Source organism: Rubritepida flocculans DSM 14296, from assembly GCF_000425365.1.
GTDB classification, from domain to species: Bacteria; Pseudomonadota; Alphaproteobacteria; order Acetobacterales; family Acetobacteraceae; genus Roseococcus; species Roseococcus flocculans.
The window spans coordinates 1-40,911 of record NZ_AUDH01000027.1; the positions used below are offsets into that span (position 1 = coordinate 1).

Here is a 40,911-nt window from a genome sequence, read left to right on the forward strand (position 1 = left end):
ACCACGATGGCCAAGGCGAAGTTTGAGCGCACCAAGCCGCACTGCAACATTGGGACGATCGGCCATGTGGACCATGGCAAGACGTCGCTGACTGCGGCGATCACGAAGGTGCTGGCGAAGAAGGGTGGTGCGACGTTCACGGCGTACGACCAGATTGACAAGGCGCCTGAGGAGCGTGCGCGGGGCATTACGATTTCGACGGCGCATGTGGAGTACGAGACGGCGAACCGTCACTATGCGCATGTGGACTGCCCTGGCCACGCGGACTATGTGAAGAACATGATCACGGGTGCGGCGCAGATGGACGGCGCCATTCTCGTGGTGTCTGCGGCGGATGGTCCGATGCCGCAGACGCGGGAGCATATTCTGCTGGCGCGTCAGGTGGGCGTTCCTGCGCTGGTGGTGTTCCTGAACAAGATGGACATGGCGGACCCCGACCTGGTCGAGCTGGTGGAGATGGAGGTTCGCGAGCTTCTGTCCTCCTATCAGTTCCCTGGGGACGACATTCCGATCATCAAGGGTTCTGCGCTGTGCGCGCTGGAGGACCGGAACCCCGAGATCGGGGAGCAGGCGATCCTTGCCCTGATGGATGCTGTGGACAGCTACATTCCGCAGCCCGAGCGTGCGATTGACCGTCCGTTCCTGATGCCTGTGGAGGACGTGTTCTCGATTTCCGGCCGCGGCACTGTGGTGACGGGCCGGGTGGAGCGCGGCGTGGTGAAGGTGGGCGACGAGGTGGAGATCGTTGGCCTTCGCGACACGCAGAAGACGGTGGTGACGGGCGTGGAGATGTTCCGCAAGCTGCTGGACCAGGGGCAGGCTGGCGACAACATCGGGGCGCTGCTGCGCGGGACGAAGCGCGAGGACGTGGAGCGCGGTCAGGTTCTTGCGGCGCCTGGCTCGATCACGCCGCACACGAAGTTCAAGGCTGAGGCGTACATTCTCACGAAGGAGGAGGGTGGTCGTCACACGCCGTTCTTCACGAACTACCGTCCTCAGTTCTACTTCCGGACGACGGACGTGACGGGCGTGGTGAAGCTGCCTGAGGGCGTTGAGATGGTGATGCCCGGGGACAACATCTCGATGGAGGTGGAGCTGATCGCGCCGATCGCGATGGACGAGGGTCTGCGCTTCGCCATCCGCGAGGGCGGCCGCACCGTCGGCGCCGGCGTGGTGGCCAGCATCCAGAAGTAAGCGAACCGCCATGGACAGCCAGAACATCCGCATCCGCCTCAAGGCGTTCGATCACCGCGTGCTGGACGGCAGCACGCGCGAGATCGTGAACACCGCGAAGCGGACCGGCGCACGGGTGCGCGGCCCCATCCCGCTGCCCACGCAGATCGAGCGGTTCACCGTGAACCGCTCCCCGCACGTGGACAAGAAGTCGCGCGAGCAGTTCGAAATCCGGACGCATCGCCGCCTGCTCGACATCGTGGACCCCACCCCGCAGACCGTGGACGCGCTGATGAAGCTCGACCTCGCCTCGGGCGTGGACGTCGAGATCAAGATCTGAGGATCCGGTCATGGCCACCCAGACCCGGACGGGGCTGATCGCGCGCAAGCTCGGCATGACCCGTCTGTTCAACGAGGACGGCTCCACCACGCCGGTCACCGTGCTGCATGTGGACGCGGTGCGGGTCGTCGCGCAGCGCACCGCCGAGCGCGACGGCTACGACGCCGTGCAGCTCGGCTTCGGCAAGGCGAAGGCGAAGAACGTCTCCAAGCCCAATCGCGGGCATTTCGCCAAGGCGGGCGTCGAGGCGCCGCAGAAGGTGGCGGAGTTCCGCGTGGATGCGGCGGCTCTCCTGCCGCCCGGCGCGTCCCTCTCGGTGACGCATTTCGTCAAGGGCCAGAAGGTGGACGTCACCGGCACGACGAAGGGCAAGGGCTTCGCGGGCGCGATGAAGCGCTGGAACTTCGCGGGCCTCGAGGCCTCGCACGGCGTGTCCATCAGCCACCGTTCGCACGGCTCCACCGGCAACCGCCAGGATCCGGGCAAGACCTTCAAGAACAAGAAGATGGCGGGCCATCTCGGCGTCGAGCGCGTGACCACGCAGAACCTCGAGGTCGCCGGGCATGACGTCGAGAAGGGCCTTCTTCTGGTCAAGGGCGCGGTGCCCGGGGCCGCGGGCAGCTATGTGCTGGTGCGCGACGCGGTGAAGCGCGCGCGGCCGGCGGAGGCGCCCTTCCCCGCCGCGACCGTCTGAGGATCGAGGACGATGCAGGTCAACGTCATCACGCTGGACAACGCGCCGGCCGGCTCCGCCGAGCTGCCGGACGAGCTGTTCGGCGCCGCGCCGCGCGCGGACATCATGGCGCGCGTCGTGCACTGGCAGCTCGCGAAGCGCCGCGCTGGCACGCACAAGGTGAAGGGCATGGGCGAGGTGCAGGGCACCACGAAGAAGCCCTATCGCCAGAAGGGCACCGGCTCGGCCCGCCAGGGCTCGCTGCGCGCGCCGCAGTTCCGCAAGGGCGGCATCGTGCATGGCCCGGTGGTGCGCGACCACGGCTATTCGCTGCCGAAGAAGGTGCGGCGCCTCGGCCTGATCTCCGCCCTGAGCCAGAAGGCCAAGGACGGGAAGCTGGTGGTGCTCGAGGCCGCGAGCCTCGGCGAGAACGCCAAGACGAAGCAGATGGCCGCGCGCGTGAAGGCGCTGGGCTGGAGCTCCGCGCTGGTGGTGGATGCGGCGGTGGAGGAGGGGTTCGCCCGCGCGCTGCGCAACATCCCCGGCCTGGATGCGCTGCCGACGGCCGGCGCGAACGTCTATGACATCCTGAACCATGACCTGCTCGTTCTGACGCGCGCCGGCGTGGAAGCCCTGAAGGAGCGCCTGGCATGAGCGCCGCCATCAGCAAGCCTGCGGCCCCGAAGCCGCTGGGCAAGGAGCGCATGTACCAGGTGATCCTGGCGCCGCTGGTGACCGAGAAGGCCACCATGCTGTCCGAGAAGGGCGCCTACGCCTTCCGCGTGGCGCTGGATGCGGACAAGCGCGAGATCAAGCAGGCGGTCGAGGGGCTCTTCGGCGTCAGCGTGGTCTCGGTGAACACGCTGGTGATGAAGGGCAAGACCAAGCGCTTCCGGGGCCGCCCCGGCCAGCGTTCGGACTGGAAGAAGGCGATGGTGCGCCTGGCCGAGGGCCAGAGCATCGACCTCACGACGGGGCTTTCGTAATCCCATGGCGCTGAAAAGCTTCAACCCGGTCACGCCGAGCCTGCGCGGCACGGTCCTGATCGACCGCAGCGGCCTGTGGAAGGGCAAGCCCGTGAAGGGGCTGACCGTCGGCAAGACCAAGACCGGCGGGCGCAACAACCACGGCCACATCACCTCCCGCTTCCGCGGCGGCGGGCACAAGCAGGCCTATCGCCTCGTGGACTTCAAGCGCCGCGCCAAGCTGGGCGTGCCCGCGACGGTGGAGCGGATCGAGTACGACCCGAACCGCACCGCCTTCATCGCGCTGCTGAAGTATGCGGATGGCGAGCTCTCCTACATCCTCGCGCCGCAGCGGCTGAAGGCAGGCGACACGGTGCTGTCGGCCGAGAAGGCCGACATCAAGCCGGGCAACGCCATGCCGCTCTCGGCCATCCCGGTCGGCACGGTGATCCACAACATCGAGCTGAAGCCCGGTGCGGGCGGCAAGATCGCGCGCTCGGCCGGCACCTTCGCCCAGCTCGTCGGCAAGGATGCGGGCCTCGCGCAGATCAAGCTGATGTCGGGCGAGCTGCGCACGGTGCGCAGCGAGTGCATGGCCTCGATCGGCGCCGTGTCCAACCCGGACAACAGCAACCAGCAGATCGGCAAGGCCGGTCGCTCGCGCTGGCTGGGCCGCAAGCCGCACAACCGCGGCGTGGCGATGAACCCGGTGGATCACCCGCATGGCGGCGGCGAGGGCCGCACCTCGGGCGGGCGCCATCCGGTCACGCCCTGGGGCAAGCCGACGAAGGGCGCGAAGACGCGCAACAACAAGCGGACGGATCGCAACATCCTGCGCCGCCGCCACGCGACGAAGGGCTGAGGCACATGCCGCGCAGCGTTTGGAAAGGTCCGTTCGTGGACGGCTACCTCCTGGCGAAGGCCGAGGCGGCGCGCGCCTCCACGCGCAACGAGGTCATCAAGACCTGGTCGCGACGGAGCACGATCATGCCGCAGTTCGTGGGCCTCACTTTCGGCGTGTACAACGGGCGCAAGTTCCTCCCCGTGCAGGTGACCGAGAACATGGTCGGCCACAAGCTCGGCGAGTTCGCGCCGACGCGCACCTTCGGCGGCCACTCCGCCGACAAGAAGGCGAAGCGGGGCTGAACATGAGCAAGCCGAAGCATCCGCGCGGCCTCAGCGACACCGAGGCGCAGGCGATCACCTACAACATTCGCGTCAGCCCCCGGAAGCTGAACCTGGTGGCGGCGACGATCCGCGGCGCGCGCGCGCAGGACGCGGTGGCGACGCTGACTTTCAGCAAGCGCCGCATCGCGCAGACGGTGAAGAAGACGCTGGAGAGCGCGATCGCCAACGCCGAGAACAACCACCAGCTCGACGTGGACCGCCTCGTGGTGTCGCGCGCCGAGGTGGGGCGCGCCATCGTCATGAAGCGCTTTCATGCGCGCGGCCGCGGCAAGTCGGCCCGCGTGGAGAAGTGGTTCAGCCATCTCAAGATCGTCGTCGCCGAGCAGCAGGTGGCGAAGGCCGGCACGGAAGCGGAGGCCGCGTAACATGGGTCACAAGGTCAATCCGATCGGGCTGCGCCTCGGCATCAACCGCACCTGGGACAGCCGTTGGTTCGCGGGCGAGGACTACGCGAAGCTGCTGCACGACGACCTGAAGCTCCGCGAGACGCTGAAGGAGCGCCTGAAGTCCGCCGGCGTGTCGAAGGTGGTGGTGGAGCGCCCGGCGAAGAAGCCGCGCGTGACGATTCACGCCGCCCGGCCGGGCGTCGTCATCGGCAAGAAGGGCGCGGACATCGACCAGCTCCGCAAGGAGCTCTCGGCCAAGGCGGGGGCCGAGGTGTCGCTCAACATCCTCGAGATCCGCAAGCCGGAGCTGGACGCCACGCTGGTGGCCGAGAGCATCGCGCAGCAGCTCGAGCGGCGCGTGGCCTTCCGCCGCGCGATGAAGCGCGCCGTGCAGTCGGCCATGCGGCTCGGCGCGCAGGGCATCCGGATCAACTGCTCGGGCCGTCTCGGGGGTGCGGAGATCGCGCGCATGGAGTGGTACCGCGAGGGGCGCGTGCCGCTGCACACCCTGCGCGCGGACATCGACTACGGCATCGCCACCGCGAAGACGACCTACGGCACCTGCGGCGTGAAGGTCTGGATCTTCAAGGGCGAGATCATGGCCCATGACCCGATGGCGCAGGACCGCCGGGCGCAGGAACAGGCGCCCCAGCGGTAAGGATGTGAGCAATGCTGCAGCCTAAGCGAACCAAGTACCGCAAGGCCCACAAGGGCCGCATCAAGGGCGTGGCGAAGGGCGGCTTCTCGCTGACCTTCGGCGGCTACGGCCTGAAGGCGCTGGAGCCCGAGCGCGTCACCGCGCGGCAGATCGAGGCGGCGCGCCGCGCGATCACCCGCGCCATGAAGCGCCAGGGCCGCGTGTGGATCCGCATCTTCCCGGACGTGCCCGTCTCGACCAAGCCGGCCGAGGTGCGCATGGGCTCGGGCAAGGGTTCGCCCGAATACTGGATCTGCCGCGTGAAGCCGGGGCGGATCATGTTCGAGATCGACGGCGTGGCGAACGAGACGGCGCGCGAGGCGCTCTCGCTCGGCGCGGCCAAGCTGCCGATCAAGACGAAGATCGTGACGCGCCTGGGCGCGGAGGCCTGAGGTCATGACGAAGATCGCGGACATCCGAGCCAAGTCGGCGGACGAGCTGCAGGGCATGCTGCTCGACCTCCGCAAGGAGCAGTTCAACCTGCGCTTCCAGCGCGCGACGGGCCAGCTCGAGGCGGTGAGCCGCATCCGGGCGGTGCGGCGCGACATCGCGCGGGTGAAGACCATCATGGCCGAGCGCGCGCGCGCGGCCGCCAACCCGCAATCCTGAGGAGACCCCGGCAATGCCGAAGCGAGTCCTCACCGGGCGGGTCGTCAGCGACAAGATGGACAAGACGGTCACCGTCTTGGTCGAGCGTCGCGTGATGCACCCGCTCTACAAGAAGTTCATCCGCCGTTCGAAGAAGTATGCGGCGCACGACGAGGCGAACCTGTGCCGCGAGGGCGACACGGTCTCGATCCAGGAGTGCCCGCCGATCTCGAAGCGCAAGACCTGGACGGTCATCCTGCGCAATGGCGAGCCGGTCGGTGAAGGGGTGCAGGCATGATCTCGGTCGAGACGAACCTGGACGTCGCCGACAACTCCGGCGCGCGCCGCGTGCAGTGCATCAAGGTGCTGGGCGGCACGCGCCGCAAGACGGCCTCGGTGGGCGACGTGATCGTGGTGGCCGTGCAGGAGGCGATTCCGCGCGGCAAGGTGAAGAAGGGCGCGGTGGAGCGTGCGGTGATCGTGCGCACGGCCTATCCCGTGCGCCGGCCGGACGGCAGCGCGATCCGCTTCGACCGCAACGCCGCGGTGCTGATCAACAAGCAGGGCGAACCGATCGGCACGCGCATCTTCGGGCCCGTGGTGCGCGAGCTGCGCGCGCGGAAGTTCATGAAGATCATCAGCCTGGCGCCGGAGGTGCTCTGACCATGGCCGCCAAGATCAAGAAGGGCGACCGGGTGCAGGTGCTCGCCGGGCGCGACAAGGGCAAGCGGGGCGAGGTGCTGCGCGTGATGCCGGCCGAGGAGCGCGCGCTGGTGCAGGGCGTGAACCTCGTGAAGCGCCACACGAAGCAGACGCGCATCGGCGAGACGGGCGGGATCGTGACGAAGGAGTCGCCGATCCACCTCTCGAACCTGGCGCTGATCGACCCGAAGACGGACAAGCCGACGCGCGTGGGCTTCCGCGTCCTGGAGGACGGGAAGAAGGTCCGCGTGGCCAAGGCGAGCGGTGAGGTGCTCGACGCATGAGCGGGACGAAGAAGGGCGCCGCCGCCAAGGGCGGCGCGAAGCCGGCCGCCAAGCCCAAGGCGGCGGCCCAGCCGAAGAAGACCGACGCGCCGGACGCCGGGCGCCGCGTGGAGGCCGTGCCGGCCGCCGCCGGCAAGGCGGCCGCGATGCCGCGCGAGATCGCGCGCCTGCAGAAGCACTACGCCGAGGTGGTGAAGCCCGCGCTCCAGAAGGAGTTCGGCTACAAGAACCCGATGCAGGTGCCCAAGCTCGAGAAGATCGTGATCAACATGGGCGTGGGCGAGGCCGCGGGCGACCAGAAGAAGCTGGACGCGGCGGTGGCCGACCTCACGCTCATCTCGGGCCAGAAGCCGGTGCGCACCCGCGCCAAGAAGGCGATCGCGGGCTTCAAGATCCGCGAGGGCCAGGCGATCGGCTGCAAGGTGACGCTGCGCAAGGCGCGGATGTACGAGTTCCTGGACCGCCTCGTGACGATCGCGCTGCCGCGCGTGCGCGACTTCCGCGGCATTCCGGGCAACCGCGGCTTCGACGGGCGGGGCAACTACAGCCTCGGCCTGAAGGAGCAGATCGTGTTCCCCGAGATCAACTACGACAAGGTGGACGCGATCCGCGGCATGGACATCGTCTTCGTGACGACGGCGAGGACCGACAAGGAAGCCAAGGCGCTGCTGAAGGCTTTCGACCTCCCCTTCGTCAACTGATGCAACCGGAAAACCGCCGGCGCGCGCCGGCAGGTTCCAGAGGACCCTGAGCCTATGGCCAAGATCTCTTCCGTCGAGAAGAACAAGCGCCGCGAGAAGCTCGCCGGGCAGCACGCCAAGAAGCGCGCCGCCCTGAAGGCCATCGTGATGGACCGCGAGGCGCCGATCGAGGACCGCTTCGCCGCGACGCTGAAGCTCGCGCAGATGCCGCGCAACGCGGCCAAGGTGCGCGTGCGCCTGCGCTGCGAGGTGACGGGCCGCCCGCGCGGCAACTACCGCAAGTTCAAGCTGTGCCGGAACCAGCTCCGCGAACTGGCCAACAAGGGCCAGCTTCCGGGCGTGGTGAAGGCGAGCTGGTAAGGAGCCCCGCGCATGTCCATGTCCGATCCGCTGGGCGATCTGCTGACGCGCATTCGCAACGCGCACGCCTCGCGCCAGACGCGCTGCGTCGCGCCGGCGAGCCGCCTCAAGACCGATGTGCTGGAGGTGCTGAAGCGCGAGGGCTACATCCGCGCCTGGCGCGTGGAGGAAATCCGCCCCGGCGTGCGGCAGATCGAGATCGAGCTGAAGTATTCCGAGGGCGAGCCCGCCATCAAGGAGATCAGCCGCGTCTCGAAGCCCGGCCGCCGCGTCTATTCGAAGATCAAGGAGCTGCCGAAGTTCTACAACGGCCTCGGCATCCAGATCCTGTCCACGCCGCGCGGCGTGATGAGCGACAACGAGGCCCGCGCCGCCAATGTCGGCGGCGAGGTTCTCTGCCGCGTGTTCTGAGGGGGCCGCGATGTCTCGCGTCGGAAAATACCCGGTTCCGGTGCCGGCGGGCGTGACGGTCACGCTCGCGGGCCGGACGCTGAAGGCCAAGGGCAAGCTCGGCGAGCTCTCGCTCGAGCTGACGGACGCCGTGGATGTGGAGGTGCGCGCGAACGAGGTCGCCGTCTCGCCGCGCGGCGAGGATCGGCGATCCCGCACCCTGTGGGGCACCACGCGCAGCCTGGTGAACGGCATGCTGATCGGCGTCTCGACGGGCTATTCGAAGTCCATGGAGATCACCGGCACCGGCTACAAGGCCGCCATGCAGGGCAATGAGCTGGTGCTGAACCTGGGCTACAGCCACGAAATCCGCTATCCTGCGCCGCCGGGCATCAAGATCAGCTGCGAGAAGCCCACCTCGGTGAAGGTGGAGGGCATCGACAAGCAGAAGGTCGGCCAGGTGGCGGCGGAAATCCGCGCCTTCCGCGGGCCCGAGCCCTACAAGGGCAAGGGCGTGAGGTACGACAACGAGGTGATCCTCCGGAAGGAGGGGAAGAAGAAGTAATGGCCGACAAGCTCGCCCTGCAGGCGCGCCGCCGCCAGCGGCTGCGCTACCAGCTCCGGCAGAAGGGCGGGGGGCGTCCCCGCCTGTCCGTCTTCCGCTCGGGGCGCCATATCTACGCCCAGGTGATCGACGATGCGGCCGGGCGCACCGTCGCGGCGGCCTCCTCGCTCGAGAAGGCGCTGCGCGAGACGCTCAAGACGGGCGCCGACAAGGCGGCCGCGGAGACCGTCGGCAAGCTGGTGGCGGAGCGCGCCATCGCCGCCGGCGTCACCGAGGTGGTCTTCGACCGTGGTCCCTACCTCTATCATGGCCGCGTGAAGGCGCTGGCCGACGCCGCCCGTGAGGGCGGCCTCAGCTTCTGACGCGCGGGGAGAATCGAGATGGCACGTGAACCGCGTGGTGGCGGCGAGGGTGGCGAGCAGCAGCGGGGGCGCCGCGGGCGCGACCGCGAGCGCGAGCGCGCGCCCGAGCGCGAGCCCGGCGACGAGCTGCAGGACAAGCTGGTCACGATCAACCGCGTGGCCAAGGTGGTGAAGGGCGGCCGGCGCTTCAGCTTCGCTGCGCTCGTCGTGGTCGGCGACCAGAAGGGGCGCGTGGGCTACGGCACGGGCAAGGCGCGCGAGGTGCCCGAGGCGATCCGCAAGGCGACGGAGCGCGCGAAGCGCGGCATGGTGCGCGTGCCCATGCGCGAAGGGCGCACCCTGCACCACGACGTGATCGGCGAGTTCGGCGCGGGCCGCGTCATCCTGCGCTCGGCGCCGCCGGGCACGGGGATCATCGCGGGCGGCCCGATGCGCGCCGTGTTCGAGACGCTGGGCATGGGCGATGTGGTGGCCAAGTGCACCGGCACCACCAACCCGCACAACATGGTGAAGGCGACCTTCGCGGCGCTGACCAAGGCGACGAGCCCGCGCAGCGTGGCCAATCGCCGCGGCAAGAAGGTCTCGGATCTGCTCGGCCCCCGCAAGGAGGGCGCGGAGCCCGCGCAGGAGGCGGCCCATGTCTGAGCCGAAGAAGACCGTTCGCGTGACGCAGATCGCCTCCGGCTACGGCCGCAAGCCCGGCCAGCAGGAGACGCTGAAGGGCCTCGGCCTCAACAAGATCAACCGCACCCGCGAGCTGGAGGACACGCCCGCGGTGCGCGGGATGATCCGCAAGGTCGCGCACCTGGTGAAGGTGGAAGACTGAGATGAAGCTCAACGAACTGCGCGACAATCCGGGCGCGCGGCCGAAGTTCAAGCGCATCGGCCGCGGCATCGGCTCGGGCAAGGGCAAGACCGGCGGCCGCGGCGTGAAGGGCCAGAAGGCGCGCACGGGCGTGTCGCTGAACGGGTTCGAGGGCGGCCAGCTCCCGATCTACCGGCGCCTGCCCAAGCGCGGCTTCAACAACATCTTCCGGCTGACCTACGCGCCGCTCAACATCGGCACGCTGGATGCGGCGATCGAGGCGGGCCGGCTGCCGGCCTCGGGCCAGATCACCGAGGCGATGCTGCGCGAGGCGGGCGTGGTCGCGCGCAGCGGGAAGTATGCGGGCGTGCGCCTGCTCGGCCGCGGCGAGATCAAGCGGGCGGTGGAGATCAGCGTCTCCGGCGCCTCCGCCACCGCCATCGCGGCGGTCGAGGCCGCAGGCGGCAAGGTCCTGCTGCCGGCGGCCCAGGCCGCGACGGAGTGACGCTTCCCGGGCCGGCGGCGGTTGCGGCCGCGACCGGTCCGGCGCATGAGGGCCGGGTGGCTCCCGCCCGGGCGGGGGCGGCCCGCAGGCTATGGGCCGCCCGGGGCCTCTTGGCCGGGCGCCACCGAACGGGGGAATGTCTCGCATGGCTTCGGCCACCGATCAGCTTGCCGGCAGCCTGAACCTCGGCGTCCTGGCCAAGGCGACCGAGCTCAAGCAGCGGATCTGGTTCACGCTGGGCGCGCTGATCGTCTATCGCATCGGCACCTACATCCCGGTGCCGGGCGTGGATGCGGCCGTGATGGGCGAGATGCTGCGCCAGCATGGCGGCGGCATCCTCGGCATGTTCGACATGTTCACGGGCGGCGCGCTGGGGCGCATGACCGTCTTCGCCCTGAACATCATGCCCTACATCTCCGCCTCCATCATCGTGCAGCTGATGACGGCGGCGATCCCCTCCTGGGAGCAGCTCAAGAAGGAGGGGGAGAGCGGGCGCAAGAAGCTCAATCAGTACACGCGCTACCTCACGCTGCTCATCGCCATCTTCCAGGCCTATGGCATCTCGGTGGGGCTGGAGGGGATCCGCGGCAGCATGGGGCCCGCCGTGGCCGATCCCGGCTGGTTCTTCCGCATCTCCTGCGTGATCACGCTGACCGGCGGCACCATGTTCCTGATGTGGCTGGGCGAGCAGATCACCGCGCGCGGCGTGGGCAACGGCATCTCGCTCATCATCTTCGCCGGCATCGTGGCCAACCTGCCCTCGGCGCTGGTGGCGACGCTGGAGCTGGGACGGACGGGGGCGCTCTCCACCTTCTTCATCATCTTCTTCCTGATCGCGGCGCTGGGCGTGATCTTCGTCGTGGTCTTCGTCGAGCGCGCGCAGCGCCGCATCCCGGTGCAGTATCCCAAGCGCCAGGTGGGCAACCGCATGTTCGGCGGCGAGGCGACGCATCTGCCGCTGAAGCTGAACACCTCGGGCGTGATCCCGCCGATCTTCGCCTCCTCGCTGCTGCTGCTGCCGGCCACCATCGCGGGCTTCACCACCGACCGCACGGCCGACACCTGGCTGCAATGGCTGGCGAATCAGCTCGCGCACGGGCAGCCGGCCTACATGGCGCTGTACATGGCGCTGATCGTCTTCTTCGCCTTCTTCTACACCGCCGTGGTGTTCAACCCGGCCGAGACGGCGGACAACCTGAAGAAATACGGCGGCTTCGTGCCCGGCATCCGGCCCGGCCAGAACACGGCGGAGTATCTGGACCGCGTGCTGACGCGGCTGACGGCGGTGGGCGCGATCTACCTCTGCGTGGTCTGCCTGATCCCGGAGCTGCTGATCTCCAACTACGGCGTGCCCTTCTATTTCGGCGGCACCTCGCTGCTCATCATCGTCACCGTGACGATGGACACGGTGGCGCAGGTGCAGTCGCACCTCTTCGCCCATCAGTACGAGGGGCTGATCAAGAAGGCCCGGCTGGGCGGCCGCGGCCCCCGTCCCCGCTGACGCGTCCGCGCTGAAGGAGACCCCGATGAACCTCATCCTCCTCGGCCCTCCCGGCGCGGGCAAGGGCACCCAGGCCAAGCGCCTGGAGGAGCGTTTCGGCCTGGTGCAGATCTCCACCGGGGACATGCTGCGCGCCGAGGTCAAGGCCGCCACCCCCATCGGGCTCGAGGCCAAGGCCATCATGGAGCGCGGCGAGCTGGTGCCGGACGCCATCATCACCGCCATGCTGGCCGCGCGCGTGCAGCAGCCGGACGCGGCAAAGGGCTTCATCCTGGACGGTTTCCCCCGCACCGTGCCGCAGGCCGAGGCGCTGGACGCGATGCTCGCCGAGAAGGGGCTGCGCCTCGACCACGTGATCGAACTCAAGGTGGACGACGCCGCGCTGGTGGCGCGCATCTCGGGCCGCTTCACCTGCGCGCGCTGCGGCGAGGGCTATCACGACCAGTTCAAGCCGCCCGCCGTGGCCGGCGTCTGCGACAAGTGCGGCGGGACGGAGTTCACCCGCCGCGCCGACGACAAGGCCGAGACGGTGGGCGCGCGCCTCGCCGCCTACCACCGGCAGACGGCGCCGCTGCTGCCCTATTACGCCGCGCAGGGGAAGCTGCGCAGCGTGGACGGCATGGCCGACATGTCCGCCGTGACGGCGGCGCTGGAGGAGATTCTGGCGCCGGCCGCTTGACGCGGCGGGCGTCTCGGTTCTATCTCCCCGCCTCTCGCGGGCGGGGCGTGTCGGGCGCGGCACCCTTCGGCCGCGCTTGGCTTTGGTCAGGTGAAGGAATCGGCCTTGCCGCCCGGGCGACCGGATGGCGGGGTCAAACAGGGACGGTCCTGGGCAGGACCCGCAGGAGCTGGAACGTGGCGCGCATCGCTGGCGTGAACATCCCCCCCAACAAGCGCGTGGTGATCTCGCTGCGCTACATCTACGGCATCGGCCCGCAGAACGCGAAGGAGATCTGCGCGAAGGTGGGCATCCCCGAGGAGCGCCGGGTGAACCAGCTCACCGACGACGAGATCGTGCGCCTGCGCGAGACCATCGACCGCGACTACCGCGTGGAGGGCGACCTCCGGCGCGAGGTGGCGATGAATATCAAGCGGCTGATGGACATGGCCTGCTATCGCGGCCTGCGGCACCGCCGCGGCCTGCCGGTGCGCGGCCAGCGCACCCACACCAACGCCCGCACCCGCAAGGGCAAGGCCGTGCCCGTGGCCGGCAAGAAGAAGGTGACGAAGTAAGATGGCCCGCCAGCCCTCCGCCTCCTCGCGCCCGCGCAAGAAGGAGCGCAAGAACATCTCCTCCGGCGTGGCGCATGTGCTCGCCACCTTCAACAACACCATCGTGACCATCACCGACGCCCAGGGCAACGCCATCGCCTGGTCCTCGGCGGGGGCCAAGGGCTTCAAGGGCAGCCGCAAGTCCACGCCCTACGCCGCCCAGATGGCGGCCGAGGACGCGGGCATGAAGGCGCGCGAGCACGGCATGGAGACGGTGGAGGTCGAGGTCTCCGGCCCCGGCTCGGGGCGCGAGAGCGCGCTGCGCGCCCTGCAGTCCGTCGGCTTCCACGTCACCGCCATCCGCGACGTGACGCCCATCCCGCACAACGGCTGCCGCCCGCGCAAGCGCCGCCGGGTCTGAGCCGCCAGGAGAGATCCCCTTGCTGGAACGCAACTGGCAGTCCCTCATCAAGCCCGAGAAGCTCCTCGTCGAGTCGGGCAGCGCCGACCTGCGCCAGGCGACGCTGGTGGCGGAGCCGCTGGAGCGCGGCTTCGGCATGACGCTCGGCAACGCGCTGCGCCGCGTGCTGCTCTCCTCGCTGCAGGGCGCGGCGGTGACGGGCGTGAAGATCGACGGCGTGCTGCATGAGTTCAGCAGCCTGACCGGCGCGCGCGAGGATGTGACGGACATCATCCTCAACCTCAAGCAGCTCGCCATCCGCTACCATGGCGAGGGGTCGAAGCGCCTCATGCTGACGGCCACCGGCCCCGGCGAGGTGACGGCGGCGCAGATCCAGACCTCGGGCGACATCGAGATCTGCAACCCGGAGCTGGTGATCTGCACCCTGGACGAGGGCGCGAAGCTCTCCATGGAGCTGACCATCGGCACCGGCCGCGGCTATGTGCCCGCCTCGCAGAACCGGCCCGAGGACGCGCCGATCGGCATGATCCCGGTGGACGCGATCTACTCGCCCGTCCGCAAGGTCAGCTACCGCGTGGAGCCCACGCGCGTGGGGCAGGTGACCGACTATGACCGCCTCGTGATCTCGGTCGAGACGAACGGCACGGTGGCGCCGGAGGATGCGGTGGCGCTCGCCGCGCGCATCCTGCAGGACCAGCTCGCCCTCTTCGTCACCTTCGAGGAGCCGCGCGAGAAGGCCCGCGACGAGGTGCAGGACGACCTGCCCTTCAACCGCAACCTGCTGCGCAAGGTGGACGAGCTCGAACTCTCCGTCCGCTCGGCGAACTGCCTGAAGAATGACAACATCGTCTACATCGGCGACCTGGTGCAGAAGACCGAGCAGGAAATGCTCCGCACGCCGAACTTCGGGCGCAAGTCGCTGAACGAGATCAAGGAGGTGCTGGCCTCCATGGGTCTCTCGCTCGGCATGCCGATCACCGGCTGGCCGCCCGAGAACATCGAGGAGCTGGCGAAGAAGATCGAGGAGCCGTTCTGACGCCTTGACGCCTCGGCGCGGCCTCCGCCCGGGGGCGGGCGCTCGGTCGGGCACGGCGGCGGTCGCGATGGCGGCTGAAGTGTCGGATGTCGGTGGCCCCCGGGGGCTTCCGATCTGGATGTGATGGTTTAGGCGCCCCTGGCGCCGATGGAGTGATGTGATGCGTCACGGTATGGCCAATCGGAAGCTCGGCGTCACCTCGACGCACCGCCTCGCCATGTTCCGCAACATGGCGACGAGCCTCCTCAAGCACGAGCAGATCACCACCACGCTGCCCAAGGCGAAGGAGCTGCGCCCCTATGTCGAGCGCATCATCACGCTCGGCAAGCGCGGCGGGCTGCACGCGCGGCGGCAGGCCTATGCGACGCTGATGGACGAGAAGGTGGTGGACAAGCTCTTCACCACCATCGCCGAGCGCTACAAGGCCCGGCCCGGCGGCTACACCCGCGTGCTCAAGGCCGGCTTCCGCTACGGCGACATGGCGCCCATGGCGGTGATCGAGCTGGTGGACCGCGACCCGGCCGCCAAGGGCCAGGACAGCGGCCCGAAGCCGGAGAAGGCCGAGGAGCAGGAGGCGGCGTAACGCCCCCTCCGGCATGACAGTGGTGCGAAGGGGCGGGGGGTGACCTCCGCCCCTTTCGCTGTCTGCGCTACTGGAAGCGCAGCGCCGCCGCCACCTGGGGCGAGAACCCCTCCACCGCGCCGCGCAAGGCCGCGGGCCAGGGGGCGAAGCGGGGCGGCACGAAGAGCGCGGGTGCCGGGCCGTCGTAGAGAATGATGGCCACCGTCTCGCTGCGCGTGTCGAAGGCCAGCAGAACCCGGGCCTCTCCCGCCCGGGCCCGGCCGTGCAGCCAATCCCCGCTGACCGCGAGTCCCGGCCCTTCGCCGCGCAGCGCCTCGGCGAGCAGCCGCTGCCGGCCCTGCGCCATGGCGCGCAGCCGGGGGCCCACGGCCGGATGGGTGGCCAGCGCCAGCACCGGCTGGCCGGCCAGCTCCAGCAGCTCCGGCGCCTGGGCGCGGGCTGCGCCCGGGGCGAGCGCCGTCAGCGCCAGAAGCGCGCGCCTATTCAATGCGGATGTTCGCTTCGCGCACCAGCGCCGCCATCTGCGCCCGCCCCTCGGTGACGAAGCGCGCGAACTCGGCCGGGCTGTTGCCCACCGGCACGGCGCCGAGCTGGGCGAGGCGCGCGCGCACCGCCTCCTCGCCCAGCGTGGCCGCCAGCGCGCCATGGATGGCGGCCAGGGCCGGGCCGGGGGTGCCGGCGGGGGCGAAGAGCGCCGCCCATTCGGAGAGGGTGATCCCCTGCAGCCCCTGCTCGGCGAAGGTGGCGAGGCCCGGGGCCAGCGCCACGCGCTCGGGCGCGGAGAGGGCGAGGAAGCGCGCCCGCCCGCTCTCCACGATGGGCCGGGCCGAGAGCAGGGTGATGAACACCCCGTCCAGCGTGCCGGCGGCGAGGTCGCGCGCCGCGTCCGCCCCGCCGCGATAGGGCACATGCGTGACCTCGATGCCCGCCGCGCGCTGGAAGGCGGCCAGGCCGAGATGCCCCGCCGTGGCGTTGCCCTGGGTGCCGATGGAGAGGGTCTGCCGCCGCGCCAGCGCCAGGAACTCCTCCAGGCTCCGCGCCGGCAGATCGGCCTTCACCGCCAGCACCTGCGGAAAGGTGACGACGAGCGAGATGGGCGCGAAGGCGGTGGCGTAGTCGAAGGGCAGGCCGCGCAGGAGGGCCGGATTCACGATGTGGCTGGAGGCGTCCATCAGCAGGGTGTGGCCGTCCGCCGCGCTGCGCGCCACCTCCGCCCCGCCCAGCGAGCCGCCGGCACCGGTGCGGTTCTCCACCACCATGGGCTGGCCGAGGCGCTCGCTCATGCGCGGGGTGATGGCGCGCGTCGCGCTGTCGGCCGCGCCGCCGGCGGCGAAGGGCACCACCACCCGCACCGGGCGCGAGGGCGCCCAGCCCTGGGCGCGCGCGAAGCCGGGCAGGGCGAGCAAGGGCAGGGCGAGGACGGGGCGGCGGCGCAGCATGTTGGTTCCTCCGGAATATTCCCCGCGAAAACCCCGCCCTGGCCCGCGCGTCAAGCGGCTGGACAGCGCGCCCCCCGCGTGGCTTGCAGCGCGCATGGCGGATGTGGCGGTGGTGGGCGCGGGCCCGGCGGGGCTGATGGCGGCGGAGGTGCTGGCGGCGGGCGGCGCGCGCGTGACGCTGTGCGACGCCATGGCGCGGCCGGGGCGGAAATTCCTGCTCGCCGGGCGGGGCGGGCTGAACCTCACCCATTCCGAGCCGCTGGAGCGCTTCCTCACGCGCTATGACCGCCCGGAGATCGCGCCGCACATCCGCGCCTTTCCCCCCGCCGCGCTGATGGCGTGGTGCGAGGGGCTGGGGCAGGAGCTGTTCATCGGCACCTCCGGGCGGGTCTTCCCGCGGGCCATGAAGGCCTCGCCGCTGCTGCGCGCCTGGCTGCGGCGGCTGGAGGGGCTGGGCGTCGCCTTCCGCCCCCGCGCGCGCTGGCTCGGTTTCGGGGAGGGGCGGGCGCTGCGCTTCGAGGGGTTCACGCTCGCGCCCGATGCGGCGGTGCTGGCGCTGGGCGGGGCCTCCTGGCCGGGGCTCGGCAGCGATGGCGCCTGGGTGGGCGCCTTCGCGCCGGAGGAGGTCGCGCCGCTCGCGCCTGCGAACATGGGGTTCCGCGTGGCCTGGTCGGCCCCCTTCGCCGAGCGCTTCGCCGGCGCGCCGCTGAAGCGCCTCGCTCTCTCGCACGAGGGGCGGCGCTGGCGGGGCGAGGCGGTGGTGACGCGCCAGGGGCTGGAGGGCGGCCTGATCTACGCCGCCGCGGCGGCGCTGCGCGCGGCGGCGCCGGTGACGGTGGCGCTCGATCTCCGGCCCGATCTCGACCACGCGACGCTGGCGGCGCGGCTCGGCGGCGGCGCGCAGTCCCTCGCCAACCGGCTGCGGCGCGCGGGGCTCGCGCCCGCCGCCATCGGGCTGGTGCAGGAGGCGCTGCACGCCGGCGCGCCGCGCGGGGATCTCGCGGCGCTGGTCAAGGCGCTGCCGCTGCGGCTCGAGGCGCCCATGGGGCTCGCCCGCGCCATCTCCACCGCCGGCGGGCTGCGCTGGGCGGCGCTGGACGAGGCGCTGATGCTGCGCGCCCGCCCCGGCGTGTTCTGCGCGGGCGAGATGCTGGACTGGGAGGCGCCGACGGGCGGCTATCTGCTGCAGGGCTGCTTCGCCACGGGCCGCGCGGCGGGGTTGGGGGCGCTCGCCTGGCTCAGTCAGCGGGCTTCGCGGGCGCCAGCAGCATCAGCCGGTTGAGCAGGGCGGGCGGCAGGGCCGCTGTCAGCCGCGTCAGCGCATAGAGCGGCCAGGGATAGGCGATGCGCGTGCGCCCCGCCGCGATGCCGGCGAGCGCGCGGCGCGCGGCCTCCTCGGGCGACATCATCCCGGGCATGGGGAAGGGGTTGTTCTCGGTCATCGCCGTGCGGATGAAGCCGGGGCAGAGGGCGTGCACGCGCAGGCCGCGCCGCCGCTCCGTGCCGTCGCGCGCCTCGGCCCAGGCCCTGGCGGCGGCCTTGGAGGCGCAATAGGCGGGGGCGGTGGCGGCGGGGAGGAAGCCCGCGATGGAGGAGACCACCGCCACATGCCCGCGCCAGCCATCCGCGCCGGGCGCCTGCGCGGCCATCGCCTCCAGCGCGGGCAGGGCGGTGTTGAGCACGCCCGTCAGGTTCGTCTCGAAGATCAGGCGCACCCGCGCGTCCTGCTCCTGCGCCTCGCCCGTGCCGGCCGAGACGCCCGCATTGGCGATGACGAGATCGAGTCGGCCCGCGCCGCGCACCCATTCCGCCATGGCCTCGGCGTCGCGCACATCCACGCGCCGGGTGGCGACGGTGGCGCCGGCCTTGCGGCAGGCCTCGGCCACCGCCTCCAGCTCCGCCGCGCGGCGCGCGCCGAGGTGCAGCACCGCCCCGGGGCGCGCCAGGAGCCGCGCGAAGGCGGCCCCGAGCCCGGCCGAGGCGCCGGTGATCAGCACATGGGCGAAGCGCATCGGCTGGACTCCTCCGGCGCGGCGCGAGAGAAGGCCGGCCATGACCAGCGCCTTGATGAGCATGACGGGCTTCGCGCGGGAAGCCGGGCAGCTTCCCGACGGAACGGCCTATGCCTGGGAGCTGCGCAGCGTGAACGGGCGCGGGCTCGATCTGCGGCTGCGCCTGCCCGGCGGGCTCGATGCGCTGGAGCCCGCGCTGCGCGAGGCGGCGGCGAAGCGGCTCAGGCGCGGCAATGTCCAGGCCAGCCTGACGCTGAAAGCCGAATCGCGCCCCGCCCTGACGCCCGACCCCGCGGCGCTGGAGCGCGCGCTCGAGCTCGCCCTCGGCCTCGCCCAGCGCCTCGGCGCGCCGCCGCCGCGGGCCGAGGCGCTGCTCGCCCTGCCCGGGGTGCTGCGCGCCGAAAGCCCCGAGCCCGAGGAGGCGGCGGAGGAGGCGAAGCGCGCCGCGCTGCTCGCCGGCTTCCAGCGCGCGCTGGAGGGGCTGGTGGCGGCGCGCCGGGGCGAGGGGGCGCGGCTGCGGCCGGTGCTCGAGGCTCTGCTGGAGGAGATCGCCGGGCTGCGCGAGGCCGCCGCCGCCGAGGCCGCCGCTCAGCCCGCCCAGCAGCGCGCGCGCTGGCTGGAGAGCCTGGCCACGCTGCTCGACGAGAACGCGCGCGCCCGCATCCCCGAGGAGCGGCTGGCGCAGGAGGTGGCGCTGCTCGCCGCCAGATCCGACGTGCGCGAGGAGCTGGACCGGCTGGCCGCGCATCTGGAGGCCGCGCGCGCGCTGCTCGCGGAGGGCGAGGGCGCGGGGCGCAAGCTCGATTTCCTGGTGCAGGAGTTCGTGCGCGAGGCGAACACGCTGTGCAGCAAATCCGCCTCCGTGGCGCTGACCCGCATCGGGCTCGACCTCAAGGCCGCCATCGAGCGGCTGCGCGAGCAGGCCGCCAATGTCGAATAGCCCCGCCCGCCGGGGGGTCTGCCTCGTCCTCGCCGCGGCCCCCGGCGGCGGCAAGACCAGCGTCTCGCGCGCCCTGCTGGCGAGCGAGCCGAACCTCACCCTCTCGGTCAGCGTCACCACCCGCCCGCCGCGCCCCGGCGAGCAGGAGGGGGTGCACTACTTCTTCCGCAGCATGGCGCAGTTCGAGGAGATGGCGGCCGCGGGCGAGCTGCTCGAGCATGCGCGCTTCCTCGGCCGCGGCTACGGCACGCCCCGCGCGCCGGTGGAGGCCGCCCTCGCCGCGGGGCGGGATGTGCTGTTCGACATCGAGTGGCAGGGCCACCGCCAGCTTCGCGAAAGGCTGCCGGGCGATGTGGTGGGCGTCTTCCTCCTGCCGCCCTCGCTCGAGGAGCTGGAGCGCCGGCTGCGCACCCGCGCTCAGGACAGCGAGGAGGAGATCGCCCGCCGCCTCGCCGCCGCACGCGAGGAGATGACCCACTGGGACGAGTTCGACCACATCCTGATCAACGCGGATTTCGAGCGCACGGTGGCGGATGCGCGCGCCATCCTGCACGCCGCCCGCACGGCGCGCGCGCGGCTGCCCGGCATGGCGGGATTCGTCGAGACGCTGCTGCGTGGCTGACGCCTTCCTCACCCTGATCGAGGTGGTGGCGCCGATCTTCGCGCTCATCCTCGCCGGGTGGGTGGCGGCCTGGCGCGGATGGGTGGGCGAGGCGGGCTTCGCGGGGCTCAACGCCTTCGCCTTCTCGCTGGCGGCGCCGGCGCTGCTCTTCGCCTCGGGCACGGCGGGGCATGGCGGGGGCGGCGGTGCGGCGCTTGCCTTCTTCCTGGGCTGCGCGGTGCTTTACGCGGCCACGCTGGCGGGCGGGCTGCGCGCGGGGATGGGCCTCGGGGGCGCGGGGCCGCTCGCGCTCCACGTCACCTTCGGCAACACGGTGATGATGGGCATCCCGCTCATCGCCGCCGCCTTCGGGCCGCAGGGGCTTTCGGTGCTGCTCGCCATCCTCGCGCTGCATTCCATGGTGCTGCTCGGCACGGCGACGGTGGTGGCGGAGCTCGCGCTCAACAGCGGCGCCTCGGCGCGGCGGCTGCTGCGCAACACGCTGCGCGGCGTGCTGCGCAACCCGATCGTGATGGCGGTGCTGCTCGCCATGGTCTGGAGCAGCCTCGCGCTGCCGGTGCCCGGGCCCGCGCGGCGCACGCTGGAGCTGCTGGGCGCGGCCGCGCCGCCCGTCTCGCTGTTCTGCCTGGGCGGGTCGCTGCGCGCCTTCCGCGCGGCGGGGCTGTGGCGGCGCACGGCGCTGACGGCGCTGCTCAAGCTGCTCGTGCTGCCGCTGCTGGTGTTCGGCTTCTGCCGCCTGTTCGGCCTCGGGCCGCTGGAGACGGCGGTGGCGGTGACGACGGCGGCGCTGCCTACCGGCGCCAACGCCTTCCTGCTGGCGCGGCGCTACGCGGCCGGCGCGGCGGAATCCGGGGCGGCGGTGCTGGTCTCCACCATGGTCTCGGTGCTGAGCCTTTCGGCGCTGCTCGCCTGGCTGCGCTGATGCGGGCGGCATGTCACGCCGCCCGTCTCAGTCCGCCTCCAGCAGCGGATCGAGGCCGAGCGCCAGCGCCAGCGCTTCCAGCCGGCGCAGCACGCTCTCGCCCGCGAAGACGCCGGCGCCGCGCTTGAGCCGCAGCACCAGCCGCCGGCCGCGGCGTTCGAGCTCCGTCGCTTCCAGCAGCCCGGGCACGCCGCCCGAGAGGGTGTAGGCAAGGCGCAGCGCCGCCCCCAGCGCCTCGGCCCGGCGCACGGTGGCGGCGGAGAGCAGCGCCCGCGCGGGCGCGAGGAAGGGCGCGGCCGGCTCGGCCTCGTAGCGCAGCGCCGCCACCAGGGCCAGGAAGGCGCGCACATGGTGGTCGAGCCCCACGCCGTGCAGGCGCAGCAGGCGCAGGAAGGCCTGCTCGGCGCGGTATTCCGGGTGGTCGCGGCTGCCGCTGTCGCTGATCCAGCAGGCGGCGGCGCGCAGCTTCGCGTCCGGCTCCACCTCCTCGGCCAGCGGGGCGAGCCAGGCGAGGAGGGCGGGCGGCAGCCCCGTGTCGCGGCCGAAGCGCGCGCCGATCTCCATGGCGGCGGCGAGCAGCGGGTCCTCCTCCCGCCGCGCCGCCTCCAGCCGGCGGGCATACCAGCCCTCGCGCAGCCCGTTGGCCGAGAACACCACGCGCGCCACATTGGCCGCGCGCAGCAGCCGGCGCATGACGACCGCGGCGAAGGGCAGATCCTGCACGCGCTTGGTGGGGGCGGCGGGCATGCGCTCCAGCGCCTTGCGGGGCGCGTTCATCACCACCCCCGCGAGGTCGCGCGCCTCCTCGCGGCGGATCGCGTAGTGGTGGACGATGGCGAGCGGATAGCCCGTCTGCGCGATGTGGATGCGCGCGAGCGCGCGGAAGGTGCCGCCCACCAGGAACAGATCCTTCAGCGGCTCGGCGCCCAGCCAGGGCACGGTCTTGAGCTCGGCCTCGACGATGGCGCGCGCGCGGGCCACGTCCTCGCCCGCGCGTTCGGCCAGGCGGATGGTGCCGAGCGGCAGCGAGGCCGTCTCGGCGATGCGCCCCTGCGCGAGCCGCACGAGCTCGAGCGAGCCGCCGCCCAGATCGCCCAGCACGCCATCGGCCTGTGGCACGCCGAGCAGCAGCCCCTCGGCCGAGAGCCGGGCCTCCTCCTCGCCCGAGAGGATGGTGACCGGCACGCCGGGCATGACGCGCCCGAGCCCGGCCATGAACTCCGCGCCGTTGGTCGCGTCGCGCACCGCCGCGGTGGCCAGCACCTCGAGCGGATCGGCGCCCATGCCGCGCGCCAGCGCGTGGTAGCGACCGAGCACGGTGAGCGCCTGGGCCGAGGCCTCCTCGTTCAGCCGCCCCGTGGCGTGCAGCCCGCGCCCGAGGCCGAGCACGGCCTTCTCGTTGAAGATGGCGTGCGGGTTGCGCTCCCGCCCCTCGAAGACCACGAGGCGCACGGAGTTGGAGCCGAGATCCACCACCCCGAAGCGCGTGCGGGTGGCGCATGTGCCGTCCATGCGCTCAGTCCTGGTGCAGCTTCTCGGCGCGGCCGCGGCGCGGCGCGGCGGGGCGCGGCGGGCGGGTGAGCGCGCTGCCGCGGCCCGAGAGAGAGGGGTTCGTCATGAAATACTCGTGCGCCGAGAACTGGCGCGGATCGGGCGGGCGGCGGCGCCAGGAGCCGTCGGGCTCCAGATCCCAGGACTGCGCGGCGTCCTTGAGGTTCACGACCATGATCTGGTCGAGCACCTGGGCGTGCACGGTCGGGTTCTCCACGGGCACCATGGTCTCCACGCGCCAGTCCATGTTGCGCGCCATCCAGTCGGCCGAGGAGATGTACACGCGCGCCCGGCGCGAGGGCAGCTTGTGGCCGTTTCCGAAGACGTAGATGCGCGAGTGCTCGAGGAAGCGGCCCACGATGGACTTCACGCGGATGTTCTCCGACAGGCCGGGCACGCCGGGGCGCAGGCAGCAGATGCCGCGCACCACGCACTCCACGATGACGCCCGCCCGGCTCGCGCGGTAGAGCGCGTCTATCAGATCCTTGTCCACCAGCGAGTTCATCTTGAGCCAGATGCCCGCGGGCCGGCCCTCCTTCGCGAAGGCGATCTCCTGCTCGATCAGCCCCATCAGGGTGGGGCGGATGGTCAGCGGCGCGAAGGCGAGCTTCTCCATCGCCTCGGGCCGGGCGTAGCCGGTCATGTAGTTGAACAGCTTCGCCGCGTCGCGCGTCAGCGCCGGATCGGCCGTGAAGAAGCTGAGGTCGGTGTAGATGCGCGCGGTGATGGGGTGGTAGTTGCCCGTGCCGAAATGCGCGTAGGAGCGCAGCCCCCCCGCCTCGCGCCGCACCACGAGGCTCACCTTCGCATGCGTCTTGAGCTCGACGAAGCCGAAGACGACCTGCACGCCGGCCGCCTCCAGCTCGCGCGCGATGGAGATGTTGCGCTCCTCGTCGAAGCGCGCCTTGAGCTCCACCATGGCGGTGACGGATTTGCCCACCTCGGCCGCCTCGATCAGCGCGCGCGCGATGGGGCTGTCGCGGCTGGTGCGGTAGAGCGTCTGCTTGATGGAGACCACGTTCGGGTCGCGCGCCGCCTGGCGGAGGAACTGCACCACCACGTCGAAGCTCTCGTAGGGGTGGTGCACCACGATGTCCTTGGCGCGGATGGCGGCGAAGCAGTCCCCGCCATAGTCGAGGATGCGCTCGGGGAAGCGGGGCGTGTAGGGGGTGAAGAGGAGGTCCGGCCGGTCCTCGACGATCAGCGCCTTGAGGTCGGCCATGCCGAGCAGCCCGTCCACGGTGAAGACCGCCGCGCGGTCGGCGTCGAGTTCCTCGGCGACGAAATCCACCATGTCGGCGGGCATGCGCGCGTCCACCGAGAGGCGGATGGCGCGGCCGCGGCGGCGGCGCTTCAGCGCCGTCTCGTAGCTGCGCACCAGATCCTCGGCCTCCTCCTCGAACTCCACGTCGGTGTCGCGGATCAGGCGGAACAGGCCGCGCTCGGCCACGATGAAGCCGGGAAAGAGGTGGTGGAGGTTGAGGCCCACCACATCCTCGAGCAGGGCGAAGCGGATGCCCTCGCCCGGGCCCGCGGGCAGGCGGATGAAGCGGTCCACCTGCGGCGGAAGCGGGATCAGCGCGCGCATGGTGCCGCCATCCTCCTCGCGCACCAGCTTGAGCACCATGCAGAGCGCGAGGTTGGCGATGAAGGGGAAGGGGTGCGCGGGGTCCACCGCCAGCGGGGTGAGCACGGGGAAGACGCGCTCGTGGAAATAGGTCTCGAGCCAGGCGATGTCGGCCTCGCTCAGCTCGTCCGCATCGAGCAGCGAGAGGCCGGCGGGGCGCAGGAGCTGGCGCAGCGTACGCCAGGCCTGCTGCTGCGCCTCGATGAGCGCGAGCGCGCGCTGGTGGATGGCGGCGAGCTGCTGGGTGGGGGAGAGCCCGTCGGGCGAGGGCGTCGTCACCCCCTCGCGCTCCTGGCCCACCAGGCCGGCGACGCGCACGGAATAGAACTCGTCGAGGTTGGAGCCGGAGATGGCGAGGAAGCGCAGCCGCTCGAGCAGCGGGTGCTGCGGGTTCGCCGCCTCCTCCAGCACGCGCGTGTTGAAGTCGAGCCAGGAGAGCTCGCGGTTGAAGAAGCGGCCCGGGGCGTCGGGGGCGGGAAGCTCGAGGCTCTGTTCGGCGGCGGACATGGCGCGAGCCTACAGCAGCGCGGGGCCGGCCGGCAGGGCGGGTTCGGGCGATGTCTCCGAAGCGTCACCCAGCAGCGGGGCGAGGGCGGCGAGCGCGGCGCGGCGCGTCAGCCGCCGGCCGGAGGCCAGCGCGGCGTGGTCGAGCCGCGCCACCGCCTCGGCCATGGCGGCGGCGCTGCGCGGCAGCCGCGCGCGCAGGAAGGCCGCAAGGCCGGGCTCGAGCGCGAGCTGGCGGTCGGCGAGGTGCTTGGCGAAGAGCGCCTCCAGCAGCGCGTCCGAGGGCTCGCCCGTCATCGCCACCGCGGTGGCGGCGAGGCGCGAGCGCAGATCGGGCAGGGCGATGCGCCAGCGCGAGGGGGCGGCGGCGGCGGCCATGAGCACGGGCAGCCCGGCCTCGGCGCAGGCGTTGAGCAGGTGCAGCAGCGCCGCCTCCTCGGCCGGCGCGTCGGCGTCGTCGAGGGCGAGGCCGCGGGCGGGCAGGGGGGGAAGGCCGCGCAGCGCCGGGCCCTGGCGCAGCTCCCAGCCCTGGGCGGCGGCGGCGATGTGCAGCAGATGCGTCTTGCCCGTGCCCGGGGGGCCGGCGAGCACGAGCCGCCCCATGGGCCAGCGATCGGGGGCGGCGAGCCAGCGCAGCGCCTCCTCGTTGCTCGCGTCCGGCACGAAATCCGCCGCGGCGAAGGAGGGGGGGGAGAGCGGCAGCGGCAGGGCGAGCTGGCTCATGCCGGCTCGCGCGCGAGCTGCGCGGAGATGGGCGGCAGGGCGAGCTGGCTCATGCCGGCTCGCCCGCGCGCGGCCTGGGCGGGAAGCGCCGCACGCCCCTCACCCCTCCCGCCGGGGCGGGTCGAGGTAGAGCGGGCTTTCCAGGTAGCGCGCCAGCCAGTGGCGCGCCACCACGCCCACCGCGGCGGCGATGGGCACCGCCAGCAGCACGCCCAGGAAGCCGAAGGCCACGCCGCCGGCGAAGAGGGCGAAGATGACCCACACCGCGTGCAGCTCCACCCGGTCGCCCAGCAGGCGGGGATAGATCACATAGCCCTCCAGCACCTGGCCCAGCACGAAGATGCCCACCACCAGGATCACCCCGTTCCAGTCGCCCCATTGCCCGATGGCGAGCAGCACCGCCAGCGCGAAGCCCGTCAGCGAGCCGACATAGGGGATGAAGGAGAGGAAGCCCGAGATCAGCCCCACCATCAGCCCCAGCTCGAGCCCCGCCGCCGAGAGGCTGAGCGCATAGAACAGCCCGAGCGCCAGGCAGCAGAGAAGCTGCCCGCGCAGCCAGGCCGAGAGCACCCGGTCCATGTCGCGCGCAAGCTGGATGACCGTCGGCGCGGAGCGGCGCGGCAGCCAGGATTCGATGCGCGCCATGATGCCCGGCCAGTCGCGCAGCAGGTAGAAGCTCACCACCGGCGTCACCACCGCGAGGGTGAAGACGTTGAACAGGGCGAAGCCGCCGCCGATCAGCCGCGTGGCGGCGGTGCCCAGCCAGCCGATCATGGCGCCCGCCTGGCTGATGATGAGCTCGCGCAGCCGCGCGTCCACCACCTCGGGCCCGGCGGCCTCCTCGAGGTTCATCAGGAACTCGCGCAGCGCGGCGTTGATGGTGGCGATGTAGCCCGGCAGCCGCGCCAGCAGCACGCCGATCTGCGCGACGATGAGCGGATAGAGCAGCAGCAGCGCCAGCAGCCCGAACAGCAGCAGCAGCGTGACCAGCAGCAGGGCCGAGGCCCAGCGCGGCAGCCCCCAGCGCGCGAGGAAGGTGGCGATGGGATCCAGGAAATAGGCGATGCAGGCGGCCAGCACGAAGGGCGTGAGGATGGCCGAGAACATCCACAGCGCCAGCAGCAGCCCGCCCACCGCGCCCCCCAGCAGCAGGGCGCGCTGGCGCGGCGTGGCGCCCACCCGCGGCGCCCGGCCGCGCCCCGGCGGGGGGGCGTGGTCCATCACGGCGCCGCCCCGGCGCGCAGCCGCCGCGCCGTCTGCGCGACATAGGCGAGGCCTGAGGCCAGGGTGCTCCCCGCCGTGGCCCAGATCAGCGCCGCCTTCAGCCCCCCCAGCGGCAGGTCGAAGCCCGCCGCCAGCAGCGCCACGGCGGCGAGCGCGATCTGCAGCGCCGTGTTGAGCTTGGAGACGAGGAGCGGCGCGATCTCCGGCCTGTCCCCGATCATCCACAGCAGCAGCAGCCCGCCCACGATCACCGCGTCGCGGAACACGACGAGGATGGCGAGCCAGTCGGGCAGCACGCCCACCAGCGCCAGCGCGACATAGACGGAGACGAGCAGCGCCTTGTCCGCCACCGGGTCGAGCAGCGCGCCGATCTGCGAGCGCGCGCGGCGCACGCGCGCGAGCCAGCCGTCCAGCGCGTCCGAAATCCCGGCCGCGACGAAGAGCAGGAAGGCGAGGTCGAGCCGCCTCTGCACGATCAGCCAGATGGTGGCCGGCACGGCGCAGAGCCGCGCCAGCGTGATCATGTTGGGCAGCGTCAGCAGATTGTGCGTGGCGCCCGTGGCGGGCGGCCGCGGCTCAGCCTCCGGCAAGGCCCACCTGCCAGCCCGCGCCCTCGGGCTGCACCACGAGGCCCGCGGCCGAGAGCGCGGCGGCCGCCTCCTCCGGCGCGCGGCTGAGTCCGAGCCGCACCTGCGCCGCGTCCATGCTGATCTCCAGCACCTCCACCCGCACCACCGCGCCCGATTGCAGCATGCGCCGCCGCGCCTCGGTCCAGGCGGAGAGGGAGCCGGTGCGCACCGTGGCGATGACGGCGCCCGTGGCGGCCATGGGGATGTTGAGCCCGCCGCCCCCCGCGCCGGCCAGGGGCAGGGGCCGGCCCAGCGCCGCCCCCACCGCGCCCGGCTGGAACTGGAAGGTGAGGCGGCCGATGTAGCGCGTGGCGGTGGTGCGTTCCTCCTCCACGATCATCGCGCCCACCAGCGCCTCGATCTGCGAATCGCTCAGATTGGGCGCGGGGCCGCCGAGCTGCGCCATCATGCGCTGGAAGGCGATGCGCCGGGCGCTGGCGATGGCCGCCTCCCGCGCCGCCACCGCGTCGGCCGCGCTCGCCTCCGCCGGCACGCCGCGCTGGAGGAGGGGGTTGTCCTGCGCCGCCGCCGGGGGGCAAAACACCGGGAACAGGAGCAGGGCCATGAGCCAGCGCCACGCGCTTCGCCTCGCCGTCACCGTTCCTGTCCTTTCCCCCGGGGTTCTCCCCCAGACTTAGCCCATCGGAGGCGGCCCTGAACAGTTCGCGAGAGACAGGCCTGACCTACGCCGCCGCCGGCGTGGACATCGCGGCCGGCGATGCGCTGGTCGAGCGCATCAAGCCGCTGGCCCGCGCCACCGCCCGGCCGGGGGTGATGGGCGGCATCGGCGGCTTCGGCGCGCTGTTCGACCTCAAGGCCGCCGGCTTCACGGACCCCGTGCTGGTCAGCTCCACCGACGGGGTGGGCACCAAGCTGCGCCTGGCCATCGAGGCCGGCCACCACGCCGAGGTGGGCATCGACCTCGTCGCCATGTGCGTGAACGACCTGGTGGTGCAGGGCGCGGAGCCGCTCTTCTTCCTCGACTACTTCGCCACCGGGAAGCTCGAGGTGGCGCAGGCGGCCGAGGTGGTGGCCGGGATCGCCGAGGGCTGCCGCCTGGCCGGCTGCGCCCTGGTGGGCGGCGAGACGGCCGAGATGCCCGGCATGTACCAGGCGGGCGACTATGACCTCGCGGGCTTCGCCGTCGGCGCGGCCGAGCGGGGCGCGCTGCTGCCGCGCGCCGTGGCGCCGGGCGATGTGCTGATCGGCCTCGCCAGCACGGGGGTGCATTCCAACGGCTTCTCGCTGGTGCGCCGCATCGTGGAGGCGGCCGGCCTCGGCCTCGACGCCCCCGCGCCCTTCGCGCCGCAGCAGCCGCTCGGCCGCGCGCTGCTCGCGCCCACGCGGATCTATGTGAAGAGCGTGCTCGCCCTGCACCGCTCGGGGCTGCTCAAGGCGGCCGCGCACATCACCGGCGGCGGGCTGCCCGGCAACCTGCCGCGCGTGCTGCCCGAGGGGGTGGTGGCGGAACTCCGCGCCGGAAGCTGGCCGGTGCCCGATGTCTTCTCCTGGCTCGCGCAGGCCGGCGGCGTGGCGGAGGCCGAGATGCTGCGCGTGTTCAACTGCGGCCTCGGCATGGTGCTGGTGGTGGCCGAGGCGGATGCCGAGGTCGCGCTGACGGCGCTGCGCGCGGCGGGCGAGGAGGCGCATCCGGTGGGCCGCCTCGCCCCCGGCGCGGGCGAGGCGCGCGTCGTGCTGGAGGGATCGCTGCCGCTGTGAAGGCGCGCGTCGCCATCCTGATCTCGGGCCGCGGTTCCAACATGGCCGCGCTGATCGCGGCGGCGCGGGCGCCGGACTATCCGGCCGAGATCGCCCTCGTGCTCTCCAACCGCGCCGATGCGGGCGGACTCGCCCTCGCCGCGGCGGCGGGCGTGCCGGTGGCGGTGGTGGAGAGCCGCGGCCGCCCGCGCGAGGCCTTCGAGGCGGAGCTGCAGGCGGTGCTGGAGGCGCGGCGCATCGGCCTCGTCGCGCTGGCCGGCTTCATGCGGGTGCTGACGGAGGGCTTCGTCCGCGCCTGGGAAGGGCGGATGCTGAACATCCACCCCTCGCTGCTGCCGGCCTTCAAGGGGCTCGACACCCACCGCCGCGCGCTGGAGGCCGGGGTGCGGCTGCATGGCTGCACCGTGCACCTGGTGAGCCCCGGCGTGGACGAGGGGCCGATTCTCGCCCAGGCCGCCGTGCCCGTGCTGGCGGAGGACGACGAGGCGGCCCTCGCCGCGCGGGTGCTGGCCGAGGAGCACCGCCTCTACCCGGCCGCGCTGGCTTGGCTCGCGGCCGGGCGGGTGCGGCTGGAGGGCGGGCGCGCGCGGGTGGAGGCCGAGGGCGCGTCGGGCGTGCTGGCCAACCCCTTGCCCGGCCCGGCCGCGCTTTCTACACAACCGCCGAGGGATTGAGGGAGCCGAGCGGTGGCCGAGCAGAAGATGGAGATCGAGCTGGTCGAGGTGAAGGCCGAGGACATCATGGCCGAGCGCCAGGCCATGTACGACGCCTTCATGAAGGCGGTGCCCTGGGGCATCGGCCTCACCGCGGCCATCCTGATCCTGATCTACCTGATCTGGGGCTGAGCCGGCCGAGGGTCGGCGAGGCCGCATCAGGCCGCCTCCAGCAGCCCGGGCAGCAGCGCGGCCTCCGCGTCCTCGGCGGCCAGCGGGTCGCGCGGGAGGACGCGGTGGCGCAGCACCATGGCGGCCAGCGCGGCGCGGTGCGCGTCGGCGGTGCGCGCCGCCTCCCAGTTCATCACCACCGCGCTCGCGACGTGATAGAGCGCGGCGGCCGCGCTGCGCGCCAGCGCCTCATCGCCCTGGGCGCGCTCCAGCAGCGCGGCGGCGCGCGCGAAGCAGGGGGCGGCGTGCTCGAGCGGGGCCTCGGCCAGACGCTCCTGCACCAGCGAGTCCAGCGCCGCGAGCCCGCCTTCGCGCCGGGCGGCGCGCAGCACATCGAGCGCCACGATGTTGCTCGTGCCCTCCCAGATGCTGCCGAGATGGCTGTCGCGCAGCAGCTTCGGCTCCGGCCACTCCTCGATGTAGCCGCAGCCGCCGCGCACCTCCATCGCATCGCCCGCCACGGCGCGCGCGTCGCGGCAGGCGCGGTATTTGAGCAGCGGGGTGAGGATGCGCAGCAGCGGCCGGGCCGCCTCCTCGCCCGCATCGGCGCGGCGCAGCGCCTCGGCGGTGGTGAAGACCATGCTGCGCGCCTGCTCCGCCCGCATCAGCATCTTGGCGAGCTGGCGGCGCATCAGCGGCATCTCGATCAGCCGCCGGCCGAAGGCGATGCGGTGCCGCGCCACGTGCAGCGCCTCGTGCACGCAGCGGCGCATCATCCCCGCCGCGCGCACGCCGTTGGACAGGCGCGAGTTGTTCACCATGTCCGCCATCTGCTTGAAGCCGGCCTCGGGGTCGCCGATCAGCCAGGCCGTCGCGCCTTCGAGCCGCACCTCGCCGCTCGCCATGCTGCGCGTGCCGAGCTTCTCCTTCAGCCGCACGATGCGGTAGCGGTTGGGCGTTCCGTCCGGCAGGGTGCGCGCCAGCAGGAACAGCCCCACCCCCTTCAGCCCCGCCGCCGCGCCCTCGATGCGCGCGAGCACGAGGGCGAGCTCCGCATCCGCGTTCGAGCAGAACCACTTGTCGCCGGAGAGCGCCCATGTGCCGTCCGGGTTGGGGCGGGCGGCGACGGCGGTGGCCGCGATGTCGCTGCCCGCGCCCTGTTCGGTCATGAACATCGCACCCTGGTGCAGCGCGTCGAGGTCCTGGCTGGTCAGCAGCGGCAGGTAGCGCTCCACCAGCGCCTTCGGCCCGTAGCGGCGCAGGGTGCGCGCCAGGCTGTCCGTCATCGAGACGGGGCAGAGCAGGCCGAACTCCGCCTGGGCGAAGAGGAAGGTCAGCGCGTATTTCGCGGCCGGCGGCAGCGGCGCGGGCCAGCCGAAGACGCCGGGGCGGTGGCTCATGGCGGCGAGGCCGAACTCGGAGAAGGCGAGGCGCTCCATCTCGCGATAGGCGGGGTGGTAGGCGATGGATTGCGCGTCCTCGCCCCGGCGGGTGCGGTGGATCAGCTCGGGCCCGTTGCGGTCTGCGGTCATCGCGAGCGCATCGAGCGCCCCGCCCGCGAGCGCGCCCAGCCGGTCGAGCTGCGGTTCCAGCACCGCGCGCAGATCCTCCGGCAGGTAGAGGGGCAGCAGCCGCGCGAAGGCCGGGTCGGCGCGCCAGAGATTGGCGCCCGCGGCGTCGGGCACCGCCTCGGGGCCGGTCGGCGCGGAAAGGGGACGGATGTGCATGGGGCGGCCTCCGCGAAGACTGTGTGGGGGCGCCGGCGTGGCGTCGCGCCCCGCTGGAAAAGCTAGCGCGGGCGGGTGGGCCGGGAAATCGGCGAAGCGCGCCCCCGCTCAGCGCACCAGCGCGGTGGCGAGCGGCGGGATGGCGGCGATGGCGATGAGTGCCGCGCCCATCACCGCGAAATAGGGCAGGGCGCCGGCGAACACCGTCTCGATGCCCACGCGCGGATCGTTCAGCGTCGTCTTCACCGTGAAGACCGAGATGCCGAAGGGCGGCGTCAGCAGCCCCATCTCCACCGCGATGATGACGAGGATGCCGAAATGGATCAGGTCGAAGCCCATGGCCTGGGCGATGGGCGCGCCGATCGGCACCATGATGAGCAGGATGGAGGTGCTGTCGAGGATCATCCCCAGCAGCAGCACGATCGCGATGAAGGCTGCGAGGAAGCCGTAGGGCCCGAGGCCGAGATGCTCCACCATCTCGCCGATCGCCTGCGGCACGCCCGCCATGGCGAGCATCCGCGAGTAAAGCCCCGCGGCGATCAGCAGGAACAGGATGGCGGCGGAGACGAGGCCCGTCTCGCGCAGCACGCGCCAGAACTTCGGCCCATCGAGGCGGCGGCGCAGCAGGGCGATGACGAGCGCCCCGGCCGCGCCCACCGCCCCCGCCTCGGTGGGCGTGAAGAAGCCCGAATAGAGCCCGCCCAGGATGAGCGCGACGAGGCAGAGGATGGGCACGGATTTCGCCGCCATCTCGCCGGCGGGCATGGCGCGCTCCTCGGCCGCGGGCGCGCGCGCCGCGGTCATGATCTGCGCGGGGAAGAAGGCCGCGCGCACCCAGATCATCAGCGCGAAGCCGAGCGCGATGATGAGGCCCGGGATGATGCCCGCGACGAACATGGCGCCGATCGAGACCTCGGCCAGCACGCCATAGACGATCATCAGCAGCGAGGGCGGGATGAGCATGCCGAGGATGCTGCTTCCCGCCACCGTGCCGGCGGCGAAGCGCATGGTGTAGCCGTGGCGCACCATCTCCGGCACCGCGACCTTCGTGAACACCGCGGCCGAGGCGATGGAGACGCCGGTGACGGCGGCGAACACCGCATTCGCGCCGACGGTGGCCATGCCCAGCCCGCCGCGCACGCGTCTCAGCAAGGCCTGCGCCACCTCGAAGGTGTCGCGCCCCACGTCGGAGACGCTGACCAGCAGCCCCATCAGCACGAAGAGCGGAATGGTGGCGAAGAGATAGTCCTGGATGCCCGAATAGGTCGCCATCGCCGCGAAGCGGAAGGCGAGGTCCGGGTTGTCCCGGATCAGCCAGACGCCGATGGCGCCGGTGCCGATCAGCGTGATGCCGATGGGCAGGCCCACCAGGATCAGGGCCACCATCGCCCCGATCAGCGCGAAGCCGAGCGTCACGTCCTCCATCGTCTCAGCCCCGCGCCGGACGGAACATCTGCCACAGAGCGCGCAGCAGCAGTGTGGCATAGGCCAGCGCCCCCGCCGCCCCGCCCAGCACGATCAGCGCGCGGAAGGGCCAGGTGGGCACGGTGAACAGGCCCTGCACGCCGAAGAACTCGCGCCGGTCGATGGCGTTCCACATGCCGGGCCAGGCCGCCTGAGCGACGAAGGCCATGACCACCGCGCCGATGACCAGGAACACCGCCTCCAGCGAGAGACCAAGCCGCGGCAGGGCGCGGCGCAGCCGCTCGATCAGGAAATCGGCCCGCGTCATGCGGTGCTGGTAGATGGTCGCGCCGATCTGCAGGAACACGATGCCCACGACGGAATGGGCGGCGATCTCGGCGACGCCGGTGATGGGCGCGTTGAGGAAGGAGCGCCCGATCACGTCGGCGCAGATCAGCAGCATCAGCCCGAAGGTCCAGATGGTGCCGATCGCGGCCAGCGCGTCGAGCAGCAGGCGCACCGGGTCGAACCCCTGGGGCGCGGCGGGTGCGGCGTCGAGCGCCGCCATGTTCACGTCATCGGCCATGGCGGCGCCCCATGCGCGGCGTTACGAGGTCAGCTCGCGGTCCCAGTCGCGGCCGGGGGTGAGGCCGGCAGCGCGGATCGCGGAGAAATAGGCGTTCAGAACGTCCCGCGCCGCGGGGCCGGAGCTGTCGGCCCAGGTGCGCGCGAGGTTGGGCAGGCCGCGGATCCAGCGCTCGCGCTCGGAGGCCGCCATGGTGGTGATGACGGCGCCCTGGCGCGCCATCTCGGCCTCGGCCGTCGAGACGCGGGCCGAGACGTCGGCGATGTGCGCCGCGGTCGCGGCCTTGCCGGCATGCACGCAGGCGCGGCGCACCACCTCCGGCCAGCGCTGGAAGCGCTGGAGATTGGCCGCGATTCCGCCCACATACATCGCGCCCACGTCGCATTTGCAGATGAAGCGCGCCACCTCGTGCACGCGGGTGGGCAGGATGCCGACGAAGAAGGAGAGCGCGCCCTCGCTCACGCCGGTCTGGATGTCGGTGTAGTAGGTGGTCAGCGCGCCATCCACCGGCGTGGCGCCGGTGCCCTGCAGCCAGTTGGCGCTGGTGCCGGGGGCGGAAATCTTCCGGTTGCGCAGATCGTCCAGCGTGCGGACGGGGAAGTTCGACCAGATGTGGTAGGTGTCGGTGATGTAGGAGGAGAGCGGGACCATGTTGAGCCCGTTCCAGTTCTGCCGCAGCGCCGGGATGGTCTCGTTCATCCGGTCGAAGGCGTTGGCGATCACGCCATGGTCGCCGGTGGCGAAGGGCGTGAAGTAGGTGACGTTCTGGAGCGGCATGGTGCTGCCTTCCCAGAGCGTGCCGACATAGCCGATGTCGGTGATGTTGTCGCGCACCGCCTCCATCGTGTCCTGGAAGCGGTAGAGCGTGCCGCCATAGGCCTCGCGCCAGTTGATGCGGTGCGTGTTGCCGTTGTCGCGGAGGAACTTGTCCACCTCCGGCTGGAACACGTTCTTCATCATCGCCACCCAGAAATTCGCCACCGGGTGCGAGGAGGCGATGGTGACGTTGAGCGCGGACTGCGCGCGGGCGTGGTAGCTGAACAGCGGCAGCGCGGCCGCGCCGGCCAGAAGGCTGCGACGATGGGTGTGCATGGTTCCGTCCTCCCTGTGTCCAGACTCTAGGCGTCCGTTCAGATCCTGCCCAGCGCCTTGAGGATGCGCGCCGGCGTGAAGGGCTGCTCCGTCACGCGCGCGCCCAAGGGGCGCAGCGCGTCGTTGATGGCGTTCATCAGTGCGGCCGGGGCGCCGGCGGTGCCGGCCTCGCCCGCGCCCTTGGCGCCGAGCAGGCTCTCGCGCGTCGGCGTCTCGACATGGCCCACATGGATGTCCGGCATCTCGGCCGACATGGGCACGAGGTAGTCCGCCAGCGTGGTGGTGAGCAGGTTGCCCTCGGCGTCATAGACGCAATGCTCGTAGAGCGCCCCGCCCAGGCCCTGCACGATGCCGCCGCGCACCTGCTCGTCCACCAGCAGCGGGTTGATCACGCGGCCGCAATCCTCGACGCACCAGTGTTCCAGCACCTTCACCATGCCCGTCTCCACATCCACCTCGGCCCAGCAGGCCTGGATGCCGTTGGTGAAGGCGAAGGGGTATTCCTTGGTGATGAAGTGGCGCGTCTGCACCAGCTCGCGCGGGAGATCCCTGGGCAGCGTGTCGCCGCGGAAATAGACGATGCGGCCGAGCTCCGCGAGGGAGAGGCGCGGCGTGCCGCTCGCGCGGTCCACCACCTCGCCCATCACCACGTCCAGCGTCTCGGGCTTCGCCTGGAGCATCGCACCCGCCACCTCCAGGATTTGCGCGCGCAGGGCGAGGGCGGATTGCAGCGCCGCCTCGCCGCCGATGCCCGCCCCGCGGCAGGCCCAGGTGCCGCCGCCATAGGGGGTGTTCTGCGTGTCGCCGGTGATGACCTTCACGCGCTCCACCGGCACGCCCACGCCATGGGCGGCGATCTGCGCGAGGATGGCCTCCGTGCCCTGGCCCTGCTCCGTCACGCCCGAGGCGATGGTGATGCTGCCGTCGGGGTCCATGCGCACCGTCGCGCCATCCTGCGCGGAGATGCGCGCCCCGCCGATGCCGTACATGAAGGGCGAGGGGTTGGTGAGCTCGATGAAGCTCGCGAAGCCGAGGCCGCGATACACGCCCCTGGCGCGCTGCGCGGCCTGGTCGGCGCGGATCTTCTCCACCGGCACCATCTCGAGCAGCTTGTCGAGCGAGGCGTGGTGCGACAGCCCCTCGAAGCGCATGCCCGAGGGCGAGGTGCGCGGATAGGCGTCGTCCCTGATGAGGTTGATCCGCCGGAAGGCGATGGGGTCCATGCCCAGCGCCTCGGCCGCCATGTCCACCAGCCCCTCGGTGACGGCGGTGGCGATGGGGTGGCCCACGGCGCGATACTGGCAGGTGGGCGCCTTGTTCTGCAGAACGACGGTGGTGGTGCAGCGGTAGTTCACGAAGTCGTAGGGCCCGCCGCAGAGGTTCACCACCTGGTTGCCCTCGATGGCCGAGGTGCGCGGATAGACCGAATAAGGCCCGATGCCCGTCAGGTCGTCCACGTCGAAGCCGAGAATCTTCCCCTGCGCGTCCACCGCGATGCGCGCCTTGATGCGGTGGTCGCGGGCGTGGATGTCGCTGGTGAAGGACTCGAAGCGGTCGGCCACGAACTTCACCGGCCGGCCCATGATCCGCGCCATGGCGGCCACCGCCACCTCGTCCGGATAGACATGGACCTTGATGCCGAAGCTGCCGCCCACATCCTTGCAGATCACGCGCACATCGCTCTCGCGCAGGCGCAGATGCTTGGCGAAAACGCCCTGCATCATGTGCGGCGCCTGGGTGGACTGATGGACGGTGAGGGTGCCGTCGGCGCGGTTGTAGTCGGCGATGATGGAGCGCGGCTCCAGCGTCACGCCGGTGTGGCGGGCGGTGACGAAGGTCGCTTCCACCACCTTGTGCGCGGCGGCGAAGGCGGCCTCCACGTCGCCGGCCGTCGCGGTGCGGGTGAAGACGAGGTTGTCGCCGAGCTCGGGATGGATCACCACCGCGCCGGGGGCGAGGGCGGTTTCCATGTCCGTCTGCGCGGGCAGGGGTTCCCACTCCACGCGCAGCGCGGCCACGCCGTCCTCGGCCGCCGCGCGGCTTTCCGCGACGACGGCCACCACCGGCTCGCCCTGCCAGGTCGCGCGCTCCAGAGGCAGCGGGTGCTGGGGGGCGGATTTCATGCCCTTCAGGTGGTCGAGCACCGCCACCCAGGGGTCGCAGACCTCGGCGATGTCCCGCCCGGTGAAGACGCGCACCACGCCAGGGGTGGCGAGCGCCGCCGCCGTCTCGATCGAGAGGATGCGCGCATGGGCGTGCGGGCTGCGCAGGAAGGCCGCGTGCAGCATGCGCGGCAGAACCACGTCGTCCGTATAGGTCGCGCGGCCCTGGACGAGCTTCGGCACATTGGGCCGCGGCACGGAGCGGCCGATGTAGGAGTTCGGCAGATCCTCGCGCGAGAGGCCGATGGAGGCGGGGGTGATCTCGTTCATCGGCCGGCCTCCTGCCTGCGCTGCGCGAGCGTCGCCTCCACCGCGTCCACGATGGCCTGGTAGCCGGTGCAGCGGCAGTAGTTGCCCGAGAGATGCTCGCGGATTTCGGCGCGGCTCGCCTGCGGGTGATGGCGCAGGATGTCGGCGGCCGTCATCACCATGCCGGGCGTGCAGAAGCCGCATTGCGCGGCGTTGCGCGCGACGAACTCGGCCTGCAGGTCCGCGACCTCGCCGCTGTCGGAGAGGCCCTCGATGGTCGTCACCTCCGCCCCGTCCAGCGAGGCGGCGAGCACGAGGCAGCCGCGCACGATCTCGCCGTCCACGCGCACCGTGCAGGCGCCGCACACGCCGTGCTCGCAGCCCGCATGGCTGCCGGTGAGGCCGAGATCGAGCCTGAGGAAGTCGATCAGGTGCCGGCGCGGCTCGACATGGCGCGTCACGCGCTCGCCGTTCACCGTCAGCGTGATGGGGATCATGCCGCCATCTCCTTCGCGGGGAGGAACTGCGTCAGCGCGCGGCGCAGCAGAACGCGGGCCAGGTGGCGCTTCATCTCGGGCGGGCCATGCAGGTCGGCCGGCGGGTCGAGGTCATCGCCCAGCGCCTCGGCGGCCGCGGCGATGGCCTGGGCGTCCAGCACCCGGCCGGCCAGCGCCACATTGGCCCGGTTGGCGAGCACCGGGCGGTCGCCCACGCCGAAGAAGGCGAGGCGCGGCGCGGCAACGCGGCCCGTCGCATCGAGCTCCAGCGCCGCGGCGATGCCGGCCATCGCATAGTCGCCCGAACGCCGCGCCACCTCCAGGATGGCGGTGCGCTGCGCGGGGCTGGCGGGCGCGACCTCCACCGCGGCGATGATCTCGCCGGGTTCGAGCAGGGTGGAGAGAAGCCCGGTGAAGAAGCCCTCCGCCTTCACGCGCCGCTCGCCGCGCGCGGAGAGCAGGTGCAGCGTGGCGTCCAGCGCCACCGCGCAGGCGGGCAGCTCGGCGGCCGGGTCGGCGTAGGCGAGGCTGCCGCCGATGGTGCCGCGATTGCGGATGGCCGGGTGCGCGATGTGCGGCGCGGCGGCGGCGAAGAGCGGCGCGTGCCGCGCCACCAGCGGATCGCGCGCGAGCTCCGCATGGCGCGTCAGCGCGCCGATGCGCAGCGCCCCGCCCGCGAGCGAGACGCCGCGCAGCTCGGGGATGCGGGTGATGTCCACCAGCACCCCGGGTTCGGAGAGGCGGAAGGCGAGGGTGGCGAGCAGCGTCTGCCCGCCCGCGAGCACCTGCGCCGCCGCGCCATGGGTGCGCTGCGCTTCCCACAGATCATCGAGCGAGCGCGCGCGGATGTAGCCGATGGCGGGCCACTTCATGGACGTCTCTCTCCGCTTCCGGCGCCGTTGGGGGCGCTTGTTGATCGTTTGATCAACGAAGGGCAGAGTGCTGTCAAGTCGGGAGGCGATGGTCTTGGACGGCGGCGCGGCGCCGCGCGGTCGCCGGCTGGATGCCGGGGCGCGGCGCGAGCAGATCCTGGAGGCGGCGGTGGCCTGCATCGCCGAGCGCGGCTTCGGCGCGACGACGCGCGAGCTCGCGCAGCGCGCGGGCGTGACCCAGGCGCTGCTCTACCAGTATTTCGAGAGCAAGCAGGCGCTGGCCGAGGCGGTCTATGAGCGCATCTATCTCGGCCGGCTCGATCCGCGCTGGATGCGCGAGATCCGCGACCGCGCCGTGCCGGTGGAGAAACGGCTGGAGGCCTTCTACCGCCGCTACACGGCCGCCATCTTCACCTACGAGTGGATGCGCATCTTCATGTGGGCGGGCCTGGCGGGCGAGGGGCTGAACCGCCGCTACCTCGGCACGGTGGAGGCGCGGCTGCTGCGCCCGCTCGCCGAGGAGATCGCCGCCGATGGCCGCTTCGGCGCGCCGGAGCTGGAGGCGATGTGGGCCCTGCACGGCAGCCTCGTCTACATCGGCATCCGCCGCTTCATCTACGACCTGCCCACGCCGGAGGATCCCGGCCCCGCGGTCGCCGCCGGGGTGCGCCGCTTCCTCGACGGGCTGCGCGCCGAGGCCCGGCGCGCGCGGCGGCGGGAGTTGCGATAGCGCCTGCCGCGGCGCAGCATGGCGCGCCCCTCCCCGCCACGGAGACTGCGATGCCCCGCCTCGTCACCCTCGCCGCCGCGCAGCTCGGCCCCATCCAGAAATCCGAGGGGCGCGAGGTGGCGGTGGAGCGCATGCTGCGCCTGATGGAACGCGCGCACCGCCGCGGCGCCGAGGTGGTGGTGTTCCCCGAACTCGCGCTGACCACCTTCTTCCCGCGCTGGTACGAGGAGGACATCGCCGCGGCCGATCACTGGTTCGAGACGGCCATGCCCTCCAACGCCACCGCCCCGCTCTTCGAGGCGGCGCGGCGCTACGGCATCGGCTTCCATCTCGGCTATGCGGAGAAGACGCCCGAGGGGCGGCGCTTCAACACCGCGATCTACGTGCATCCCTCGGGCGAGATCGTCCTGAAGTACCGCAAGGTGCACCTGCCCGGGCACCGCGACTTCGACCCGGTGCGCCACGTGCAGCATCTGGAGAAGCGCTATTTCGAGGTGGGCGACCTCGGCTTTCCCGTGGTGCGCGCGCCGCTCGGGCGCGAGCGCGCGAACATCGGCCTGATGATCTGCAACGACCGCCGCTGGCCGGAGGCCTGGCGCGTGATGGGGCTGCAGCAGGTGGAGGTGGTGATGCTCGGCTACAACACGCCGAGCCTGAACATGGACAACAAGGGCTTCGAGGCGCACCACCTGCGTGTGGAGCACAGCCACCTCTCCATCCGCGCCGGCTGCTACCAGAACGCCTGCTTCGGCGTCGCCACCGCGAAGGCCGGCACGGAGGACGGGCACGAGCTGTTCGGCCATTCCATCATCGTCAATCCGCAGGGGGAGATCATGGCGCAGGCCACCTCCTGGGGCGACGAGCTCGTCACCGCCGACTGCGACCTCGACATGTGCCGGCTCGGGCGCACCACCATCTTCAATTTCGCCGCGCACCGCCGGCCCGAGGCCTATGGCCGCATCACCGCCCAGGTGGGCAGCGAGCCGCCGCCCGAGTGGCATCCCTCTCATACCAGCGGCCGCTGATTTCGACTTCTGAAGCGGCGGTGCGGCCGCTGGTATGCCTTTGTTTTGGCGCGCAGCCGCCCGCCGACCCGGCCTGCGCGATACGAATGGCATGAAATGCCGCGCGTATCAGTTACCCACCGGCGGTCCCGACCCGCCGTGGATGAAACTGTGGCACTATGGTTTGGCTGGTGGCGAGGTCGGCATGGTCATGGTGCGCCAGAGCCCGCGTATCAGTTGGACCCGGAAGGCCCCGAGCACCCTCGCTTGCGCCAAGGGCGGCGACGCCTGGGAGCGCGCTGTCTAGACTTCCCTTCTTGGGCCTTCTCCACCGGTCTTGGCAGAGGAGGAGAGAGCGATGGAAGTGCTGCATCCCCGCTGTGCGGGGCTTGATGTTCACAAGGACAGCGTGACG

Annotated in this window: 53 protein-coding genes; 37 read left to right on the forward strand and 16 right to left on the reverse strand. The window is 71.9% G+C overall.

Features of this window, described 5'->3' with window-relative positions; all coding sequences use genetic code 11:
• Positions 1-6 precede the first annotated feature (6 nt).
• The 28 genes from tuf (at position 7) to rplQ (ending at position 15,437) form a co-directional block, all read left to right on the forward strand.
• A complete protein-coding gene (tuf, locus tag H596_RS0115670) occupies positions 7-1,194 on the forward strand; it encodes an elongation factor Tu (RefSeq protein WP_027285015.1) in 1,188 nt (395 codons plus the stop codon).
• A 10-nt stretch (positions 1,195-1,204) separates the two neighbouring features.
• Positions 1,205-1,513 (forward strand): 30S ribosomal protein S10, encoded by a 309-nt coding sequence (gene rpsJ, locus H596_RS0115675; protein WP_027285682.1) that lies wholly within the window; start codon positions 1,205-1,207, stop codon positions 1,511-1,513.
• A gap of 10 nt (positions 1,514-1,523) precedes the next feature.
• Entirely contained in the window at positions 1,524-2,207 is a 684-nt protein-coding gene (gene rplC / locus H596_RS0115680; protein WP_027285683.1) for a 50S ribosomal protein L3, read from the forward strand.
• A 12-nt stretch (positions 2,208-2,219) separates the two neighbouring features.
• A complete protein-coding gene (gene rplD / locus H596_RS0115685) occupies positions 2,220-2,840 on the forward strand; it encodes a 50S ribosomal protein L4 (RefSeq protein ID WP_027285684.1) in 621 nt (206 codons plus the stop codon).
• 35 nt (positions 2,841-2,875) lie between these two features.
• Complete coding sequence (locus H596_RS0115690; RefSeq protein WP_211225303.1) at positions 2,876-3,172, forward strand: 50S ribosomal protein L23; 297 nt, start codon at positions 2,876-2,878, stop codon at positions 3,170-3,172.
• Positions 3,173-3,176: 4 nt separating this feature from the next.
• A complete protein-coding gene (gene rplB / locus H596_RS0115695; protein ID WP_027285686.1) occupies positions 3,177-4,013 on the forward strand; it encodes a 50S ribosomal protein L2 in 837 nt (278 codons plus the stop codon).
• Positions 4,014-4,018: 5 nt separating this feature from the next.
• A complete protein-coding gene (rpsS, locus tag H596_RS0115700) occupies positions 4,019-4,297 on the forward strand; it encodes a 30S ribosomal protein S19 (RefSeq protein ID WP_037301766.1) in 279 nt (92 codons plus the stop codon).
• A gap of 2 nt (positions 4,298-4,299) precedes the next feature.
• Positions 4,300-4,704 carry a 50S ribosomal protein L22 gene (gene rplV, locus H596_RS0115705; protein ID WP_027285688.1) on the forward strand — a complete coding sequence of 135 codons (405 nt, stop codon included), beginning with the start codon at positions 4,300-4,302 and terminating at the stop codon, positions 4,702-4,704.
• A gap of 1 nt (position 4,705) precedes the next feature.
• Entirely contained in the window at positions 4,706-5,383 is a 678-nt protein-coding gene (gene rpsC, locus H596_RS0115710; protein WP_027285689.1) for a 30S ribosomal protein S3, read from the forward strand.
• Between the two features lie 11 nt (positions 5,384-5,394).
• The gene (rplP, locus tag H596_RS0115715) at positions 5,395-5,814 is read left to right on the forward strand and encodes a 50S ribosomal protein L16 (protein WP_027285690.1); all 420 of its coding nucleotides are present in this window, start codon (positions 5,395-5,397) and stop codon (positions 5,812-5,814) included.
• Positions 5,815-5,818: 4 nt separating this feature from the next.
• Complete coding sequence (rpmC, locus tag H596_RS0115720; protein WP_027285691.1) at positions 5,819-6,031, forward strand: 50S ribosomal protein L29; 213 nt, start codon at positions 5,819-5,821, stop codon at positions 6,029-6,031.
• Between the two features lie 13 nt (positions 6,032-6,044).
• Positions 6,045-6,308, forward strand: a complete 264-nt coding sequence (gene rpsQ / locus H596_RS0115725) for a 30S ribosomal protein S17 (protein ID WP_027285692.1) — start codon at positions 6,045-6,047, stop codon at positions 6,306-6,308.
• Positions 6,305-6,673 (forward strand): 50S ribosomal protein L14, encoded by a 369-nt coding sequence (gene rplN, locus H596_RS0115730; protein ID WP_027285693.1) that lies wholly within the window; start codon positions 6,305-6,307, stop codon positions 6,671-6,673. The genes rpsQ and rplN overlap by 4 nt, the downstream gene beginning before the upstream one ends.
• Positions 6,674-6,675: 2 nt before the next feature.
• The gene (rplX, locus tag H596_RS0115735) at positions 6,676-6,996 is read left to right on the forward strand and encodes a 50S ribosomal protein L24 (RefSeq protein WP_027285694.1); all 321 of its coding nucleotides are present in this window, start codon (positions 6,676-6,678) and stop codon (positions 6,994-6,996) included.
• Between the two features lie 146 nt (positions 6,997-7,142).
• Positions 7,143-7,697: a 50S ribosomal protein L5 gene (rplE, locus tag H596_RS0115740; RefSeq protein ID WP_037301772.1), complete on the forward strand. Its 555-nt coding sequence runs from the start codon at positions 7,143-7,145 to the stop codon at positions 7,695-7,697.
• A 54-nt stretch (positions 7,698-7,751) separates the two neighbouring features.
• Positions 7,752-8,057, forward strand: coding sequence for a 30S ribosomal protein S14 (gene rpsN / locus H596_RS0115745; protein ID WP_027285696.1), 306 nt, complete (start codon positions 7,752-7,754; stop codon positions 8,055-8,057).
• A 12-nt stretch (positions 8,058-8,069) separates the two neighbouring features.
• The gene (gene rpsH / locus H596_RS0115750; protein WP_027285697.1) at positions 8,070-8,468 is read left to right on the forward strand and encodes a 30S ribosomal protein S8; all 399 of its coding nucleotides are present in this window, start codon (positions 8,070-8,072) and stop codon (positions 8,466-8,468) included.
• A 10-nt stretch (positions 8,469-8,478) separates the two neighbouring features.
• On the forward strand, positions 8,479-9,012 hold the full coding sequence (gene rplF, locus H596_RS0115755) for a 50S ribosomal protein L6 (RefSeq protein WP_027285698.1): 534 nt from the start codon (positions 8,479-8,481) through the stop codon (positions 9,010-9,012).
• A complete protein-coding gene (gene rplR / locus H596_RS0115760; protein ID WP_027285699.1) occupies positions 9,012-9,374 on the forward strand; it encodes a 50S ribosomal protein L18 in 363 nt (120 codons plus the stop codon). Before rplF ends, rplR begins: the two co-directional genes overlap by 1 nt.
• Before the next feature lie 18 nt (positions 9,375-9,392).
• On the forward strand, positions 9,393-10,019 hold the full coding sequence (gene rpsE, locus H596_RS0115765; protein ID WP_027285700.1) for a 30S ribosomal protein S5: 627 nt from the start codon (positions 9,393-9,395) through the stop codon (positions 10,017-10,019).
• Positions 10,012-10,200 carry a 50S ribosomal protein L30 gene (gene rpmD / locus H596_RS0115770; RefSeq protein ID WP_027285701.1) on the forward strand — a complete coding sequence of 63 codons (189 nt, stop codon included), beginning with the start codon at positions 10,012-10,014 and terminating at the stop codon, positions 10,198-10,200. Before rpsE ends, rpmD begins: the two co-directional genes overlap by 8 nt.
• Before the next feature lies 1 nt (position 10,201).
• Complete coding sequence (gene rplO, locus H596_RS0115775; RefSeq protein ID WP_027285702.1) at positions 10,202-10,684, forward strand: 50S ribosomal protein L15; 483 nt, start codon at positions 10,202-10,204, stop codon at positions 10,682-10,684.
• A 145-nt stretch (positions 10,685-10,829) separates the two neighbouring features.
• Positions 10,830-12,185 (forward strand): preprotein translocase subunit SecY, encoded by a 1,356-nt coding sequence (secY, locus tag H596_RS0115780; RefSeq protein ID WP_027285703.1) that lies wholly within the window; start codon positions 10,830-10,832, stop codon positions 12,183-12,185.
• A gap of 25 nt (positions 12,186-12,210) precedes the next feature.
• A complete protein-coding gene (locus H596_RS0115785) occupies positions 12,211-12,864 on the forward strand; it encodes an adenylate kinase (protein WP_027285704.1) in 654 nt (217 codons plus the stop codon).
• A gap of 176 nt (positions 12,865-13,040) precedes the next feature.
• Positions 13,041-13,418 carry a 30S ribosomal protein S13 gene (gene rpsM, locus H596_RS0115790; protein WP_027285705.1) on the forward strand — a complete coding sequence of 126 codons (378 nt, stop codon included), beginning with the start codon at positions 13,041-13,043 and terminating at the stop codon, positions 13,416-13,418.
• 1 nt (position 13,419) lies between these two features.
• On the forward strand, positions 13,420-13,818 hold the full coding sequence (rpsK, locus tag H596_RS0115795; protein WP_027285706.1) for a 30S ribosomal protein S11: 399 nt from the start codon (positions 13,420-13,422) through the stop codon (positions 13,816-13,818).
• 19 nt (positions 13,819-13,837) lie between these two features.
• Positions 13,838-14,854: a DNA-directed RNA polymerase subunit alpha gene (locus H596_RS0115800; RefSeq protein ID WP_027285707.1), complete on the forward strand. Its 1,017-nt coding sequence runs from the start codon at positions 13,838-13,840 to the stop codon at positions 14,852-14,854.
• Between the two features lie 160 nt (positions 14,855-15,014).
• Positions 15,015-15,437: a 50S ribosomal protein L17 gene (rplQ, locus tag H596_RS0115805; protein WP_027285708.1), complete on the forward strand. Its 423-nt coding sequence runs from the start codon at positions 15,015-15,017 to the stop codon at positions 15,435-15,437.
• A 67-nt stretch (positions 15,438-15,504) separates the two neighbouring features.
• Here the strand turns inward: rplQ and H596_RS0115810 are convergent, their stop codons facing one another.
• On the reverse strand, positions 15,505-15,924 hold the full coding sequence (locus tag H596_RS0115810) for a hypothetical protein (RefSeq protein ID WP_027285709.1): 420 nt from the start codon (positions 15,922-15,924) through the stop codon (positions 15,505-15,507).
• Positions 15,917-16,876: a Bug family tripartite tricarboxylate transporter substrate binding protein gene (locus H596_RS0115815; protein WP_027285710.1), complete on the reverse strand. Its 960-nt coding sequence runs from the start codon at positions 16,874-16,876 to the stop codon at positions 15,917-15,919. The genes H596_RS0115810 and H596_RS0115815 overlap by 8 nt, the downstream gene beginning before the upstream one ends.
• 94 nt (positions 16,877-16,970) lie before the next feature.
• On the opposite strand from H596_RS0115815, the gene H596_RS0115820 reads away from it, so the two are divergent.
• The gene (locus H596_RS0115820) at positions 16,971-18,158 is read left to right on the forward strand and encodes a BaiN/RdsA family NAD(P)/FAD-dependent oxidoreductase (RefSeq protein WP_037301767.1); all 1,188 of its coding nucleotides are present in this window, start codon (positions 16,971-16,973) and stop codon (positions 18,156-18,158) included.
• Here H596_RS0115820 and H596_RS0115825 read toward each other — a convergent pair.
• A complete protein-coding gene (locus tag H596_RS0115825; RefSeq protein ID WP_027285712.1) occupies positions 18,115-18,888 on the reverse strand; it encodes an SDR family NAD(P)-dependent oxidoreductase in 774 nt (257 codons plus the stop codon). The genes H596_RS0115820 and H596_RS0115825 overlap by 44 nt on opposite strands.
• Before the next feature lie 40 nt (positions 18,889-18,928).
• Here H596_RS0115825 and H596_RS0115830 point away from each other — a divergent pair, with 40 nt between their 5' ends.
• Genes H596_RS0115830 through H596_RS0115840 form a run of 3 tightly spaced genes read left to right on the forward strand, consistent with a single transcriptional unit; the run spans position 18,929 to position 21,372 of the window.
• Positions 18,929-19,828, forward strand: coding sequence for a YicC/YloC family endoribonuclease (locus H596_RS0115830; protein ID WP_027285713.1), 900 nt, complete (start codon positions 18,929-18,931; stop codon positions 19,826-19,828).
• Entirely contained in the window at positions 19,818-20,450 is a 633-nt protein-coding gene (gene gmk, locus H596_RS0115835; protein ID WP_027285714.1) for a guanylate kinase, read from the forward strand. Before H596_RS0115830 ends, gmk begins: the two co-directional genes overlap by 11 nt.
• Entirely contained in the window at positions 20,443-21,372 is a 930-nt protein-coding gene (locus H596_RS0115840) for an AEC family transporter (RefSeq protein WP_027285715.1), read from the forward strand. Before gmk ends, H596_RS0115840 begins: the two co-directional genes overlap by 8 nt.
• Positions 21,373-21,399: 27 nt before the next feature.
• Here the strand turns inward: H596_RS0115840 and H596_RS0115845 are convergent, their stop codons facing one another.
• The 6 genes from H596_RS0115845 to H596_RS0115870 form a co-directional block, all read right to left on the reverse strand.
• A complete protein-coding gene (locus H596_RS0115845; RefSeq protein WP_027285716.1) occupies positions 21,400-22,884 on the reverse strand; it encodes a Ppx/GppA phosphatase family protein in 1,485 nt (494 codons plus the stop codon).
• A gap of 4 nt (positions 22,885-22,888) precedes the next feature.
• Positions 22,889-25,057 carry an RNA degradosome polyphosphate kinase gene (locus tag H596_RS0115850; RefSeq protein ID WP_027285717.1) on the reverse strand — a complete coding sequence of 723 codons (2,169 nt, stop codon included), beginning with the start codon at positions 25,055-25,057 and terminating at the stop codon, positions 22,889-22,891.
• 9 nt (positions 25,058-25,066) lie between these two features.
• Positions 25,067-25,777: an HdaA/DnaA family protein gene (locus H596_RS21985; protein WP_051213233.1), complete on the reverse strand. Its 711-nt coding sequence runs from the start codon at positions 25,775-25,777 to the stop codon at positions 25,067-25,069.
• A 99-nt stretch (positions 25,778-25,876) separates the two neighbouring features.
• Positions 25,877-26,998 (reverse strand): AI-2E family transporter, encoded by a 1,122-nt coding sequence (locus tag H596_RS0115860; protein WP_156910151.1) that lies wholly within the window; start codon positions 26,996-26,998, stop codon positions 25,877-25,879.
• Positions 26,998-27,591 carry a CDP-alcohol phosphatidyltransferase family protein gene (locus H596_RS0115865; protein WP_245584035.1) on the reverse strand — a complete coding sequence of 198 codons (594 nt, stop codon included), beginning with the start codon at positions 27,589-27,591 and terminating at the stop codon, positions 26,998-27,000. The genes H596_RS0115860 and H596_RS0115865 overlap by 1 nt, the downstream gene beginning before the upstream one ends.
• Positions 27,578-28,195, reverse strand: coding sequence for a hypothetical protein (locus H596_RS0115870; RefSeq protein WP_027285720.1), 618 nt, complete (start codon positions 28,193-28,195; stop codon positions 27,578-27,580). The genes H596_RS0115865 and H596_RS0115870 overlap by 14 nt, the downstream gene beginning before the upstream one ends.
• An 89-nt stretch (positions 28,196-28,284) precedes the next feature.
• Between H596_RS0115870 and purM the strand changes: the two genes are divergently transcribed.
• Genes purM through H596_RS0115885 form a run of 3 tightly spaced genes read left to right on the forward strand, consistent with a single transcriptional unit; the run spans position 28,285 to position 30,194 of the window.
• On the forward strand, positions 28,285-29,349 hold the full coding sequence (gene purM, locus H596_RS0115875) for a phosphoribosylformylglycinamidine cyclo-ligase (RefSeq protein ID WP_027285721.1): 1,065 nt from the start codon (positions 28,285-28,287) through the stop codon (positions 29,347-29,349).
• Entirely contained in the window at positions 29,346-30,023 is a 678-nt protein-coding gene (gene purN / locus H596_RS21990) for a phosphoribosylglycinamide formyltransferase (RefSeq protein WP_211225301.1), read from the forward strand. Before purM ends, purN begins: the two co-directional genes overlap by 4 nt.
• Positions 30,024-30,035: 12 nt before the next feature.
• Positions 30,036-30,194 carry a hypothetical protein gene (locus H596_RS0115885; protein WP_027285722.1) on the forward strand — a complete coding sequence of 53 codons (159 nt, stop codon included), beginning with the start codon at positions 30,036-30,038 and terminating at the stop codon, positions 30,192-30,194.
• Positions 30,195-30,220: 26 nt separating this feature from the next.
• Here H596_RS0115885 and H596_RS0115890 read toward each other — a convergent pair whose 3' ends face one another.
• The 7 genes from H596_RS0115890 to H596_RS0115920 form a co-directional block, all read right to left on the reverse strand.
• Positions 30,221-31,900, reverse strand: coding sequence for an acyl-CoA dehydrogenase family protein (locus H596_RS0115890; protein WP_051213237.1), 1,680 nt, complete (start codon positions 31,898-31,900; stop codon positions 30,221-30,223).
• Positions 31,901-32,008: 108 nt separating this feature from the next.
• Positions 32,009-33,325, reverse strand: coding sequence for a TRAP transporter large permease (locus tag H596_RS0115895; protein ID WP_027285724.1), 1,317 nt, complete (start codon positions 33,323-33,325; stop codon positions 32,009-32,011).
• Positions 33,326-33,329: 4 nt separating this feature from the next.
• Entirely contained in the window at positions 33,330-33,890 is a 561-nt protein-coding gene (locus H596_RS0115900) for a TRAP transporter small permease subunit (RefSeq protein WP_027285725.1), read from the reverse strand.
• Between the two features lie 21 nt (positions 33,891-33,911).
• Positions 33,912-34,982: a C4-dicarboxylate TRAP transporter substrate-binding protein gene (locus tag H596_RS0115905; protein ID WP_027285726.1), complete on the reverse strand. Its 1,071-nt coding sequence runs from the start codon at positions 34,980-34,982 to the stop codon at positions 33,912-33,914.
• Positions 34,983-35,020: 38 nt separating this feature from the next.
• A complete protein-coding gene (locus H596_RS0115910; RefSeq protein WP_037301768.1) occupies positions 35,021-37,414 on the reverse strand; it encodes a xanthine dehydrogenase family protein molybdopterin-binding subunit in 2,394 nt (797 codons plus the stop codon).
• The gene (locus H596_RS0115915; RefSeq protein ID WP_027285728.1) at positions 37,411-37,890 is read right to left on the reverse strand and encodes a (2Fe-2S)-binding protein; all 480 of its coding nucleotides are present in this window, start codon (positions 37,888-37,890) and stop codon (positions 37,411-37,413) included. The genes H596_RS0115910 and H596_RS0115915 overlap by 4 nt, the downstream gene beginning before the upstream one ends.
• Positions 37,887-38,762 carry an FAD binding domain-containing protein gene (locus H596_RS0115920; RefSeq protein WP_027285729.1) on the reverse strand — a complete coding sequence of 292 codons (876 nt, stop codon included), beginning with the start codon at positions 38,760-38,762 and terminating at the stop codon, positions 37,887-37,889. The genes H596_RS0115915 and H596_RS0115920 overlap by 4 nt, the downstream gene beginning before the upstream one ends.
• Before the next feature lie 94 nt (positions 38,763-38,856).
• Here H596_RS0115920 and H596_RS21995 point away from each other — a divergent pair, with 94 nt between their 5' ends.
• Positions 38,857-39,492, forward strand: coding sequence for a TetR/AcrR family transcriptional regulator (locus H596_RS21995; protein WP_211225302.1), 636 nt, complete (start codon positions 38,857-38,859; stop codon positions 39,490-39,492).
• A 50-nt stretch (positions 39,493-39,542) separates the two neighbouring features.
• Positions 39,543-40,517: an N-carbamoyl-D-amino-acid hydrolase gene (locus H596_RS0115930; RefSeq protein ID WP_027285730.1), complete on the forward strand. Its 975-nt coding sequence runs from the start codon at positions 39,543-39,545 to the stop codon at positions 40,515-40,517.
• The last annotated feature ends 394 nt before the right edge of the window (positions 40,518-40,911 follow it).

What these genes read in the sequence shown, in the direction of transcription:
- gmk (WP_027285714.1), top strand. Translation starts at nt 19,818, where the DNA reads ATGTCGAATAGCCCCGCCCGCCGGGGGGTCTGCCTCGTCCTCGCCGCG.
- rplC (WP_027285683.1), top strand. Translation starts at nt 1,524, where the DNA reads ATGGCCACCCAGACCCGGACGGGGCTGATCGCGCGCAAGCTCGGCATG.
- rpsS (WP_037301766.1), top strand. Translation starts at nt 4,019, where the DNA reads ATGCCGCGCAGCGTTTGGAAAGGTCCGTTCGTGGACGGCTACCTCCTG.
- H596_RS0115785 (WP_027285704.1), top strand. Translation starts at nt 12,211, where the DNA reads ATGAACCTCATCCTCCTCGGCCCTCCCGGCGCGGGCAAGGGCACCCAG.
- rplP (WP_027285690.1), top strand. Translation starts at nt 5,395, where the DNA reads ATGCTGCAGCCTAAGCGAACCAAGTACCGCAAGGCCCACAAGGGCCGC.
- H596_RS0115910 (WP_037301768.1), bottom strand. Translation starts at nt 37,414, where the DNA reads ATGAACGAGATCACCCCCGCCTCCATCGGCCTCTCGCGCGAGGATCTG.
- H596_RS0115920 (WP_027285729.1), bottom strand. Translation starts at nt 38,762, where the DNA reads ATGAAGTGGCCCGCCATCGGCTACATCCGCGCGCGCTCGCTCGATGAT.
- rpsK (WP_027285706.1), top strand. Translation starts at nt 13,420, where the DNA reads ATGGCCCGCCAGCCCTCCGCCTCCTCGCGCCCGCGCAAGAAGGAGCGC.
- H596_RS0115900 (WP_027285725.1), bottom strand. Translation starts at nt 33,890, where the DNA reads ATGGCCGATGACGTGAACATGGCGGCGCTCGACGCCGCACCCGCCGCG.
- H596_RS0115905 (WP_027285726.1), bottom strand. Translation starts at nt 34,982, where the DNA reads ATGCACACCCATCGTCGCAGCCTTCTGGCCGGCGCGGCCGCGCTGCCG.
- secY (WP_027285703.1), top strand. Translation starts at nt 10,830, where the DNA reads ATGGCTTCGGCCACCGATCAGCTTGCCGGCAGCCTGAACCTCGGCGTC.
- H596_RS0115860 (WP_156910151.1), bottom strand. Translation starts at nt 26,998, where the DNA reads ATGGACCACGCCCCCCCGCCGGGGCGCGGCCGGGCGCCGCGGGTGGGC.
- rpmD (WP_027285701.1), top strand. Translation starts at nt 10,012, where the DNA reads ATGTCTGAGCCGAAGAAGACCGTTCGCGTGACGCAGATCGCCTCCGGC.
- H596_RS0115870 (WP_027285720.1), bottom strand. Translation starts at nt 28,195, where the DNA reads ATGGCCCTGCTCCTGTTCCCGGTGTTTTGCCCCCCGGCGGCGGCGCAG.
- H596_RS0115815 (WP_027285710.1), bottom strand. Translation starts at nt 16,876, where the DNA reads ATGCTGCGCCGCCGCCCCGTCCTCGCCCTGCCCTTGCTCGCCCTGCCC.
- rpmC (WP_027285691.1), top strand. Translation starts at nt 5,819, where the DNA reads ATGACGAAGATCGCGGACATCCGAGCCAAGTCGGCGGACGAGCTGCAG.
- H596_RS0115930 (WP_027285730.1), top strand. Translation starts at nt 39,543, where the DNA reads ATGCCCCGCCTCGTCACCCTCGCCGCCGCGCAGCTCGGCCCCATCCAG.
- H596_RS0115895 (WP_027285724.1), bottom strand. Translation starts at nt 33,325, where the DNA reads ATGGAGGACGTGACGCTCGGCTTCGCGCTGATCGGGGCGATGGTGGCC.
- H596_RS0115845 (WP_027285716.1), bottom strand. Translation starts at nt 22,884, where the DNA reads ATGGACGGCACATGCGCCACCCGCACGCGCTTCGGGGTGGTGGATCTC.
- H596_RS0115850 (WP_027285717.1), bottom strand. Translation starts at nt 25,057, where the DNA reads ATGTCCGCCGCCGAACAGAGCCTCGAGCTTCCCGCCCCCGACGCCCCG.
- rplE (WP_037301772.1), top strand. Translation starts at nt 7,143, where the DNA reads ATGCCGCGCGAGATCGCGCGCCTGCAGAAGCACTACGCCGAGGTGGTG.
- rpsN (WP_027285696.1), top strand. Translation starts at nt 7,752, where the DNA reads ATGGCCAAGATCTCTTCCGTCGAGAAGAACAAGCGCCGCGAGAAGCTC.
- rplV (WP_027285688.1), top strand. Translation starts at nt 4,300, where the DNA reads ATGAGCAAGCCGAAGCATCCGCGCGGCCTCAGCGACACCGAGGCGCAG.
- rpsC (WP_027285689.1), top strand. Translation starts at nt 4,706, where the DNA reads ATGGGTCACAAGGTCAATCCGATCGGGCTGCGCCTCGGCATCAACCGC.
- rpsQ (WP_027285692.1), top strand. Translation starts at nt 6,045, where the DNA reads ATGCCGAAGCGAGTCCTCACCGGGCGGGTCGTCAGCGACAAGATGGAC.
- tuf (WP_027285015.1), top strand. Translation starts at nt 7, where the DNA reads ATGGCCAAGGCGAAGTTTGAGCGCACCAAGCCGCACTGCAACATTGGG.
- rplF (WP_027285698.1), top strand. Translation starts at nt 8,479, where the DNA reads ATGTCTCGCGTCGGAAAATACCCGGTTCCGGTGCCGGCGGGCGTGACG.
- rplX (WP_027285694.1), top strand. Translation starts at nt 6,676, where the DNA reads ATGGCCGCCAAGATCAAGAAGGGCGACCGGGTGCAGGTGCTCGCCGGG.
- rplQ (WP_027285708.1), top strand. Translation starts at nt 15,015, where the DNA reads ATGCGTCACGGTATGGCCAATCGGAAGCTCGGCGTCACCTCGACGCAC.
- rplB (WP_027285686.1), top strand. Translation starts at nt 3,177, where the DNA reads ATGGCGCTGAAAAGCTTCAACCCGGTCACGCCGAGCCTGCGCGGCACG.
- H596_RS0115890 (WP_051213237.1), bottom strand. Translation starts at nt 31,900, where the DNA reads ATGCACATCCGTCCCCTTTCCGCGCCGACCGGCCCCGAGGCGGTGCCC.
- H596_RS21985 (WP_051213233.1), bottom strand. Translation starts at nt 25,777, where the DNA reads ATGAGCCAGCTCGCCCTGCCGCTGCCGCTCTCCCCCCCCTCCTTCGCC.
- rpsE (WP_027285700.1), top strand. Translation starts at nt 9,393, where the DNA reads ATGGCACGTGAACCGCGTGGTGGCGGCGAGGGTGGCGAGCAGCAGCGG.
- rpsJ (WP_027285682.1), top strand. Translation starts at nt 1,205, where the DNA reads ATGGACAGCCAGAACATCCGCATCCGCCTCAAGGCGTTCGATCACCGC.
- rplD (WP_027285684.1), top strand. Translation starts at nt 2,220, where the DNA reads ATGCAGGTCAACGTCATCACGCTGGACAACGCGCCGGCCGGCTCCGCC.
- rplO (WP_027285702.1), top strand. Translation starts at nt 10,202, where the DNA reads ATGAAGCTCAACGAACTGCGCGACAATCCGGGCGCGCGGCCGAAGTTC.
- H596_RS0115825 (WP_027285712.1), bottom strand. Translation starts at nt 18,888, where the DNA reads ATGCGCTTCGCCCATGTGCTGATCACCGGCGCCTCGGCCGGGCTCGGG.
- rpsH (WP_027285697.1), top strand. Translation starts at nt 8,070, where the DNA reads ATGTCCATGTCCGATCCGCTGGGCGATCTGCTGACGCGCATTCGCAAC.
- rplN (WP_027285693.1), top strand. Translation starts at nt 6,305, where the DNA reads ATGATCTCGGTCGAGACGAACCTGGACGTCGCCGACAACTCCGGCGCG.
- H596_RS0115830 (WP_027285713.1), top strand. Translation starts at nt 18,929, where the DNA reads ATGACCAGCGCCTTGATGAGCATGACGGGCTTCGCGCGGGAAGCCGGG.
- H596_RS0115915 (WP_027285728.1), bottom strand. Translation starts at nt 37,890, where the DNA reads ATGATCCCCATCACGCTGACGGTGAACGGCGAGCGCGTGACGCGCCAT.
- rplR (WP_027285699.1), top strand. Translation starts at nt 9,012, where the DNA reads ATGGCCGACAAGCTCGCCCTGCAGGCGCGCCGCCGCCAGCGGCTGCGC.
- H596_RS0115820 (WP_037301767.1), top strand. Translation starts at nt 16,971, where the DNA reads ATGGCGGATGTGGCGGTGGTGGGCGCGGGCCCGGCGGGGCTGATGGCG.